This window comes from Sphingobium cupriresistens LL01, from assembly GCF_001046645.1.
Lineage (GTDB): Bacteria > Pseudomonadota > Alphaproteobacteria > Sphingomonadales > Sphingomonadaceae > Sphingobium > Sphingobium cupriresistens.
The window spans coordinates 489084-544680 of record NZ_KQ130435.1 but is presented as its reverse complement, the minus strand read 5'-3'; the positions used below and the strand labels follow the sequence as shown (position 1 = coordinate 544680).

General features: G+C 65.5%; 58 protein-coding genes. 21 read left to right on the top strand and 37 right to left on the bottom strand.

Annotation, left to right across the window (positions count from 1 at the left end; translation table 11 throughout):
- Positions 1–276: 276 nt before the first annotated feature.
- On the bottom strand, positions 277–1341 hold the full coding sequence (gene queG, locus V473_RS15725; RefSeq protein ID WP_066606954.1) for a tRNA epoxyqueuosine(34) reductase QueG: 1065 nt from the start codon (positions 1339–1341) through the stop codon (positions 277–279).
- A gap of 22 nt (positions 1342–1363) precedes the next feature.
- On the opposite strand from queG, the gene V473_RS15720 reads away from it, so the two are divergent.
- From V473_RS15720 to msrB, 3 genes are read left to right on the top strand one after another with little or no spacing between them, the layout of a single operon-like run.
- On the top strand, positions 1364–2365 hold the full coding sequence (locus V473_RS15720) for an ABC transporter ATP-binding protein (protein ID WP_066607508.1): 1002 nt from the start codon (positions 1364–1366) through the stop codon (positions 2363–2365).
- Positions 2362–3552, top strand: a complete 1191-nt coding sequence (locus V473_RS15715; protein ID WP_066606952.1) for an ABC transporter permease — start codon at positions 2362–2364, stop codon at positions 3550–3552. Before V473_RS15720 ends, V473_RS15715 begins: the two co-directional genes overlap by 4 nt.
- A 19-nt stretch (positions 3553–3571) precedes the next feature.
- On the top strand, positions 3572–4048 hold the full coding sequence (gene msrB / locus V473_RS15710; RefSeq protein WP_066606950.1) for a peptide-methionine (R)-S-oxide reductase MsrB: 477 nt from the start codon (positions 3572–3574) through the stop codon (positions 4046–4048).
- Here the strand turns inward: msrB and V473_RS15705 are convergent.
- The 11 genes from V473_RS15705 to htpX all read right to left on the bottom strand — a co-directional run bounded on the left by V473_RS15705 (position 4035) and on the right by htpX (position 15818).
- Positions 4035–5792 carry a hypothetical protein gene (locus V473_RS15705; RefSeq protein ID WP_066606947.1) on the bottom strand — a complete coding sequence of 586 codons (1758 nt, stop codon included), beginning with the start codon at positions 5790–5792 and terminating at the stop codon, positions 4035–4037. The two genes, msrB and V473_RS15705, sit on opposite strands and share 14 nt — an antisense overlap.
- Positions 5770–6168 (bottom strand): GtrA family protein, encoded by a 399-nt coding sequence (locus V473_RS15700; RefSeq protein ID WP_066606944.1) that lies wholly within the window; start codon positions 6166–6168, stop codon positions 5770–5772. The genes V473_RS15705 and V473_RS15700 overlap by 23 nt, the downstream gene beginning before the upstream one ends.
- A gap of 5 nt (positions 6169–6173) precedes the next feature.
- On the bottom strand, positions 6174–7709 hold the full coding sequence (locus tag V473_RS15695; RefSeq protein WP_066606934.1) for an NAD(P)/FAD-dependent oxidoreductase: 1536 nt from the start codon (positions 7707–7709) through the stop codon (positions 6174–6176).
- A 181-nt stretch (positions 7710–7890) separates the two neighbouring features.
- Positions 7891–8223: a UrcA family protein gene (locus tag V473_RS15690; RefSeq protein WP_066606931.1), complete on the bottom strand. Its 333-nt coding sequence runs from the start codon at positions 8221–8223 to the stop codon at positions 7891–7893.
- 232 nt (positions 8224–8455) lie between these two features.
- A complete protein-coding gene (purH, locus tag V473_RS15685) occupies positions 8456–10045 on the bottom strand; it encodes a bifunctional phosphoribosylaminoimidazolecarboxamide formyltransferase/IMP cyclohydrolase (protein ID WP_066606929.1) in 1590 nt (529 codons plus the stop codon).
- Between the two features lie 173 nt (positions 10046–10218).
- Entirely contained in the window at positions 10219–11985 is a 1767-nt protein-coding gene (locus V473_RS15680; RefSeq protein ID WP_066606926.1) for a heparinase II/III family protein, read from the bottom strand.
- The gene (rpe, locus tag V473_RS15675; protein WP_066606923.1) at positions 11982–12644 is read right to left on the bottom strand and encodes a ribulose-phosphate 3-epimerase; all 663 of its coding nucleotides are present in this window, start codon (positions 12642–12644) and stop codon (positions 11982–11984) included. The genes V473_RS15680 and rpe overlap by 4 nt, the downstream gene beginning before the upstream one ends.
- A gap of 78 nt (positions 12645–12722) precedes the next feature.
- Positions 12723–13214 (bottom strand): diguanylate cyclase, encoded by a 492-nt coding sequence (locus V473_RS15670; protein WP_066606917.1) that lies wholly within the window; start codon positions 13212–13214, stop codon positions 12723–12725.
- Positions 13215–13265: 51 nt separating this feature from the next.
- Positions 13266–14558 (bottom strand): RsmB/NOP family class I SAM-dependent RNA methyltransferase, encoded by a 1293-nt coding sequence (locus V473_RS15665; protein ID WP_066606915.1) that lies wholly within the window; start codon positions 14556–14558, stop codon positions 13266–13268.
- 25 nt (positions 14559–14583) lie between these two features.
- Positions 14584–14889: a hypothetical protein gene (locus V473_RS15660; RefSeq protein WP_066606905.1), complete on the bottom strand. Its 306-nt coding sequence runs from the start codon at positions 14887–14889 to the stop codon at positions 14584–14586.
- Positions 14889–15818, bottom strand: coding sequence for a zinc metalloprotease HtpX (gene htpX, locus V473_RS15655; RefSeq protein WP_201785532.1), 930 nt, complete (start codon positions 15816–15818; stop codon positions 14889–14891). The genes V473_RS15660 and htpX overlap by 1 nt, the downstream gene beginning before the upstream one ends.
- An 88-nt stretch (positions 15819–15906) precedes the next feature.
- Here htpX and V473_RS15650 point away from each other — a divergent pair, with 88 nt between their 5' ends.
- The 5 genes from V473_RS15650 to istB all read left to right on the top strand — a co-directional run bounded on the left by V473_RS15650 (position 15907) and on the right by istB (position 20206).
- Positions 15907–16080 carry a DUF1674 domain-containing protein gene (locus tag V473_RS15650; RefSeq protein WP_082679177.1) on the top strand — a complete coding sequence of 58 codons (174 nt, stop codon included), beginning with the start codon at positions 15907–15909 and terminating at the stop codon, positions 16078–16080.
- Positions 16081–16279: 199 nt separating this feature from the next.
- The gene (locus V473_RS15645; protein ID WP_066607502.1) at positions 16280–16708 is read left to right on the top strand and encodes a hypothetical protein; all 429 of its coding nucleotides are present in this window, start codon (positions 16280–16282) and stop codon (positions 16706–16708) included.
- 169 nt (positions 16709–16877) lie between these two features.
- Complete coding sequence (locus V473_RS15640; RefSeq protein WP_066606899.1) at positions 16878–17753, top strand: UTP--glucose-1-phosphate uridylyltransferase; 876 nt, start codon at positions 16878–16880, stop codon at positions 17751–17753.
- A gap of 223 nt (positions 17754–17976) precedes the next feature.
- Complete coding sequence (istA, locus tag V473_RS15635; protein ID WP_041378971.1) at positions 17977–19491, top strand: IS21 family transposase; 1515 nt, start codon at positions 17977–17979, stop codon at positions 19489–19491.
- The gene (gene istB, locus V473_RS15630) at positions 19478–20206 is read left to right on the top strand and encodes an IS21-like element helper ATPase IstB (protein ID WP_011950403.1); all 729 of its coding nucleotides are present in this window, start codon (positions 19478–19480) and stop codon (positions 20204–20206) included. The genes istA and istB overlap by 14 nt, the downstream gene beginning before the upstream one ends.
- A gap of 69 nt (positions 20207–20275) precedes the next feature.
- On the opposite strand, the gene V473_RS15625 is transcribed toward istB, so the two are convergent.
- The 6 genes from V473_RS15625 to V473_RS15605 all read right to left on the bottom strand — a co-directional run bounded on the left by V473_RS15625 (position 20276) and on the right by V473_RS15605 (position 25135).
- The gene (locus V473_RS15625) at positions 20276–20806 is read right to left on the bottom strand and encodes a hypothetical protein (RefSeq protein WP_066606896.1); all 531 of its coding nucleotides are present in this window, start codon (positions 20804–20806) and stop codon (positions 20276–20278) included.
- Between the two features lie 48 nt (positions 20807–20854).
- Positions 20855–21226, bottom strand: coding sequence for a hypothetical protein (locus V473_RS23655; RefSeq protein WP_148648421.1), 372 nt, complete (start codon positions 21224–21226; stop codon positions 20855–20857).
- 450 nt (positions 21227–21676) lie between these two features.
- Positions 21677–22240, bottom strand: coding sequence for a single-stranded DNA-binding protein (ssb, locus tag V473_RS15620; RefSeq protein ID WP_066606892.1), 564 nt, complete (start codon positions 22238–22240; stop codon positions 21677–21679).
- 27 nt (positions 22241–22267) lie between these two features.
- Positions 22268–24124, bottom strand: a complete 1857-nt coding sequence (gene feoB, locus V473_RS15615) for a ferrous iron transporter B (RefSeq protein ID WP_066606889.1) — start codon at positions 24122–24124, stop codon at positions 22268–22270.
- Positions 24121–24390 (bottom strand): FeoA family protein, encoded by a 270-nt coding sequence (locus V473_RS15610; RefSeq protein ID WP_066606886.1) that lies wholly within the window; start codon positions 24388–24390, stop codon positions 24121–24123. The genes feoB and V473_RS15610 overlap by 4 nt, the downstream gene beginning before the upstream one ends.
- Before the next feature lie 82 nt (positions 24391–24472).
- Positions 24473–25135, bottom strand: a complete 663-nt coding sequence (locus V473_RS15605; RefSeq protein WP_066606884.1) for a COQ9 family protein — start codon at positions 25133–25135, stop codon at positions 24473–24475.
- A gap of 140 nt (positions 25136–25275) precedes the next feature.
- Between V473_RS15605 and V473_RS15600 the strand changes: the two genes are divergently transcribed.
- Positions 25276–26370: an alkene reductase gene (locus tag V473_RS15600; RefSeq protein WP_066606881.1), complete on the top strand. Its 1095-nt coding sequence runs from the start codon at positions 25276–25278 to the stop codon at positions 26368–26370.
- 44 nt (positions 26371–26414) lie between these two features.
- On the opposite strand, the gene ribH is transcribed toward V473_RS15600, so the two are convergent.
- The 6 genes from ribH to V473_RS15570 all read right to left on the bottom strand — a co-directional run bounded on the left by ribH (position 26415) and on the right by V473_RS15570 (position 31233).
- Positions 26415–26837, bottom strand: coding sequence for a 6,7-dimethyl-8-ribityllumazine synthase (gene ribH / locus V473_RS15595; protein WP_066606879.1), 423 nt, complete (start codon positions 26835–26837; stop codon positions 26415–26417).
- 12 nt (positions 26838–26849) lie between these two features.
- Positions 26850–28130: a 3,4-dihydroxy-2-butanone-4-phosphate synthase gene (gene ribB / locus V473_RS15590; RefSeq protein ID WP_066606876.1), complete on the bottom strand. Its 1281-nt coding sequence runs from the start codon at positions 28128–28130 to the stop codon at positions 26850–26852.
- A 70-nt stretch (positions 28131–28200) separates the two neighbouring features.
- Complete coding sequence (locus V473_RS15585; protein WP_066606873.1) at positions 28201–28815, bottom strand: riboflavin synthase; 615 nt, start codon at positions 28813–28815, stop codon at positions 28201–28203.
- A gap of 131 nt (positions 28816–28946) precedes the next feature.
- A complete protein-coding gene (gene ribD, locus V473_RS15580) occupies positions 28947–29954 on the bottom strand; it encodes a bifunctional diaminohydroxyphosphoribosylaminopyrimidine deaminase/5-amino-6-(5-phosphoribosylamino)uracil reductase RibD (protein ID WP_269076452.1) in 1008 nt (335 codons plus the stop codon).
- Positions 29951–30463, bottom strand: coding sequence for a hypothetical protein (locus tag V473_RS15575; RefSeq protein ID WP_066606864.1), 513 nt, complete (start codon positions 30461–30463; stop codon positions 29951–29953). Before V473_RS15575 ends, ribD begins: the two co-directional genes overlap by 4 nt.
- Positions 30464–30510: 47 nt before the next feature.
- Complete coding sequence (locus tag V473_RS15570) at positions 30511–31233, bottom strand: energy transducer TonB (protein WP_129925563.1); 723 nt, start codon at positions 31231–31233, stop codon at positions 30511–30513.
- A gap of 204 nt (positions 31234–31437) precedes the next feature.
- Between V473_RS15570 and V473_RS15565 the strand changes: the two genes are divergently transcribed.
- A complete protein-coding gene (locus tag V473_RS15565; protein WP_066606859.1) occupies positions 31438–32049 on the top strand; it encodes a hypothetical protein in 612 nt (203 codons plus the stop codon).
- A gap of 116 nt (positions 32050–32165) precedes the next feature.
- On the opposite strand, the gene V473_RS15560 is transcribed toward V473_RS15565, so the two are convergent.
- The 3 genes from V473_RS15560 to V473_RS15550 all read right to left on the bottom strand — a co-directional run bounded on the left by V473_RS15560 (position 32166) and on the right by V473_RS15550 (position 37979).
- Positions 32166–33437 carry a DUF445 domain-containing protein gene (locus V473_RS15560; protein WP_066606856.1) on the bottom strand — a complete coding sequence of 424 codons (1272 nt, stop codon included), beginning with the start codon at positions 33435–33437 and terminating at the stop codon, positions 32166–32168.
- Positions 33438–33493: 56 nt separating this feature from the next.
- Complete coding sequence (locus V473_RS15555; RefSeq protein ID WP_066606850.1) at positions 33494–36658, bottom strand: efflux RND transporter permease subunit; 3165 nt, start codon at positions 36656–36658, stop codon at positions 33494–33496.
- A gap of 148 nt (positions 36659–36806) precedes the next feature.
- Positions 36807–37979 (bottom strand): efflux RND transporter periplasmic adaptor subunit, encoded by a 1173-nt coding sequence (locus V473_RS15550; RefSeq protein ID WP_066606847.1) that lies wholly within the window; start codon positions 37977–37979, stop codon positions 36807–36809.
- Positions 37980–38210: 231 nt separating this feature from the next.
- Between V473_RS15550 and V473_RS15545 the strand changes: the two genes are divergently transcribed.
- On the top strand, positions 38211–38459 hold the full coding sequence (locus tag V473_RS15545; protein WP_066606842.1) for a GlsB/YeaQ/YmgE family stress response membrane protein: 249 nt from the start codon (positions 38211–38213) through the stop codon (positions 38457–38459).
- A 61-nt stretch (positions 38460–38520) separates the two neighbouring features.
- Here the strand turns inward: V473_RS15545 and V473_RS15540 are convergent, their stop codons facing one another.
- From V473_RS15540 to V473_RS15530, 3 genes are all read right to left on the bottom strand, one after another.
- Entirely contained in the window at positions 38521–38775 is a 255-nt protein-coding gene (locus V473_RS15540) for a GlsB/YeaQ/YmgE family stress response membrane protein (RefSeq protein ID WP_066607499.1), read from the bottom strand.
- A gap of 223 nt (positions 38776–38998) precedes the next feature.
- Positions 38999–39298 (bottom strand): CtrA inhibitor SciP, encoded by a 300-nt coding sequence (gene sciP / locus V473_RS15535; RefSeq protein ID WP_066606838.1) that lies wholly within the window; start codon positions 39296–39298, stop codon positions 38999–39001.
- Between the two features lie 106 nt (positions 39299–39404).
- Positions 39405–39632: a hypothetical protein gene (locus V473_RS15530; protein WP_244884437.1), complete on the bottom strand. Its 228-nt coding sequence runs from the start codon at positions 39630–39632 to the stop codon at positions 39405–39407.
- 232 nt (positions 39633–39864) lie between these two features.
- On the opposite strand from V473_RS15530, the gene mnmA reads away from it, so the two are divergent.
- The 5 genes from mnmA to thiL all read left to right on the top strand — a co-directional run bounded on the left by mnmA (position 39865) and on the right by thiL (position 44747).
- Positions 39865–40986 carry a tRNA 2-thiouridine(34) synthase MnmA gene (mnmA, locus tag V473_RS15525; protein ID WP_066606832.1) on the top strand — a complete coding sequence of 374 codons (1122 nt, stop codon included), beginning with the start codon at positions 39865–39867 and terminating at the stop codon, positions 40984–40986.
- Between the two features lie 358 nt (positions 40987–41344).
- Positions 41345–42007: an ATP phosphoribosyltransferase gene (gene hisG, locus V473_RS15520; protein WP_066606830.1), complete on the top strand. Its 663-nt coding sequence runs from the start codon at positions 41345–41347 to the stop codon at positions 42005–42007.
- Positions 41997–43292, top strand: a complete 1296-nt coding sequence (hisD, locus tag V473_RS15515; protein WP_066606828.1) for a histidinol dehydrogenase — start codon at positions 41997–41999, stop codon at positions 43290–43292. Before hisG ends, hisD begins: the two co-directional genes overlap by 11 nt.
- 9 nt (positions 43293–43301) lie before the next feature.
- A complete protein-coding gene (nusB, locus tag V473_RS15510) occupies positions 43302–43748 on the top strand; it encodes a transcription antitermination factor NusB (RefSeq protein ID WP_066606826.1) in 447 nt (148 codons plus the stop codon).
- An 84-nt stretch (positions 43749–43832) separates the two neighbouring features.
- Positions 43833–44747 (top strand): thiamine-phosphate kinase, encoded by a 915-nt coding sequence (gene thiL / locus V473_RS15505; RefSeq protein WP_066606824.1) that lies wholly within the window; start codon positions 43833–43835, stop codon positions 44745–44747.
- A gap of 3 nt (positions 44748–44750) precedes the next feature.
- On the opposite strand, the gene V473_RS15500 is transcribed toward thiL, so the two are convergent.
- Positions 44751–45377, bottom strand: coding sequence for a DUF1345 domain-containing protein (locus tag V473_RS15500; protein ID WP_082679176.1), 627 nt, complete (start codon positions 45375–45377; stop codon positions 44751–44753).
- Between the two features lie 40 nt (positions 45378–45417).
- On the bottom strand, positions 45418–45993 hold the full coding sequence (locus V473_RS15495) for a Clp protease/crotonase-like domain-containing protein (RefSeq protein ID WP_066606814.1): 576 nt from the start codon (positions 45991–45993) through the stop codon (positions 45418–45420).
- A 141-nt stretch (positions 45994–46134) separates the two neighbouring features.
- On the opposite strand from V473_RS15495, the gene ruvA reads away from it, so the two are divergent.
- From ruvA to V473_RS15480, 3 genes are all read left to right on the top strand, one after another.
- Entirely contained in the window at positions 46135–46743 is a 609-nt protein-coding gene (gene ruvA / locus V473_RS15490; protein WP_066606812.1) for a Holliday junction branch migration protein RuvA, read from the top strand.
- Positions 46740–47762 carry a Holliday junction branch migration DNA helicase RuvB gene (gene ruvB / locus V473_RS15485; RefSeq protein WP_066606809.1) on the top strand — a complete coding sequence of 341 codons (1023 nt, stop codon included), beginning with the start codon at positions 46740–46742 and terminating at the stop codon, positions 47760–47762. The genes ruvA and ruvB overlap by 4 nt, the downstream gene beginning before the upstream one ends.
- 138 nt (positions 47763–47900) lie before the next feature.
- Positions 47901–49643 (top strand): AMP-dependent synthetase/ligase, encoded by a 1743-nt coding sequence (locus V473_RS15480; RefSeq protein WP_066606802.1) that lies wholly within the window; start codon positions 47901–47903, stop codon positions 49641–49643.
- A 4-nt stretch (positions 49644–49647) separates the two neighbouring features.
- Here V473_RS15480 and V473_RS15475 read toward each other — a convergent pair whose 3' ends face one another.
- The 4 genes from V473_RS15475 to V473_RS23005 form a co-directional block, all read right to left on the bottom strand.
- Complete coding sequence (locus tag V473_RS15475; RefSeq protein WP_066606800.1) at positions 49648–49965, bottom strand: HigA family addiction module antitoxin; 318 nt, start codon at positions 49963–49965, stop codon at positions 49648–49650.
- Positions 49940–50221 (bottom strand): type II toxin-antitoxin system RelE/ParE family toxin, encoded by a 282-nt coding sequence (locus V473_RS23010; protein WP_082679155.1) that lies wholly within the window; start codon positions 50219–50221, stop codon positions 49940–49942. The genes V473_RS15475 and V473_RS23010 overlap by 26 nt, the downstream gene beginning before the upstream one ends.
- A 201-nt stretch (positions 50222–50422) precedes the next feature.
- On the bottom strand, positions 50423–52606 hold the full coding sequence (gene uvrB, locus V473_RS15465) for an excinuclease ABC subunit UvrB (protein WP_066606797.1): 2184 nt from the start codon (positions 52604–52606) through the stop codon (positions 50423–50425).
- Positions 52607–52646: 40 nt separating this feature from the next.
- Positions 52647–52820 carry a hypothetical protein gene (locus V473_RS23005; protein WP_201785531.1) on the bottom strand — a complete coding sequence of 58 codons (174 nt, stop codon included), beginning with the start codon at positions 52818–52820 and terminating at the stop codon, positions 52647–52649.
- Between the two features lie 164 nt (positions 52821–52984).
- On the opposite strand from V473_RS23005, the gene V473_RS15460 reads away from it, so the two are divergent.
- Both V473_RS15460 and V473_RS15455 read left to right on the top strand, forming a co-directional pair.
- Positions 52985–53548 (top strand): DUF3617 domain-containing protein, encoded by a 564-nt coding sequence (locus V473_RS15460; protein ID WP_066607496.1) that lies wholly within the window; start codon positions 52985–52987, stop codon positions 53546–53548.
- A gap of 165 nt (positions 53549–53713) precedes the next feature.
- A complete protein-coding gene (locus tag V473_RS15455) occupies positions 53714–54220 on the top strand; it encodes a DUF3617 domain-containing protein (RefSeq protein WP_066606795.1) in 507 nt (168 codons plus the stop codon).
- Positions 54221–54252: 32 nt separating this feature from the next.
- On the opposite strand, the gene V473_RS15450 is transcribed toward V473_RS15455, so the two are convergent.
- Positions 54253–55470 carry an MBL fold metallo-hydrolase gene (locus V473_RS15450; RefSeq protein ID WP_066606792.1) on the bottom strand — a complete coding sequence of 406 codons (1218 nt, stop codon included), beginning with the start codon at positions 55468–55470 and terminating at the stop codon, positions 54253–54255.
- Between the last annotated feature and the right edge of the window lie 127 nt (positions 55471–55597).

The following is a 55597-nucleotide window of genomic DNA, read 5'->3' as shown; positions in this document are numbered from 1 at the left end:
CAGAATAAATCCTACATTGGAAGGGGAATAGGAGAGGCGGCAGCGGTGCTGGCCAACCGGCGGGCGAGGCGATGTTTGCGCTTTATTTCACCGGATTTTCCGCGGCTCCGCACGATTCGGATTTTTCGCGCGAAGCCAAGGATGACGCGCAGGGGGAAGAGATGATGGCCTGTTTCTCATGACCATATGCGTGGAAACAAGACATCAGCCCCTCCCGTGAAAGGCAGGGGAGAGAATGTCCGCTCGTGGTCGCTGGCGGTCACGCCCCTCTCGTCATCAGCCGACTGATTCATCTCCGCCCGACAATCGCCCAATCGCCCAGGTCGCCGCTTCCGCCACCACCGGGTCGTCATCGCGCACCAGCGCCTCCAGCGGCGCCAGCAGGCGCGCGTCGCCGCTGTTGCCCGCCGCGATCGCGGCGTTGCGGACCAGGCGGTTGCGTCCGATGCGCTTGATGGGCGAGCCGGAGAAAATCTCGCGGAAACTCGCATCGTCCAGCGCCAGCAGGTCGGCGATTTCGGGCGCGGCCAGTTCCGCGCGGCCCACAAACGCCCGGTTCGCAGCGGCCGCGTCGGCGAATTTGTTCCACGGACACACCGCCAGGCAATCGTCGCAGCCATAGACGCGGTTGCCGATCCCGGCGCGCAAATCATCCGGGATCGGCCCCTTATGTTCGATCGTCAGATAGGAGATGCAGCGGCGCGCATCGACCATATAGGGCGAGGGGAAGGCGTCGGTCGGGCAGGCGTTCAGGCAGGCGGTGCAGCGGCCGCAATGATCGGTTTCGCCGTCGTCGGGCGTCAGCGCCAATTCGGTATAGATCGCCCCCAGGAACAGCCAGCTGCCATGGTCGCGGCTGACGAGGTTGCTGTGCTTGCCCTGCCAGCCCAGCCCCGCGCCCTGCGCCAGCGGCTTTTCCATCACGGGCGCTGTATCCACGAACACCTTGAGGCTGCTGGGCTGCTGCTCCACCAGCCAGCGGGCCAGGGCTTTGAGCGCCTTCTTGACGACGTCATGATAATCCTTGCCCTGGGCATAGACCGAAAAGCGCGCCCGGTCCGGCACATCGGCCAGCGCAAGCGGATCGCGCCCCGGCGCATAGCTCATCCCCAGCATGATGACGCTGCGCACCTGGGGCCACAGCCCCTTGGGCGATCCGCGCTGCTGCGCCCGTTCCTCCATCCACAGCATGTCGCCATGATGGCCCGCGTCCAGCCATTGGCGCAGTCGCGCCCCGGCAAGCGGCGCAGCGTCGGCGGGCGCGACGCGGCAGGCGGCAAAGCCAAGCCTGGCGGCCTCTTCCTTCAGCCGCTGTTCCAAGGTTTCGGTTTCCACAGACATGGGTCCAGACTATCAGGGCGGGATGATCGGCGACACTCCGGCTCCATCCCCCGTTTCACCGGCTGCTTCCGCGCCCGTCCCGGCGGCTTCCTATGCCGTCGAAGGCCATGGGCTTGTCAAGACATTCGGCAGCTTTCGGGCGGTCGACGGGATCGACATCGCCGTGCCTGCGGGCGCCATCTATGGGGTGCTTGGTCCCAACGGCGCAGGCAAGACCACGTTGTTGCGCACCCTGCTGGGCATTATCGACCCGGATGAGGGGCATCGCACGCTGCTGGGCGAGGGGCAGCCGCTGCGCATGGCGCGGCAGGTGGGTTATCTGCCCGAAGAGCGCGGCCTCTATCCGTCGATGAAAGCGTTTGAGGCGATCGCCTTCATGGGCGCGCTGCGCGGCCTGCCGCTCAAAGAAGGGCGGGTGCGGGCGCGGGCGTTGCTGGAGGGGCATGGCATGGGCGCGTCGGCCGACAAGCCGATCCGGCAATTGTCCAAGGGCATGGCCCAGACCGTGCAATTGTTCGGCACGATCATCCACGAACCCCGGCTGATCGTGCTGGACGAGCCCTTTTCCGGGCTGGACGCGATCAACCAAGAAAAGCTGGAGGCGCTGATCCGGGAGCAGGCGCGCCAGGGCGTCACCATCCTTTTTTCCACCCATGTCATCGCCCATGCCGACAGGTTGTGCGAGCGGATCGCCATCGTCGCGGGCGGCCGCATCCGGTTCGAAGGGACGCCGGGTCAGGCGCGCGACCAGTTGCGATCTCAGGTGCGGCTGCGCACGCGCGTCAGCGACGGCGGCTGGCGGCGCGCCCTGCCGGCCGATACGGTGGCGGAGGATGGCGCATGGCATTTCGCGCTGCCCGATGAAGGCATAGAGCCGCTGCTGCGTGCTTTGCTGGACGGGCAGGCGGGGATTGAGAGCCTGTCGATCGAGCGGCCCGGACTGCATGACGCCTTCGTCGCGATCGCCGGGGCGGCTGCGGCCAAACAAATGCAGGATGCGCCGGCGCCGGAGGAGGACGCATGATGGAATTGCTCCGCGCCGCGCTGGTTATCGCCCGGCGGGATTTCACCGCGGTCGTGCTGTCGCGCACCTTCATCCTCTTTCTGCTGGGGCCATTGCTGCCGATCCTGATCGGTTTCGCTTTCGGCGGCCTTGGCGACCGGATTTCCAGCACTGACCTGCGCCCGGTCGTGGGCGTCGCGATGTCCGCGCGCGACAGCGCGGCGCTGGAGCGGGCGCATGATCGGCTGACGAAGCGGATGGGCGACCAGGCGCTGCCCCGGCTGCGCCCCGTGGCGTCTACGCCCAGCCCACGGATACAATTGGCGCGCCCGGATTCGGAGGTGGTGGCGATCATGTCTGGCACGCTTCTCCGCCCGACCCTGACCGGCAAGGCGAACGATCTGGACACATTGCAGGGCGATATCAGCCTGCTGTCCACCGCGGCGCTGGCCGAACGGACCTTGCAATTCGTGACGGTGGAGCGACAGGAAGCGACCACCAGCCTGGGCGCGCAGGCGCAGGCGCAGCTTTTGATCGGACGGGTGGCGCAGGTGGTGATGTTCTTTCTCACCATCTTGCTGGCGGGCATGATCCTGTCCAACCTGGTCGAGGAAAAAACCAACAAGATCATCGAGATTCTAGCCGCCGCCGTGCCGATCGACGCGATTTTCCTGGGCAAGTTGATGGCGATGCTGGCGATGAGTTTCGTGGGCATCGCCTTTTGGGGCGGGACGGCCTTCGCGATCTTCGTCGCCCTGCATGATGGCGGCGGGGCGCTGCCGACGCCGGCGGTGGGATGGCCGCTGTTCCTGATGCTGGCGGTGCTCTATTTCGCCATGGCCTATACGCTGCTCGGCTCTCTGTTCCTGGGGATCGGCGCGCAGGCGGCGACGGTGCGCGAGGTGCAAACGCTCAACATGCCGGTCACCATGGGGCAAATGCTGATCTTCTTCTTCGCCAGCTATGCGGTCGATCATATGGGATCGCCGGCGGAACTTGCGGCCTGCATCTTCCCGTTCAGTTCGCCCTTCGCCATGATCGCCCGTGCGGCGCAGGACGGGGCGATCTGGCCGCATCTGGTGGCGCTGGTCTGGCAGGGCGCGTTCGTCGCGCTCATCATCCGCGTCGGCGTGCTGCTGTTCCGCCGCCATGTGATGCAGTCGGGCGGGCGCTGGTGGAAACGGCTGTTCAGGCCTGCGACAGGCTGAGATGGCTAGACCCGGCGCCATGAACAGACGGCATTTCCTGGGTGGCCTCACGAGCGGCGCGGTGGCTTTGGCTTTGTGGCAGTTCATGCCCGAAGAAGCGCAGGCGGCCTACCCCTTCGCATTGAGCGATGCGGAATGGAAGAAGCGGCTCAGCCCTTGGGCCTATAAGGTGCTGCGCCAGCAGGCGACCGAATATCCCGGCAGCAGTCCGCTCAACGATGAACATCGCGCGGGCGTGTTCGCCTGCGCTGGCTGCGATCAGAAATTGTTCAGTTCCAGGACCAAGTTCGACAGCGGCACCGGCTGGCCCAGCTTTTATGCGCCGCTGCCCAGGGCGGTCGGCACCAGCCGCGACGGCCTGCTGGGCTATGCCCGCACGGAAGTCCATTGCGCGCGGTGCGGCGGTCATCTGGGTCATGTGTTCGACGATGGGCCAAAGCCGACCGGCAAGCGCTATTGCATGAACGGCGTGGCGATGAAGTTCAGTCTCGCCTGATCCGCCAGATGCGGAGCGGGGCTTTGGTCGGGACCGGCTCCAGCCAGTCAGGCGGCGATCGCTTGGCCAGCAGGGCGGCGAGGCCTTGCATATTCTCCTGCCCGTAGAGCCGATATTCGGTCAGCCCGTCGCAGGCCACGACATAGGTGGCGCTGGTCTGCGCGATGACGGCGCGGGCCTTGTCCGGCGCGTCGACAAACCCCTCGATCACCGCGGTAATGCCTGCCGCATTGCGGTGATGCGCGGTGCCGATAACGCCATGGCGCGTCTGGACGAGAATGTCGGGGCCAAGGTCGAGCGGGGCGAACAGGGTCGCGGGCGGGAGCGCCTTCAATGGGGCCAGCACGCTTGCGGCCCGGCAATTGGCGCTCGCCGCCTTGGCCGGTTCGGGCTGGGCCGTCGCCGCCACCCAGGCGGCGCACAGGCCAGCCGGGGTCAGCAGCACCAGCGCGACCGATCCGGTCACGCGCACCAGCGCGGCGCGCGACGCCTGCGCCCTGGCGAACAGCCGCGCGACCAGCCAGGCAATGCCCGGCAGCGCGAAGACATGAGCGACCGACAGCGCCCGCATCACCAACAGCGCCACCATGGTCGCCCCGGCGAGCAGCAGCGCCAGCATCAGCCAGCGCATCCGCGCTTCGCCCGAAGCGCCACGCGCTGCCATCAGGCTGGCATAGAGGCCGAGCAGCGCGGGTAGCAGGATCACCCCTTGCAGCGACAGGCTCTGTTCCCAGATCGGTCGCCCTTCCATCACATGCAGATACCAGAGCTTGTAGGCGATCGGACCAAGCGCCGCGAAGGGGTCGCCGGACAGGCACGGCCCGCCGGTGACGAGAAAGGTCGCCAGCGCAGTTCCACCGCCGATCGCGGCGACGGCCAGGCGATGGCCCGCGGTCGCCGTTCCGATCAGGCGCGCCGCGATCGCCGTCGTCAACGCCAGCGCGACCAGCGGCCAGAGATAAACGAAAGACAGGGCGTCGCACCGGCTGTCGAACAACGCCTGCGGTCCGCGCAGCCAAGCGAGGAACAAGAGCGCGGCCCCGCCCAGCACGACCGCAAAGCTGAGGAAGCGCGCCGCCTGCTCCCGCGCCATCCAGTGGCGCAGGGCGAAGGCGGCGGCGAAGAGCGCGACATAGGGCAGCGCCTCGCTCGAAATCTGGAGCCAGAGCGCCAGCGCCAGCCCCGCGACGATCCCGCCGCGCGCTGACCGCGTGTCGAGCGCGCCGCACAGAGCCAGCGTCGCCATGGCGATCTGCCAGCCATGATGATCGATCCGCAGCGGGGTGAACTGCACCAGGATGCTGGGACTGGTCAGCAGCAGCGCGACGGCGAGCAGGGCGATGCCGCTGCCCGCCACGCGCCGCGCCGCTACGAACAGCGCAGCGGTCAGCCCGCCGAGCAGCAGCAGCGGCACGAGCGCGCAGGCGATCAGTTCCGCGCCCGCCGCGCCTATCATCGGCGTCAGCGGCAGGATCACGCCCGCGATCGGCATATCGACGATCCGCGACCAATGCATCGGCCCGCCAAGCGGCGGGTTCACCCGATGCTGGCTGACGTCCCAGAAACCCTGCCCGCCGATCCAGTCGCGCACCTGCGCCAGGCGCATCGCATCGTCGGGATCGCGAAAGGCGAGCATGGAGAAATCGCCCCGGAACAGCCAGAGCATCGCCATGCTGCACAGCAGCCAGGCGAGCAGCGCCCAGAGCGCGGTGCGCGGGGTGTCAGGCGCGCGCGAATATGCCATATTTGCGGATCGCATAGACGGTCAGGAAACTGGCCGGGACCGACAGCAGCTTCGCCAGCGCTGGCGGCAGGCCTAGGGCGCTGAGCGCGCCGACCAGCGCCATGGTGATGCCCATGCCTACAGCCGCGCTGACCACGAATCCGATGCGCTGGCCGTGCGTCGGACCCCGCGCCAAGTCGAAGACGAAACGGATGCTGATGACCCAATGGACCACCAGTCCGACCAGATAACCGCCCAGCGCGGCGATCATCGGCGCCGCGCTGCCATGGTCCAATATCAGGAAGGCGGCGAAGTCGCTTGCCAGCGCGGCGACGCTCGCCAGCAGATAGCGGGCGAACATCAACCGCGCGACCAGCGCGCCGATCCGCTCCGCCATGGCGGTTAGGCGGCCTTCAATCGTGAGGGTACGGCGCGGACGCTGGCCAGCGCGGCCTGCGTATCGGCATCAGCACCGTCGATCTGGCCCTCCTCGCCGGCCTCATGATATTCGGCGTCCTCGTTCACGCTCCACACGTCATGGACGCGGGCGCCCGCCACGATGTTGCGGACGGTCAGCATCGCCGTCATCATCGCATGATCCTGGTTGTTATAGCGGTGCATGCCGTTGCGCCCGACCATGTGCAGCGTGGGATAGCGCGATTCCAGTTCGCTGCGCATCGCCAGCACATTGGCGGCATAGTCGTCGTCATAGACCGGATAGGCCTTTTCCTGCCGCACCACCGCGCCGCCCACGACATCGTCGGGGTTGCAGAGGCCCAGTTGCGCCATTTCGCGGGTGGCGAGCGCGATCAGGTCGGCGTTGGACGCGGACCACAGGCCATCGCCCTCGAAACAGAAATATTCCAGACCCACGCAGGCGAGCGAAGGATCGGGCACCATTTCGGGCGACCAACTGCGGAAATTCTGGATGCGGCCGACCTGCACCTTGCTGTCATGAATATAGATCCAGTTGTCGGGGAAGATATCCTCCCCCTTCACCATCAGCGCCACGGTCAGGAAGTCGCGATATTTCAGGTCCATCGCCTGGGGCAGCGTGTCCGGCAACGGGTGGATACGCCCGGCCAGTTCGCGCATCGGCGCGGACGAGATCACATGGGCGGCATAGATGACGACATCGCCCTCCGGCCCCTGCGCCACAAGGCGCCATGCGCCGTTCGCCTGGTCTTGCTCCAGCCGCTTGAAGCTATGCGCCATCAGCACTTGGTTGCCGCCTTCCACCACCCGGTCGCGCGCGGCTTCCCACATCATGCCGGGGCCAAGGCGCGGATAGCGGAACGTCTCCAGCAATGTCTTGGTCGCCATGCCGTCATTGGGCCGCTTGTTGAGGCCGAGCGAGCGTTTCAGCCCGTCGACCACCGCACCCCAGAGCGACAGGCCCTTGATCCGCTGCGCCGCCCAGTCGGCCGACATTTCGTCGCAGGGCATCCCCCACACTTTTTCGGTATAGGTCTTGAAGAAGATGGAGAACAGCTTGTGGCCGAAGGCGTTGACGGTCCAGTCCTGAAACGAACGCACGTTGCGGTTCGGGAACAGCCGGGCCTTGGCGAAGCTCGCCATGCAGAGGGTCGAGCGCCAGATGCCCAGATTCCACAATGCTTCGAACGCGCGCAGCGGATAGCTGTAGAATTTGCCTTCATAATAGATGCGGCTCATGCGCGGCCGCTGGATGAAGTCGTCAGGCAGGATTTCATTCCACAGGTCCACGACCTGCTGCGACTTGGAAAAGAAGCGGTGCCCGCCAATGTCGAACCGGAAGCCGTCCAGTTCCACCGTGCGGCTGATGCCGCCGACATAGACCGGGTCTTTCTCGACCACCGTCACGCGCAGGCCCTGCTTCGTCAGCAGATAGGCAGCGGTCAGGCCCGCAGGGCCGGCGCCTATGATGGCAACATCTACGCTTTGATCGGTACGCGGCATGGCAGGCAATTCCCCCGGAAGATCGTTCGTCCCTGCCGGAGTGAAGGAAATCTTCTAAGGAGTGGTTAATGCGCGGTAAGGATGACAAGGCGGGTCAGATGGCGCGCATGACAAAGGGCCGCTCCATGGGCATGGAACGGCCCCCTGCAGTTCCCCTTCGTGCGGGGAAAGCGGAATCTTCTCAGCTCTGGCGCTGGGCCAGCGTGCTCAGGTCGCTGCGTGCGCCGTCGATCGCGCTGCCGAAGCAGGCGCGATAATCCTCCGTCACGGGCAGGATGGAGCCGTTGACATAGCCGCACACCTGCTTGGCGGCGCGCGTCACGCGCGAATCGGCGCGGCGCATACCATTGGCGCTGGCCAGGTTGAGATCGGCGACGGACACGGCGAGCGTACGTGTTTCAGTGCCGGCGCGGCCGTCCACGATCACATCCATGTCATTGCTGCCGGCGCTCGCCACGCCGGGCAGCGCAAGGGCCATAACGGCGGCCATGGCCACCCAGGTTTTCTTGGTCATCCTGTATCTCCTGTCGAACATTGTTCGGATTGTCTGCCCCGCGTCTGACGTGGAAACAGGGTCCCGCTCTAAATAAGCGCACAGGGGGTTGTTGAAAAGAGGCCAGTTGATAAAAAGTGGCGGTTTTCCGCGATTTTGCGGGTGCGAAGAGATTTTGTTCGCACCCGCATCAGGCTTTTCGTCGCTGCATTTCCCAAATCGTTGATCATAAGGGATCGACGCTGACCTGCTTTTAGTGCCGGAAGTGGCGCATCCCTGTGAAGACCATCGCCAGGCCCGCTTCGTCCGCCGCGGCGATGACCTCATCGTCGCGGATCGATCCGCCCGGCTGGATGACCGCCGTCGCGCCGGCCTCCACCGCCGCCAGCAAGCCGTCGGCGAAGGGGAAGAAGGCGTCGGAGGCGACCGCCGAACCGATCGTGCGCGGTGCGGCCCAGCCGGCCTTTTCGGCGGCGTCCTTCGCCTTCCACGCGGCGATGCGGGCGGATTCGAGGCGGTTCATCTGGCCCGCGCCCACGCCCGCGGTGCTGCCGTCCTTGGCATAGACGATGGCGTTCGATTTCACATGCTTGGCGACGGTCCAGGCGAACAGGCAGTCCTTAAGTTCCTGATCGGTCGGGGCGCGCCTGGTCACGACCTTCAGCGCGTCGCGGTCAACCTGGCCATTGTCGCGACTTTGCACCAGCAGGCCGCCGGCGATGCTCTTGATCTGGAGGCCGGTCCGCGCGGGATCGGGCAGGTCGCCGGTCAGCAGCAGGCGCAGATTCTTCTTCTTCGCGAAGATCGCCTTGGCTTCGTCATTGGCTCCCGGCGCGGCGACGACTTCGGTGAAGATGCCGCTGATCGCCTCGGCGGTCGGGCCGTCAAGCGGGCGGTTGACGGCGATGATGCCGCCGAACGCCGACACGCTGTCGCAGGCGAGCGCGGCTTCATAGGCTTCGATCAGGGTGTCGCCGGTCGCCACGCCGCAGGGGTTGGCGTGCTTGACGATCACCACGGTCGGCGGGCCATCGCGAAACTCGCTGACCAGCTCCAGCGCGGCGTCGGCATCGTTATAATTATTGTAGCTGAGTTCCTTGCCCTGGATCTGTTGCGCCTGGGCGATGCCCTTGGCGGACGGCCCGGTGGGCAGATAGAGCGCGGCGGACTGGTGCGGGTTTTCGCCGTAGCGCAGCGTGGTGGACAGCGTGCTGGCGACGGCCAGCGTATCGGGGAACATCATGCCCTGATCGGCGAAGGCGAACCAGCTGGCGATCATCGAATCATAGGCGGCGGTGGCGGCGTAGGCCTTGGCCGCGAGCATCCGGCGGAAATCGTAGCTGGTCGCGCCACCCTTCTCCGCCATTTCGGCGATCAGCCGGGCATAGTCGGCGGGATCGGTGACGATCGCCACGCTCTCGTGATTCTTGGCCGCGGAACGGACCATCGACGGGCCGCCGATATCGATATTTTCGATGATCTCCTCGCGTTCCGCCCCCTTGGCGACCGTGGCGGCGAAGGGGTAGAGGTTGACGACCACCAGATCGATCGCGCCGATTTCATGTTCGTCCATCGACGCGACATGTTCGGGGTTGTTGCGGACGGCGAGCAGGCCGCCATGGACCTTGGGGTGCAGCGTCTTGACGCGGCCGTCCATCATTTCGGGGAAGCCGGTAAGGTCGGAAATATCCATCACCTCAAGGCCTGCTTCGCGCAGCGCCTTGGCGGTGCCGCCGGTCGACACCAGTTCGACGCCATGTTTGCCCAGCGCCCGGCCCAGTTCGATCAGGCCGGCCTTGTCGGACACGGACAAGAGGGCGCGTTTGATGGGGTAGTCGGTCATGAGGAAGGCGCTTTCTACAGGCAAAGGGCAGGACGGCTTTGGGCCGGTCCATAAGGCCCGACGTCGGAAAAATACAGCCCGCAAGCGACAGCGCGGCGAAAGGCTGTTGCGTAGAGATTGGGGTGAGGGCCAAAGCGTCCGTGCGCCTATAGCCCAGGATCAGCCGCGGGTCGTCATCCGACCCGCTTGAACAGCCAGCCGATGCTCGATCCGCCCGGCAGCGCTTCGCTGGTCACGACCAGCTGCTTGGTCGGATGGGGGCGGCCGTCGCCGTCGACCCACAGGCTGTCCTCGACGCTCAACACGCCTGCGCCGGTGCGATATTGCCACAGCGCGCCCTGGTCGATGCGCAGCAGCGCCCCCATATTGTCTGCGGTCAGCGTCGGCTCGACCCCCAGCGCGAGGTGGAAGCGCAACTGCACCGGCTGTTTGCCGCGCTTGCGGCGGCGTTCGGCGGGGGTCAGCATATCCTCGCCCCGGATTTCCTTGCCGTCGCCGCTCATCATCAGCAGGCGGCGGTGGACATAGCCCAGCCGCCGGACATAGCCGTCATGCGACAGGTCCAGCCGGCTGCCATTGTCCAGCTCCTGCCGGTTCAGCTCGACCTCTGTCACGCCCTTGCCCAGCGTCCCGTCGGGCAGCAGCGCGGTCGAATTATTGTCATTGAGGATCAGCGTGCTGTGCGCGGCGGTGGTGCGCAGCCCCTGCGCCAGGTCGCGGGGAATCCACGCCCCCTCCAGCGCCGCGCCGCCGCAATTGACCACCAGCCGCAGCGGCCCGTCACTGATCTCGATCGCGCCGGTTGAGGCGCAGCCCGCCTCGGCGAGGCGCGCGACCGGGGGCGGGGCAGCATCGATCTGCAGCACGGTCGATCCCGCTGCGATCCGTTGATAGCCCCAGTCGCGCGCCTGGCGCAGCGGTCGGGCGCGCACCTGGCTCGCCGCGACTATGGCGGACACCAGGTCGGGGTCGATCGCGCCGGAACCCTGCCAGTTGCCCAGGCCACCATCGCCATGGGCGAGGCCCAGCAGCGCCGGGACCGCGCGGTTCAATCCTTCGGTCAGGCAGGCGGGCGGGGCTTCGCGGCGCACGTCATAGACGGCGCGCAGCATGGACAGCAGCATCACCGCTTCCAGTTGCGCCAGCGGGGAGCGCGACACGATGCCGCCGTCAGGGTGGAAGCCGCTGTCGATCGCGCGCTTCAGGCCTGCTTCGCCGAACAGCTTGCGCGCCGCCCCGCCGGGGATCAGCAGCGCGGCGGCGACGATGCCGCACCAGGCGACCAGCCGGGGCAGGCCCATCGGCGCCTTGTCCGCGCTGCGGTCGAGGTGGCGCGCGGTGCGGGCGATGCAGTTCAGCACCAGCGAGCGGTAGACGAGGTCGCTGGACGAGAGGATCAGCGGCGCATGGGCAGTCCAGAAGAGCAGCCGCCAGCCGGCATTGTCCGCGCGCCAGGCCGGTTCGCTGGGCGTTTCATGATGGGCCGCCAGCCATTTGCGCATGATGCTTTCGGCGATCGGCGCACCCTGTTCGCGGGTCGCGCTGCTGGCCAGGTCGCGCAGCCAGCGGAAGCCGTGGAGATAGTCGGCAAAGGCCGGGCCGACCGACAATTTGGCGAAATCGAGCGCATCGACCGGCAGCTTGTGGCCGCGGAACAGGAAATAGCCCGCCCGCATCGCCGCGCCCGCCCGGCCGTCGCCGGGGATGGCGTCGTCGGGCACCGCCAGCAGCTTCAGCGGATATTTGCCGCGCAGCTTGCGGCCGTGGATCGGCGTCTTCCAGCTGAGCAGATAGAATTGATTGGCGATCTTCTGGGCCAATGACAGCCCCTTGTCATCCGCGACGCGGATGAGACGCTTGCCTTGCTCTATGCCATCGTCGCCGGCTTCCGGTGCAGCGTCGGGGGTGGAGCGGCTGGCGATGCGCCGATAGTCGTTCACCCGCCCCGCAGCTTCCTGATATTGTCGGCATAGGCGGAGGGGCCGCCACGGAAGGTGGCGGTGCCGGCCACCAGAACGTCCGCGCCCGCGTCGATCGCCTTGGGCGCGGTGGTGAAATCGATGCCGCCGTCGACCTGGAGGTGAATGTCCCGGCCCGTTTTGTCGATCATCTTGCGGATCGCTTCGATCTTGCGCAGCTGGTTTTCGATGAAGCTCTGCCCGCCGAAACCGGGGTTGACGCTCATCACCAGGATCAGATCGACATCATCGATCAGATAGTCGAGCATCTTGGCAGGCGTGCCGGGGTTCAGCACCACGCCCGCCTTCACGCCCAGCGACTTGATATGCTGGACGGTACGGTGGATGTGGGGCCCGGCTTCGGGATGGACGGTGATGATGTCGGACCCGGCGGCGGCAAACGCCTCCAGATACTGATCGACCGGAGAAATCATCAGATGGACGTCGAAGGTTTTCTGCGTGTGCGGGCGCAGCGCCTTCACCACATTCGGGCCGATGGTGATGTTCGGCACGAAATGGCCGTCCATGACGTCGATATGCACCCAGTCGCAGCCCGCTTCGTCAATGGCGCGCACCTCCTCGCCCAGGCGGGCGAAGTCGGCGGAGAGGATGGAGGGCGAGATGAGAATGGAACGGGTCATTAACCGTTCGCCTTAATCGCCGCCGGAGGCGAGGGCAACGGACATTTGCAGGCGTGTCGCGATCTTCGTCCGCGCGGATCAGAGCATCACGAAAATCGTGGGGTCCAGCCGCTGCGACGCGGGCGCGCCGCGGGGCAGCAACTGCTTGACGCCATGCAGCCCGACCACGGCTCCGTCATCGTCCAGCACCGGCGCGGCGATCAGCCGCATCGCGCATTGGCCCGCGCCGTCGATCTGGTTGATATCGACGTCCAGCGTGAAGCCGCGCTTGTGGCGGATAGCGTAGGCGCGCAGTCGCTCCATCGCGTCGCGCGATTCCGGGGTGTAAAGCGACACGGACAGCGGCCGCGATACCGGGCTGTCCCGCTCCAGCCCGAATATGTCATAGACGCCGGCGGTCCAGTTGAGTGCATTGTCGGCCAGGTTGCAATGCCACAGCCCCAGCCCCCGTTCCGCCAGCGCCGCATCGTTGCGGGCGATGCTGGAATCGAGCAGCACCGGGGCAAGATGTTCCCGCAGGTCGTAGAGCGGCCAACTATGATTCAGAGGAAGAGGCTCGATCGGACGCACGGGGCACCTTTTACGCGGGGAAACCCTCTCTAAGCTGATCAAGGTTAAGGCTTAGTTCGCCCTCTTGGCAAGCCTGGCGATGAAAAATCCGTCCGCGCCGCCCTGCGCCGCCAGCGTGTCGGGCAATGTCCGCAGCCAGCCTTGTGTCGTGGGGGCGATGCCTTCGGGTGTTTCGCCAGCTTCGATCGGTAGCAGCGCGAAGTCGGGGTGGGCGGCCAGGAAGCGTTCGACCTGTTCTTCGCCCTCGGCCCGTTCCAGGGAGCAGGTGGCGTAGATGATGCGGCCGCCGGGCTTCAGCCAGTTGGCGGCGCGGGCCAACAGGGCGCTTTGCAATTCCGCCAGCTCTGCGATCTGGCGCGGGCCGATGCGGTGCAGCACATCGGGGTGGCGGCGATAAATGCCGGTCGCGGTGCAGGGCGCGTCGAGCAGGATCGCGTCCACCGGTGCGTCCGGCTCCCATGTCCGCAGATCGGCGGTCGTAACCTCGGCGGTCAGGCCGGTGCGGGCCAGATTTTCCGTCAGCCGCTCCAGCCGCTTGCTCGACTGGTCGATCGCGGTGACGCGCCAGCCGGCCGCGGCCAGTTGCATCGTCTTGCCGCCCGGCGCGGCGCACAGGTCCAGCACATGGCCGCCTTCGCCCGGCCCCAGCAGCCGCGCGGCGCAGGAAGCGGCGATATCCTGCACCCACCAGGCGCCGTCCGCAAAGCCGGGCAAGGCGGGTATGGCCGCGCTTTCGGACAGGCGGACATGGCCGGGCGCGAACGACGCGCCATCCAGTTCAGCTGTCCACTTCGCTGTCTCGGCCGGATCGCGCAGGCTGATGTCGACCGGCGGCCGGATCGCATAGGCATGGGCGGCGGCCTGCGGCATCGCCTCGCCCCATTGAGCGCTCCAGCGTTCGGCGACCTGCGCGGGCAGGGTGGGGGGCGAGGGCAGGGCGGGGTCGCCGCGCGTCACCGTGCCGAACACGCCATGGACCAGCTTGCGCGGCCCGCCATCGACCAGCGGCAGCGCCGTGGCGATGGCGGCATGGGCCGGGGTGTCGAGCACCAGCGTCTGGACGAGCGCGATGCGCAGCACCATCCGCGCCTTCGCATCCGGCGGCAAAATCTGCCTGGTCGCGCCGTCGATCAGCGCGTCGAGATCGGGCAGGTGGCGCAGCGTTTCGGCGGCGATCGCATGGACCAGCGCGCGGTCGGCGGGCGGCAGGCCCTGCGCCGCGCCATGCAGCGCCAGTTCCAGCGGATCGCCCCGGCGCAGCACCGCATCAAGCAGTTTGAGCGCCGCGCGACGGGCGGGAAGGCCGGGAACATCTTCGGGGCGGATTGCGGGACGGGGGGACATGAGCGGCCCCTACGCGCTTTCGCCCTCAAAGAAAATGGGAGACGCCAAAGCCCAGCCCCAGGAACAGCGCGATCCAGGACACTATGCCGACCCATAGCGCCAGCCAGTCCGACCGGCGTGGCTTGGGGCGGGCGCCCTTGGGCACCACCCGCAGGGAGGAGGGGATGCGTTTGGCGCCGAATGTCGCGACCGCAATAAACCGTCGCCCCACGCCATGAAAGAAGCGGGCGGTGTGGCGGGAAAAGATATGATTGACGGTCAGTTCCACGGCAAGGCCGCCGACCTGCCGAAACAGGAAGCCGGCCGCTTCACCGACAATCTCGTCCACCATCAGCGGCCGTGCGGGTCGAGCGCGCTGCGGCGGCGCGGGGGTGGCGCGGCCGGGGAGAGGGCGGAGGCGCGGGCCGCCGACGTCATTGCGGGCGCGCCCATCTGCGCCGCCATATCCTGCAAGGCGGCGATGCGCTTTTCCGTGGCGGGGTGGGTGGAGAAGAGTTCGCTGACATGGGTCGGCACGATATAAAGCTGCGCCGCGGCCGGATTGCGCTCCGCCACCGGATTGGGGATGCGCTGCGCCTGCCCGGCAATCTTGGCGAGGGCGGAGGCGAGGGCATGGGGATCGCCACTGATTTCCGCTCCGGCCCGGTCGGCGCCATATTCGCGGGTGCGGCTGATCGCCATCTGCACGATCATCGCGGCGAAGGGAGCGACGACCACCGCCATCAGGCTGGCGATCATATTGGCATGGCCGCTTTCCCGGTCGCCGCCGCGGAAGAACAGGCCGAAATTGGCCAGCATCGATATCGCGCCCGCGATCGTCGCGACCATCGTCATGATGAGGGTGTCGCGATTCTGCACATGGCCCAGTTCATGCGCCATAACGCCCGCCACCTCGTCGCGGCTCAACGTCGCCAGCAGGCCGCTGGTGGCGGCGACGGCGGCGTTTTGCGGGTTGCGCCCGGTTGCGAAGGCGTTGGGCGCGTCCTGGTCGATGATATAGACGCGCGGCATGGGAAGTTGCGCCCGCTGCGCCAGGTCACGCACCAGATTGTAGAAATCGGGGGCGCTTTGCGCATCGACCTCGCGCGCGTCATGCATCCGCAGCACGATCTTGTCGGCGTTCCAGAAGGTGAAGAGATTCATGCCCGCCGCCGCCAGCAGCGCGATCACCGCCCCGCCGCTGCCGCCCAGCGTATAGCCCAGCGCCATGAACAGCGCGGTCAGCGTCGCCAGCAGCATGGTCGTCTTCATGCCATTCACTTGCACTTGCCTCCTTGTCGGCCCAGATAGCCTGTCAGTCCTGAATATGGGGGTGATGTCGCCCCTTCGCAATCGAAAGGCCGCCACCATGGGAACCTTCAACGGCAAGCGCCCCGCACATGTGAAGCCGCCCGCGCACCTCTCCAAAAGCCCGCCGGTGCCGCAGCCCGATCCGCTGGACCAGCCCACGCCCCATGACGAGGCGATGAGTCCGGTCCGTTATGGCGATTGGGAACGGAAGGGCATCGCGATCGATTTCTGAGTTGGTTCTAAATCCTTGATCCTGCTGGCCCGTCTCGGCTCGCCGCCGATTTTGCACGGCTGCCGACGGCCCGTGCCGCCGCTGCGGGGAGCCAAGCGCCCCGCTCTGGCCTTTTCCCGCTCAAAGCCTGAAGCCTTGGGCCAAGAGGAGATATTGGGGCGTGGGCGTGCAATTGGTTTCTGACGTGAATGTGCGGGCGGTGTCGGATTATGCGCCGGAAGATGCGGCGCTGCTCTGCGCGGTCGGGCGGCTGGTGTGCGCCTGGACGATGTTGGAGCAGAGTCTGGAGGCGAAGATCGGGCTGTTGCGCGACGCCATGGGTGACGTGCGCACCGTGGGCGCCCGAACCCGGCCAAGCATGGCCAAGCTGATGACCGAATTGCGCACGATGGTGGCGATGCGCGACCGGCGCAACGCCAGCGCGCTGACCGAGATTTCCGCGATCGAGCGCGACATGCAGCGGATCGATCGCTTCCGCGCGCTCATCATCCAGGGTTTTCATCAGCCCGAATCAGGCGGTTTCACCTGTCGCGACAGCCGCAACAATATCCAGCACGTCGCGTTAGACCATCTCGATGGCGAAATCGCGGCGCTGGAAGGTGTCGCCAGCCGTCTTCTCGCCGTATAGGGCGGTGACCGGTCGGCCTTGATCGGTCGCGGCCCCTTCCATCTTAGTTTTTTGCGTCTTCGGCCGTTCCGCCGACGCTAGAATATGCTAACGCGCGCGCGACGCTTGACCTTTTTTGCACGGGCGGCAATCCAAGGCCCGATCGCGTCCGCGTGAAGGGGATTCCAACTTGACCAAGCCGATTCGTAAAGCCGTTTTTCCTGTCGCCGGCCTTGGCACGCGCTTCCTGCCCGCCACCAAGGCGGTGCCAAAGGAATTGTTGCCGGTGGTCGATCGCCCGCTGATCCAATATGCGGTGGACGAGGCGCGCGAAGCGGGGATCGAGCAGTTCATCTTCGTGACCGGTCGCGGCAAGGGCGCGATCGAGGATTATTTCGACATCGCCTTCGAATGCGAGACGTTGCAGCGCGAGCGCGGCAAGGATCTGTCGGCGCTGGAAGGGACGCGGCTCGATCCGGGCAATGCGGTGTTCCTGCGCCAGCAGGAATCGCTGGGTCTGGGCCACGCCATATGGGTGGCGCGCGACATAATCGGCGACGAACCCTTCGCCATCCTGCTGCCCGATGAATTTATGAAGGGCGCGCCGGGACAGGGGTGCATGAAGCAGATGGTCGACGCCTATGAGAAGGTCGGCGGCAATCTGGTCTGCGCGCTCGAAATTCCGATGGATCAGACGCCCAGCTATGGCGTGATCGATCCGGGCGCGCGCGACGGCGCGCTGACGGAGGTGAAGGGACTGGTCGAAAAGCCAAAGCTCGGCACCGCGCCGTCCAACCTGATCCTGCCGGGCCGCTACATCCTCCAGCCCGAAGTCATGAAGATCCTGGAAACGCAGGAAAAGGGCGCGGGCGGCGAAATCCAGCTGACCGATGCGATGGCGTCGCTGATCGGCAGCCAGCCCTTCCACGGCGTGACCTTCGACGGCCGCCGCTTCGACTGCGGGTCGAAGGCGGGCTATATCGAGGCCAATCTGGCGCTGGCGCTGGAGCGCGAGGATCTGGGCGCGCATATCCGCGCCTTCGCGACGGCGGAACTGGCCAGGTAAAGCGCGACGGAACAATGAAAAAGGGCGGCTCCCCATGGGAAGCCGCCCTTTTTCATATCTGTGACGCAAGCGCTCAAAATGGGTATTTCGGGGGAGATATGTAACTGTATGTGTGGATCGGCGTGCAAAAAGGACCCCGTTAGCGGGGTGATCGGCGTCTAAAAGGGACCCCTCATTTCGATGGTTTAAGCAGCCGGCTGGATTTTCAGGCGGCGAGATCGGGATGTTGATTTTGGAGACAGTGGTTCGGATTCGGCGCGAGTATGCCGGCGGCAAGGCGATCAAGGCGATCGCGCGGGATTTGCATGTGTCGCGGAAGGTGATCCGCAAGGCGATCCGGGCGCCGGAAGGCGCATTCGACTATCAGCGCAAGGTTCAGCCACTGCCTAGGATCGGGCCGTTTCAGGATCGCCTGAACACACTGCTGGAAGAGAACGAGGTGCGCGGCAGGCGCGAGCGACTGCGGATGACGCGGATACATGATCTGCTGGAGCGCGAAGGTTTTGAGGGTTCCTACGATGCCGTTCGGCGCTACGCGGCGCGCTGGAAGGCCGACCGGCGCAAGGATGCCGGCGATGGTGTCACCGCCTTCATCCCGCTGATGTTCAAGCCGGGCGAGGCCTACCAGTTCGACTGGAGCCATGAGGATGTGGAGATCGCCGGCAAGCCGATGCGCGTGAAGGTTGCGCATATGCGGCTGTGTGCATCGCGGGCGGTCTATGTCCGGGCCTATCCGCGCGAGAGTCAGGAGATGCTGTTCGACGCGCATGCGCGCGGCTTTGCTTTCTTCGGCGGCGTGCCGGGCCGCGGCATCTACGATAATATGAAGACGGCGGTGACGAGCGTGTTCACGGGGAAGGAGCGGGTCTTCAACCGGCGGTTCCTGATCATGACCGACCATTATATGGTCGAGCCCACCGCCTGCTCGCCGGCGGCGGGATGGGAGAAGGGCCAGGTCGAGAACCAGGTGCAGACGATCCGGGGCCGCTTCTTCCAACCCCGGTTGCGGTTCGCCAGCCTCGACGAGCTCAATGGCTGGCTGGAGGCCGAGTGCCAGCGCTGGGCGGAACGACAGGCACACCCGGAACAGGGCGAGCTGACCGTGGCGCAGGCGCTGGAGATCGAGCGATCGGCACTGCAGCCGATGCTGGGACCGTTCGACGGCTTTAACGAGAGCGAGCATGCGGTGACGGGCACCTGCCTGATCAGCTTCGATCGCAACCGCTACTCGGTTCTCTCGACGGTGGCGCGGCGGACGGTGCAGGTCCGGGCCTATGCCGACCGCATTGTCGTGCGCTGCGGCGAGGAGGTTGTCGCCGAGCATCCCCGCTACTTCGGGCGCAACCGCACGATCTATGACCCCTGGCATTATCTGCCGGTACTGGCCCGCAAGCCCGGAGCGCTGCGGAACGGCGCGCCCTTCCAGGACTGGGATCTGCCGCCGGCGCTGGCGCGCCTGCGCCGCAAGCTTGGCAATGGCGACGATGCCGACCGCCGGTTCGTCCGTGTGCTGTCGGCCGTGCTGACCGATGGTCTGGAGCCGGTCGAAGCGGCCGTCCGCGAGGCATTGGCGACCGGCACGGCGAGCGACGACCTGATCCTCAACATCCTGGCGCGGCGCCGCGAACCGCCGCGACCGCTCACCATCATCACCTCCGAAGACAGCGCCTTGCGCCATCCGCCGATCGCCGACTGCGCCCGTTACGACCAGCTGAGGACCTTCGATGCAGCGGCATGACATGATCGAGGCGATGCGCGGGCTTGGGCTCAAGGGCATGGCGGGCGCGTTCGACGATGCGGTCACCACCGGCCTTCAGCGCCAGCGCACCACGATGGAGATACTGACCGACCTTCTGCGCGCGGAAGCAACACATCGCCATGCTGCCTCGATCCGATACCGGATGGCGGCCGCCCGGCTGCCGGTCGTGAAGGATATCGATGCGTTCCGGTTCGAGGGCACGCCGATCAACGAGGGGCTGGTGCGTTCGCTGCACAGTGGCGCGTTCCTGCCCGCTCGGCGCAACATCGTCCTGGTCGGCGGCACGGGCACCGGCAAAACCCACCTGGCCATCGCCATCGCCGCCAATGTCGTTCGCTCGGGTGCGCGAGGCCGCTACTTCAACACCGTCGATCTGGTGACCCGCCTCGAAGAGGAGGCCAGGATCGGCAAGAGCGGCGCTCTCGCCGCCCAGCTATCCCGCCTCGACCTGATCGTGCTCGACGAACTGGGATATCTGCCGTTCGCCCGCTCGGGCGGCCAGTTGCTGTTCCACCTGATCAGCAAGCTCTACGAGCAGACCAGCGTCATCATCACCACCAACCTCGCGTTCGGCGAATGGCCCACCGTGTTCGGCGATCCCAAGATGACCACCGCGCTCCTTGATCGCGTCACCCACCATTGCGACATCGTCGAGACCGGCAATGACAGCTGGCGCTTCAAAAACCGCAGCTGATCGCCCCCACCGACCTCCGATTAAAAGATGCTTTGCGCTGCGCGCGCCTCCGGTCGGGCTCCGCCCTCCCTACGCCGCGCGCAGCGCAAAGGCGCGTGTCCGATCAACCTTGCGCCATCGTGAAAGGGGGTCCCTTTTGCGCGCCGATAGGGGGTCCCGTTTGCACGCCGATTGACAGGCCAGGCGATCACGCATGTTGATTGCTTGGCTCGGATCCGCTGCGCGGGCGATGTAGGGGGCTGCACGCCAGTTTGTGTACGCGAATGCCCAGTTCATCCGGTCCTGGTGTGTGTTCGCGGACACGATCCGAGGGACGATGGAATTTCCCAGGACACGTGGAGGCCGCTTACTTGAACGCAGCTTGTTCGAAAGAGCTTCCACCTCATCGGGGTAGAGGTAGGCACCGCCCATCACACGCTCGGCTAAATCAATGCCTCTCTCGTCCAGCCATTCGTGGAAGAGGCACAGAGCATCCAGTTCGCGTTCTGCACTATTTATCGATCGGTGGCGGTGATAGGTCGCACTGTACTTGCAGACGTGCGGATCCGGCATGCCGGTGGCACGGTCTATCATCAGGGCAAAGCGCTCACCGCTTTCCATTCGAATCGACCGGGTATGAAAGCGGCACGGCACCAGCGGAACGCCGATCTATTGGCCGCGCGTCCTGCTAATTGCCTCGATGATATCACCGCTACTCATGGGCGGCATGTAAATCGCGCAGCGGGCGGGATTGGCTGAATTCCCATCGGCGCGGCCCGGCGCGCACAACACCTCACAATGGTGCGCGACAGGCACCGCCACAAGGTATGAATAGTTCACGGTGGCGCTGATGGCGGATGTCTTAAATGCCACCTTTGCCGAAGCGATTGTAAGAGCAATATGTGCCTGCCTATAGTCTGAATAGCCATATTCACGCGCAGCTTCATCAAGGGCTCTTGCGTGCGCCATCCCGGTCTTTGCCTTCTTGCGTTTGGCAAGGCGCTTCAACGTATCCAGAATAGGGTATGAGGACTTCGGCATCGTACTCTCCGGCGCCTTCGGAGTGTTGCCCGCTCACACATCCCACGCCTTAAGTTCGAACCGAACATCCGTGAAAGCAGTGCCTTTCAGCTTCGCCAGTGCGGGCGGCAAGCTCCTGCGAGAGCATGTAGGCGAGTTAGCTTATTTGCTTGGCCGTGTAAACGAGTGTCCGATCAGCCCCAGAGGCTGCAGAATCAGCGTTTCGGAAGTAAGCTCGAAAAATAAGTTACCGCCTGATCCCCATCCGGGGCGAGGACGAGCGCTTCAAGAGAGGTGGGATCCCGCGTATCAGCGGTCCTTACCAAAAGAAAACGGGGCGACAGTTACAAAAACCGCCACCCCGAAAAATCGCCTGGCCGACTACGAAATTAGTTACAGGCCATAGTCGGCGAAATGCGTGATTTGCTCCTGCGCTGACGCGGCAGTTACAGAATCGCGCTATCCTCCAAGTCAGAACGGCACTTCATCGTCCAGGTCATTGTCGAAATTGGGGCTGCCCGCCCGGCTACCGCCCGATGCGCCGCCACCCTGCGAACGTCCGCCGCCAAAGCCGCCGCCGCCCGAAGAACCACCGCCGAAATCATCATAGCCGCCCGACGATGCGCCCCAGTCGCTCACGCCCTGCTGCGAACGGCCACCGCCACCCTGGCCGCCGCCGCCCGGCGCGCCGTCCAGCATGGTCAGCACCGCGCCCGGCCCCGACAGCGCGACTTCGGTCGTGTAGCGGTCATTGCCCGACTGGTCCTGCCATTTGCGGGTACGCAACTGGCCCTCAATATAGATTTTGCTGCCCTTGCGCAGGAAGCGCTCGGCCACACCGACCAGGCCTTCGCCGTTGATGACGACATTATGCCATTCGGTGCGCTCTTTTTTCTCCCCGGTCATCCGGTCTTTCCAGCTTTCGGACGTCGCGATGCGCAGATTGCAAATCTTGCCGCCATTCTGGAAGCTCTTGACCTCCGGGTCGGCGCCCAGATTGCCCACCAGAATGACCTTGTTGACAGACCCTGCCATGATTCCTCCGAAACTCTAAAGCCGCTCTTATAGACCCGCTGCGGTGGCGGTCCAGTAGGTGATGCCCGCCGCGACATAGGCCAGCGCAAACAGATATCCGACCATGAACAACGGCCATTTCCAGCCGTTCGTCTCGCGCCGGGTCACGGCGATAGTGGATATGCACTGGGGCGCGAAGATGAACCAGGCGAGGAAGGCAAGCGCGGTGGGCAGCGGCCACTGGTCCTTGAGCCGGTCGCCCAGGCTCCGTTCCAGCAGCGCCTCATCATCGCCCGCGTCGATCGAATAGACGGTGGCGAGCGCCGATACGGCCACTTCGCGCGCCGCCATCGCCGGGATCAGCGCCAGCGAGATGTCGCGGTTGAAGCCGATCGGCTCCAGTATGACGTTGAGGCCGCTGGCGATCCGGCCGGCGATCGAATGATCGACCTGGCTGGTGGGATCGCCGTCGGGCACGCGCGGGAAGCTCAGGAGCAGCCACAGGATCACGGTCGAGGTGAAGATGATCGTGCCCGCGCGCTTGAGGAAGATGACCGCGCGCTGCCACAGGCCGAGCAATATATCCTGCGGCCGGGGCCACTGATATTTGGGCATTTCCATCAGGAAGCCGCCGCTTGCGCCCTTGGTGACGGTCAGCCGCAGCAGCATCGCGACCAGCATCGCGCCGACGATGCCGGCCAGATAGAGGCAGAAAAGGACGAAGCCCTGAAGGCCCACGCCCGGCAACACGTCGCGCGCCGGAATGAATGCGCCGATGATGACGGCATAGACCGGCAGCCGCGCCGAGCAGGTCATCAGCGGCGCGATCAGGATCGTGGTCAGCCGATCGCGGGGGTCAGCGATGGTGCGCGTCGCCATGATGCCGGGAATGGCGCAGGCGAAAGAGGACAGGAGCGGGATGAAGGCGCGGCCTGAAAGGCCGACCTTGGCCATCAGCCCATCCATCAGGAAGGCGGCCCGGACCATATAGCCGGTCGCCTCCAGCATCAGGATGAAGAAGAAGAGAATCAGGATCTGGGGCAGAAACACCACCACCGATCCGACGCCGTTGATAACGCCATCGACCAGGAAGGATCGAACGATTCCGTCGGGCAGGGCGGCGCGCACGGCATTGGCGATCGCTTCGGCAAACCCCTCAATCATCGCGATCGGCGCTTCGGACCAGGCATAGACCGCCTGGAACATGACGAACAACAGGCCGAGCAGCAGGATAAGGCCGAAGACGGGATGCAGCGCCACCCGATCCACCGCGGCGGTCAGCCGGCGGGAGGGCGTTTCGCGCACGATGGCGGCGCGCGCGATGCGGCCCGCTTCCCTGCGCACCGCGTCGAAATCCTGCGCGGCGCCGGTGGGATAGGCCCGCGGCGCGCCGTTCAGCAGCCCTTCCAGTTCCTGCCGCAGATGGTCCAGGCCGCGCTTGCGCACCGCCACCGTCGATATCACCGGCACGCCCAGTTCGCGGGACAGTATCGCCGCGTCCAGTTCCAGCCCGTCGCGGGTGGCCAGATCGACCATGTTCAAGGCGACGATGGTCGGCAGACCAAGCGCCAGCAGTTCGAGCGCGAAGCGCAGATGATTGTCCAGATTGGCGGCATCGACCACGATCACCAGCGCGTCGGGCCGCTTTTCGCCGGTCTGCTGGCCCATCACGACGTCGCGGGTAACCTGTTCGTCGGGGCTGTTCGGATCGAGGCTGTAGGTGCCGGGCAGGTCGACCAGTTCGACCGGGCGGCCGTCGGACAGGGCCAGCCGCCCCGCCTTGCGCTCCACCGTGACGCCCGGATAATTGCCCAGCTTCTGTCGCGCGCCGGTCAGCGCGTTGAACAGCGCGCTCTTGCCCGCATTGGGATTGCCCACCAGCGCGACCAATGGCAGCGCGCTCATGCGTCCTGCTCCGGCCCAATGGCTTCCGGTCCGGTGCGCACCATCACTGCGGCGGCATGGTTGCGGCGCATCGCCACGGTCATGCGGCCGATCTTGCAGGCGATCGGCCCCTTGCCGAAAATCCCGCCATGGTGCAGCGCTTCGACGCTCGCGCCTTCGCACAGGCCAAATTCCCGCAACCGCTGCCCTTCGGACGGGGTGAGGACGGACCAGTCGATCAGGTCGACATAGGCGGGTTGGCGCAACGGCAGGTCGGTGAGACGCAAAGGGAGGATACTCGCGGGCTATTTCTGCGAGTGACTATCAATACCGATTGGGAAAGGCCAGAGCGAATCGCGCGCCGCCTATTCAGATCGCCGGGTAGCGCAAGCGGCCGATGAAGCGCGACAGGCTCAGTCGCTCGCCGCCGCCCGCGCCTTTGACCTTCGCCTTGAACTTTTCGAAACGCATCACATCCTCGATCCGACGGGCCAGGAAGGCGCGGCTGTCGGCATGGCCTTCGCTCTCGTCATCTACGAACACCAACAGGGTGGCGGCATAGAGGGCGGTCAGGGTGGTGCGTTTGCTGTAATGGGCAAAGTCGGTGGCGGTGTCGCCCGCCGCGCGCCACATGACGTCCGCCGCACGCCAACCCAGTTTCCCGGCGCGGACGGCATTGGTCGGCAGCGCCAGAATCGCGATCGCGCGGCGCAGCGCCTCCCGATCGGGCGCCAGCAGCGTCAGGCGCGCTTCGACCAGAGCGGTGATTTTCCGGCGGATCGACAGCGCCGCCAGTTCGTCCGCTGGCAGCGCCGCGACCATGCGCGCATCGATGCTGGCGAACCAGGCGTCGATCATGGCGATCGGGCCATCGGCGAAAGCGAGCGCTGCGATGTCCGCATCCACGCCCTTTTCCGCCGCGGCCATCGCCACAGCTTGCGGTCGCCAGCCGTCGAACGCGGCATGGCGCGCCAGCACCGGGGCCAATAGCGCGCGGATTTCGTCCAGGGTAAGGTCCGATGTTTCGCTCATGTCGTATATCTAGGCCCACGATCGCGGGCGCACAAGCGCCGGCCGGACGGAGCGGGGGTTGAACTCGACATGCCGGCTCCCTAGCTGGCGTTACGCATCAAGTCGCGTTGCAAATTGCAACTATGATTGAGGGAGATTCCATGACGACCCTGTTCGACCCCGTCCAGATCGGCGCCATTACCGCGCCAAACCGCATCCTGATGGCCCCGCTGACCCGCGGCCGGGCCACCCGCGACCATGTGCCCACCCCGATCATGGTCGATTATTATCGGCAACGCGCATCGGCCGGCGTCATCATCAGCGAAGCGACCGGCATTTCGCGCCAGGGGCTGGGCTGGCCCTATGCGCCGGGGATCTGGTCCGACGAGCAGGTCGCCGCATGGCGGCCCGTAACGCAAGCCGTCCATGACGCGGGCGGGCGGATCATCGTCCAGCTGTGGCATATGGGGCGTCAGGTGCACAGCGCCGTGACCGGCGAACAGCCGGTATCGTCCAGCGCGACCGCGACGGCGGGCGACGCCCACACCTATGAGGGCAAGGCGCCGTTCGAAACCGCCCGGCCGCTGGGCGTGGACGAGATTCCCGGCCTGATCGATACCTATGTTCGCGCCGCGCATAATGCGATTGCAGCCGGGTTCGACGGGGTGCAGATCCACGCCGCCAATGGCTATCTGATCGACCAGTTTTTGCGCGACAACGCCAATTTCCGCACCGACCAATATGGCGGAAGCGTCGAAAATCGTGTTCGCCTGTTGCGCGAAGTGACGCAGGCGGTGGTGGATGCGATCGGCGCGGACCGGGTATCGGTGCGCCTGTCCCCCAATGGCGATTCGCAGGGGGTGGATGACAGCGATCCCGCGCCGCTGTTCGCCCATGCCGCCGACGTGCTGGACGCGATCGGCATCGCATCGCTGGAATTGCGCGAACCGGGACCGGATGGCACTTTCGGTTCGACCGACGTGCCGCGCCAGTCGCCGCTGATCCGTCAGCATTTCAAGGGGCCGCTGATCCTGAACAGCGATTATGATTACGGCCGGGCGCAGGCGGATCTGGCCAGCGGCCTGGCCGACGCGATCAGCTTCGGCCGCCCGTTAATGGCCAATCCCGATCTGGTCGAACGGTTCCGCATCGGCGCGCCGCTCAACCCGACGCAGGAGATGGCGACGTGGTACGGGCCGGGCGAGACGGGCTATACCGACTATCCGACGCTGGCGCAGGCAAAGGCGGACGCCTGATCCAGTCGAAAAGGGGCTGCAAAAAAAAGCAGCCCCTTTTTTCATCACATGCCGAATCGATCGCGCAGGGCGAGCATGGCGATGGCCGCCTTGGCCGCCTCGCCGCCCTTGTCCTTTTCGGTCGGCTTGGCGCGGGTCAGCGCCTGGGCTTCATTCTCGACCGTCAATATGCCGTTGCCGATCGCGATCGCGTCCATGCTCAGCGCCATCAGGCCGCGGGCGCTTTCATTCGATACGACTTCGAAATGATAGGTTTCGCCGCGGATCACCACGCCGATGGCGATGAAGCCGTCATAACGGCCGCTTTCCGCCGCCAGCGCGATCGCGCCGGGGATTTCCAGCGCGCCCGGCACCGTCACCACCTCATATTTGTGGCCGGCCTCGTCCAGCGCGGCTTTGGCGCCTTCGATCAGCAGGTCGTTCAGATGGTCGTAAAAGCGGGCTTCGACGATCAGGAATTTTGCCATGATGATATGTCCTTACAGCTCGATCGGCCGTTGCCCAACCACGGCCAGGTCATAGCCGTCAAGCGCGATCAGGCTGTGGTGGCTGTTGGTCAGCAGGATCATGTCATGCACGCGCAGGTCCGCCAGGATCTGCGCGCCCGCGCCATAATTGCGCAATTCATCCATGTCGCCGGGCACGATGCCGGCATTATATTGCAGCATCCGGGTCAGCATGTCGGGTTCGTCGCCGCGCAGAATGACGATGATGCCGGCGCCTTCGTCCCCGATAATCTCCATGCAGCGCGGCAGCAGGCCCGTGCGCGCGCCCAGCTTGCCGAACGTGTCGCTCAGCGGCGACATCTGGTGCATCCGCACCAATGTCGGCTTGTCGGGATCGACATGGCCCTTCTGTAGCACCAGCTGCTCGGTCTGGGTCGCCTTGTTGTAGAAGCTGATCGCCTTCCAGTCGCCGCCCCAGCGGCTGTCGAACGTGGTTTCGGCGCGTCGCTCGATCATATGGTCGTGGCGGCGGCGATAGGCGATCAGGTCGCGGATCGTGCCGATCTTCATCTTGTGTTTCTGGGCGAAGGGGATGAGGTCGTCCAGGCGCGCCATCGTGCCGTCGTCCTTCATCACTTCGCAGATGACACCCGACGGGTTGAGGCCGGCCAGCCGCGCGACGTCCACCGCCGCCTCGGTATGGCCGGTGCGCACCAGCACGCCGCCATCCTTGGCGATCAGTGGGAAGACATGGCCGGGCGTTACGATATCGACCTTGCCCTTGGACCCGTCGATCGCCACGGACACGGTGCGGGCGCGGTCGGCCGCGCTGATCCCGGTGGTCACGCCCTCGCGCGCCTCGATCGACACGGTGAAGGCGGTTTCATGCCGGGTGCCGTTGTTGCGGCTCATCAGGTCCAGGCCCAGTTCCTCGGTCCGGCTCTTGGTCAGCGCCAGGCAGATGAGGCCGCGGCCGTGCGTGGCCATGAAATTGATCGCGTCGGGCGTCGCCATCTGCGCGGGGATCACCAGGTCCCCCTCATTCTCGCGATCCTCGTCGTCGACCAGGATGAACATGCGGCCGTTGCGGGCTTCGTTGATGATTTCTTCCGGGCTGGCGAGCGCGGTGCCGCCCTCGCGCTTGAGCAGGTAGGATTCCAGCTTGCCCAGCGTGTCGGCAGTCGGGTTCCAGTCGCTTTCGCCCAGCTTGCGCAGCGAATTGGCGTGCAGCCCGGCGGCGCGCGCCAGACCGGAACGGGACATGCCGCCGTCGGTGACGAGATTGCGGACGGTATCGATAAGGGCAGAGGACATGGAACGACTCCTTCCCACAAGCGGGACGGTGTCGCATATCACACTGTAGTGTGATTAATTCAAGCTATAATCACATGCTGCGGTTGCGAAGGCTTTGCATCCGGTCGAGATACCGCGCCAGCACGTCGATCTCCAGATTGAAGGTCCGACCCTCCGGCAGCGCATCCAGCGTGGTCGCGGTGGCGGTGTGCGGGATGATGTTCAATCCGAAATGCACGCTGCCGTCGGCCTGGTCGTCGACGCTGTTGACCGTCAGCGAAATGCCGTCCAGCGTGATCGATCCCTTGGCGGCGAGCGCGGCGGCGAGGTCGGCGGGCGCCTTGATCGTCAGCCGGGTCGAATCGCCTTCGCGCACCGCCGACACCAGATGGCCGATGCCGTCGACATGGCCGGTCACGATATGCCCGCCCAGTTCGTCGCCGACCTTAAGCGCCCGTTCCAGGTTCAGCCGGCCGCCTTCGCGCCACAGGCCGGGCGCGGTGCGCGCGACCGTTTCGGCCGACAGGTCCACCGCGAACCAGTCGTCGCCCTTTTCCACCACCGTCAGGCAGGCGCCCGAACAGGCGATCGACGCGCCGATGGCGACGCCGTCCATATCATAGGCGCTGCCGATGACGAGGCGCAGGTCGCCGCGCTGTTCATGGCTGCGGATGGTCCCGATGTCGGTGATGATGCCGGTGAACATGTTGCCCCAATCCAATCTTCCGTTCGTCCTGAGCGAAATCGAAGGTGCGGCCGACCATGGGAGGCCATTTCGCTTCGCTCAGTGATAGGCTTCGACTTCGCTCAGCCCGAACGGGTGAGTTTGGGGCTGATCTAAGCGCTCCGAACCGCCTCGTAAACCTCCAGCCGATCGACCCCCAGCGCACGGTTGTCGATCATGCGCCAGCGGCCATGCGCATCGGCCAGGTCGAACAAGCCGATGTCGCCGATCCCGGCCAGTCCCGATCCGATGACGATCGGGGCGCGATAGAGCAGCAGCCGGTCGACCAGCCCGGCGCGCAGGAAGGCGGCGGCCGTTTCCGCCCCGCCTTCGACCAGCAGATGATCGACGCGCTCCAGCGTCGCAATCTCCTCCGGCGCGCCGATCCGCGTCCAGCCTGCCGGCGCGTCGCCCCGGCTCAGCAGCACCCGGCGCGGCGATCGGTCCGCCAGCCCCGCCAGCCGCACGTCCAGCGACGGTGCGTCCGCCCGCAACGTGCCGCCGCCCACCAATATGGCGTCGTGCCGCGCCCGCTCCATATGGGCATGGGCGCGCGCATCCGGCCCGGTGATCCAGCGGCTCGATCCGTCGCTGAGTGCGATGCGCCCGTCGAGCGAGAGGCCGAGCTTCAGCGTCACATGCGGCCGCCCCAGCGTCTGGCGCAGCACGAATCCTGCCATGGCGCGCGCGGCGTCGTCCGCCATGAGGCCCATGTCCACCGCCACGCCGCGATCGCGCAGCCAGGCGGCGCCCTGTCCGTCGGTGCGCGGATCGGGATCGCGCAGGGCGATCACCATGCGTGCGATGCCGGCGCGGGCCATCAGGTCGGCGCAGCGCGGCCCGCGCGGGGACAGATGGAAACAAGGCTCCAGCGTCACATAGCAGCAAGCGCCTGCGGCCCGGTCCATCGCCTGGTCCAGCGCCTGCGCCTCGGCATGGGGACGGCCGCCTTTCTGGGTCCAGCCGCGCCCGACGACACGATCATTGCGGACGATCAGGCAGCCGACATTGGGATTGGGGGTGGAAAGGCCGCGCCCGCGCCCCGACAGAGCGATGGCGGCGCTCATATAGCGCCGATCCTGTGCGGATCGCGCCTCTGGGGGCGAAGGCGCGTCGCTCAGGGCTGGGCGGCTCCCGCAGGCGTCCCGCCCGGCGTCTTCGTCGTTGATTCCGCCTTGGCCAGCCGCTCGTCCAGCAGCGCGTCGATCTGCTTCACCGCTTCCTTGCGACGGGCGGTGTTGCGGGCTTCTTCCTCGCGCCATTCGATGCCGAAGGCATCGGCGAAGCCCTGCATCTTCGCCTGATTCTTCTGCAACGCCGCCTCGCGCTTGGCGAAATCGATCTTCTGCTGCAGGATGATCGCGGCGTCGGACCGGTTCGCGTCCCAGCTCTGGACATAGATGATCTTGTTGCGCGTCGGCATCGTATTGGTGTTCGCATCGACCACGAACGTCCAGATGATGACATAGGTCAGCGCAACGGACACGCCCAGCAACGGCCATTTATGCTGCCGCTGCTGCCTGAAATAGCCCCAGAAATCGCCAAGCGCGCTTTTAGGGGAAACGGGACGGGGAAAGATCGCCATGTCGCCCTTATAGGACAGGGCGGGCGCAGATGCAAAATGGTCCATGATGGCTTTCCGCGAAATTCCCTTTCCTTCCCCGCAGCGCTCTCGCCCTATCGCTCCGTCAGGGTGAAGCGCACCGTCAGAATTTTGGTTGAGACCACCGCCACGCCGTCGCGGGTTGCGGGGCGGAAGCGCCATTTGCGCAGGGCGTGGCGCTGGGTCGCCGCCCAGAAGCTCTCGTCCGTGGCGGAGACTTTCTCGATAGCGGTGACGCGCCCTTCGGCGCTGATCGTCACGCGCACCGTGACCGCGCCTTCCAGCCCTTGCCGGATCATCGCGCCGGGATAGTCGGGCTGGAACGCGCCCATTGCGCGGGGATCGATCGCCGGTTCGGTCAGCACCGGCGGGCGGGGCGGATCGATCGGGGGCGGGATGATCGACGGGCCGGGATCGATGCTGTCGCCCGAATCGAGCGCGCCGGTCAGGATCGTGTCACTGGTCGGCATGGGTATGACCGGAACGGTAGCGCTGGGCCGTTGTGGCTGGGGCTGGGTCGGAATCTTGGGGTCGGTCCGAACATCTTCCGTCGGTTCGGGCGGGGGTGGCGGATCGATTGGTATGTTGGAGCCGATGATCGGGGGCGTTGGCGTGACGAACTGGATCACTTCCTTGGGAATCAGCAGGAAGGCGCCGATCAGCAGTCCATGCACCGCCACCGTGCCGCCCAGGCCCAGCGGCGATTTGGGCCCTGCGCCATAGCGTGCTGACCCGCCCGCGTCCGTCGTCCGATTTGTTATAGTCCGTCCCATTGCCGATAGGGTCATGAGTCGCATCGTCTCGCTCCTCGTCTGTCGCATCCTCTCGCCGACGCCGGTTCTTCTTGCCCGAACCTTGATCGTCGATGAAATGATACAACATTATTCTATGATATGTTGCAACATAAAATTTATCGAGCCTGCAACATTGCGGCTGCATCGCGACATATGGCGGCAAAGCGCGGGTGCGAGAGGGAGGCGATCCCGCTTTCAGGAGCCTTCATGCGTTTTCGCCATTGCCTTTCTGCTGTCTCACTCGCTGTCGCGCTGCTCGCTTCCGCGCCGCTTCTGGCGCAGCCGTCCGCCGACCCTGAAGACGGTCCCTGGGCGGCGGATGCCGATGGCGACGGCGGTATCACACGGGACGAGATGCGCGCCTATATGGAGCGCCGCTTCGGCCTGATGGATCAGGACGGCGACGGGCTGGTGCCGGTGCAGGTGATGCAGCGGATGCTGGGCCATGAGCGGCAGGCGCGCGTAACCGCGGAGGGTAGGGTCGGGAAAGAAGGCGGCGCTGGCAATGGGCGAGGTGGTCTGGGCGGTTCTGGCGGTGGCCCCGGTGGTGGTGGTGGTGGCCCCGATGGTGCAGGCGATCCGCCGCCCGGTGACCACCCCCGTGGCGGCGATCGCGCCGGCGCTGCGCCCCCTCCGCCGCCGCCCGGCCGCGCCATGCCCTATCCCGAAGACAGCAATGACGATGGCCAGATCGACCGCGCCGAATTTCTTGCCCCCGCGCTCGCCATGTTCGCCGATCAGGACCGCAATGGCGACGGCGTGCTGACCGCCGAAGAACTGCCGCTGCCGCCGGGCGGTGAGGGGCGTCCCCAGAATTGAGTTTGCCAGCCAGGGATCGGCCGCCTCTCTCTCCTCTGCGCGGCCGGTTCCGCCGGGGCGTGTCGTTTGGCCCGACACGTCCCGGCAACTTTTTGGAGGAGAGGGCTGGTGCGGCCCTATCCCTGAAAAAGCATATCGACGCTGTGGATCGCGAGGCCGACCAGACCGCCGACCAGCGTGCCGTTGACGCGGATATATTGCAGGTCGCGCCCGACGGCATTTTCCAGCCGGCTGGTGACCGTGCCTGCATCCCACCCGCGCACCGTGTCGCTGACCAGCCGCACGATCGCGTCGCCATAGGTGGCGGTCGCGCCCACCGCGGCGCGGCGCACGAAGCGGTTGATGACCAGCCGCAGCCGCGCTTCCTGCTGCAACGTGCCGCCCAGTTGGCGTAGCGCTTCGCCTAGGCGCCCGGCCATCGCCTTGCCCGGATCGCGCACCGCGCGCAGCAACCCGGCGCGCGCCTGTTCCCACATCCCCTCGATCCACCGCTGCATCGCCGGATTATCGACGATCTCGTCGCGAATCTTGGCGACCTTGGCCTGCGTCTCCAGGTCGAATTGCAGGTCGAAGGCCAGCTTGGCCATGCCTTCCTCCGCCTTCAGGCGCAGGCTGTGGCCGGGATCAGCGGCCATGTCCGCCAGCATCTTGCGCAGGCCCGACAGGATGGCGTTGGCCAGATTTTCGTCCAGCCCGGTCCAGCGCAGCACCTTGCCCGCCCGTTCCTGCACCATCTGGCGGATCAGATGCTCGTTCGCCTCCAGCGTGCGGTCCGCCCAATGGATGATGCCGTCCATCACCGGAGCGTGGCGGCCGTCGCGCATCGCCGCCTCGATCGCCTGCCCCGCCAGCGGGCCGATATTGATCGCGCGCAGCCGCTGGCCGATCGCGCCCTTGACCATGCCGCCCAGCCGTTCCTGGTCCAGCGCCTCCAATATATCGGCGATCAGGCGCGATGCGCCTTCGCGCAGCCGTCCCTCGCCCTCGGACGGACTCGCCAGGAAGCGGCCGGCGGCGGCGGCGACATCCATGCCGCGCATCCGCCGCGCGACGACGGCGGGGGTCAGGAAATTGTCGCGCAGGAACAGCGCGAGCGTGTCGCCGATCCGGTCCTTGTTGCGCGGGATGATCGCGGTATGCGGGATGGGCAGGCCCATCGGGTGCCGGAACAGCGCGGTGACCGCGAACCAGTCGGCCAGCCCGCCGACCATCGCCGCCTCGGCAAAGGCCTGGACGAAGCCGATGGCGGGGTGGAGGTGGACGGTGGCGCGCGCGGTGATGAACAACGCCGCCATCGCCACCAGCATCCCCGTCGCCACCAGCCGCATCCGCCGTGCGGGGTGCGGGGCGAATTCGCCTCTGGGCCGGGGGATGCGAAACAGCGTCATGGCCGTCCAACGGTTACGCCGCCGTTTCGTTCAGGCAAAGCCTTCTTTTGCCAGCCTCACTCGGCGGGGTGCGGATGGGCCGGCCTATCCTTGTCGTCGCCGGCCTTATAGGTCAGCAGACCCCGGCCCAGCCGCGGCCCGACCCAGCTTTCGATCCCGACCGCCAGGCTGAAAGTCGCCGGCACGATCACCAGCGTCAGCACCGTCGACAGCAGCAGGCCGCCGATCACGGTGATGCCCATGGGCGCGCGCCAGGCGCCATCGCCCGACAGCGCCAGCGCGGTCGGCACCATGCCCGCGACCATTGCGACCGTAGTCATGACGATCGGCTGGGCGCGCTTGTGCCCGGCATCCACGATCGCGTCGAACTTGGGCACGCCCTTCTCCATCTCCTCCAGCGCGAAGTCGATGACGAGGATCGAGTTTTTGGCGACGATGCCCAGCAACATCAGCAGGCCGATCAGCACCGGCATGGAAATGGGCTGCCCCGCGATATGTAGCGCCAGAGCGCCGCCCAACGGGGCGAGCAGCAGCGACCCCAAATTGACGAAGGGCGGCATGATCCGCTTATAGAGCAGCACCAGCACCGCCAGCACCAGCAGGATGCCGGATGCGACCGCGATCATGAAATTGGCCAGCATTTCCGCCTGGAACTTGCTGTTACCCGCCTCGATCTTCTGAAGACCCTGAATCTTCCCGTCATTGATCGCCTTCATCAGCGGCAGCGCGTCGATCTTTTTCGTCGCCTGGCTGGTGACGATGCCGGGCGCCAGGTCCGCGCCCACGACGATACGGCGAATCTGGTTGTACCGGCGGATCTGCGTCGGTCCCGCGCCGAAATGGATGTCGGCTACGACCTTGAGCGGCACCGATCCGCCGCTGACGGTTGGCACCGGCATGTTCTGGATCGTCGCGATATCCTTGCGGCTGTCCTCGGCGATCGACACGCGGATCGGGATCTGGCGGTCGGACAGCGAGAATTTGGCGCTGTTCTGGTCGATGTCGCCGATCGTCGCGATGCGGATCGACTGGCTGAGCGCGGCCGTGGTCACGCCCAGGCTGGCGGCCAGGTCCAGACGCGGGGTGATGATGATTTCGGGCCGCTGCATGTCGCCCTGCACGCGCGGCGCGCGCAGTTCGGGGATGCGCGCCATTTCCGCCACCAGCTGATTGGCCGTCTGCTCCAGCTTTTCCGGGTCATCGGAGCCGAACATCATGATGATGTCGCGGCCGAAACCGCCGCCCGATTGCGACTGGAAATTGACCCGCGCATCGGCGACGGTCTGGAATTGCGGCGCGATCTTGCGCTCCCAATCGACCGAACTGATCGGGCGCGTCTTTTTGAGGGTCAGGAAAATATCGGCCGTGGTCGGCTCGATATCGGCGAAAGCGGCCTCCACTACGTCGGTGTCGGCCGCCAGCATCTCGGCGACCTTGCGGGTGATGGCGGTTGTCTGCGCCAACGTGCTGCCCGGCACCGTTTCGATCTTCACCTGGCTGAAATCGGTGTTGGTGACCGGCTGGAACGTCATCGGCAGCGTCGCGAAGGCGATGATCGTGGCGACGAACGCCAATGCGCCGATGCCCACGGTCCACATGCGATGGTCCAGGAACAGGGCGGTGAAGCGCCGCCAGCCGCCCCGCGCGCGATGGGCGATCGCCCGGCGCTCGTCGAGCGACCAGCGCAGCACGCTCATATAGCGGTCCATCATCCAGCCTTCGCCATGGCTTTCCTCGCCATGGGCTTTGAGGAAATAAGCGGCGATCATCGGCGTGATGAGGCGGGCGACCGCCAGGCTCATCAGCACCGACACGACGACGGTCATGCCGAACTGGATGAAGAACTGGCCCGATATGCCGGGCATCAGGGCGACCGGCAGGAACACCGCGACGATCGCCATGGTGGTGGCCAGAACGGCCAGGCCGATCTCGTCCGCCGCATCGATCGACGCCTGATAAGCGGATTTGCCCATGCGCATATGGCGCACGATATTTTCGATCTCCACGATGGCGTCATCGACCAGCACGCCCGCGACAAGGCTGAGCGCCAGCAGCGAAATGCCGTTCAGCGTGAAGCCCATCATCTCCATGAACCAGAAGGTCGGGATCGCCGACAGCGGGATCGCCAGCGCCGAAATCATCGTCGCGCGCCAGTCGCGCAGGAACAGGAAGACGATGACGACCGCCAGCACCGCGCCTTCGATCATCGCTGCCATGGCCGAATGATATTGTTCCTTGGTATATTCGACGCTGGTGTAGAGCTGCTTGAACTGGACCTTGGGATTTTCGGCCTTCAGCTTGTCCAGCACCTTCATCGATTCGTCATAGACAGTGACGTCTGAAGAACCTTTCGCCTTTTCCAGGCTGAAGCTGGTGACCTGCCGGCCGTTCATCAGGGCCAGGCTGCGCTGTTCGGCATACATGTCGCGCACTTGCGCGATGTCGGCCAGCTTGACCGTGCGGGCGCCGCTGATCGCGATCTGGGTCGCGCCCAGATCGCGGGCGTTGCGGGCGTTGCCCAGCACGCGGATCGACTGTTCGGCGCCGGCGATTTCGGTGCGGCCGCCCGCCGCGTTCAGGTTGACCTGGTTGAGTTGCTGATTGACCTGCGCGGCGGTGATGCCGAAGGCTTGCAGCTTGGCGGGGTCCAGAATGACGCGGATTTCCCGGCTGACGCCGCCGCCGCGATTGACCGCGGCCATGCCGCTGATCGACAGCAGCCGCTTGGCGACCGTGTTATCGACATACCAGGATAGTTCCTCCAGCGTCATATCGGTGGCTTCGGCGCTGAAATAGGCGATCGGGCCGCCATCGATGTCGATGCGCTGGACCTGCGGTTCCAAAATGCCGTCGGGCAGATCGCTGCGAATCTGGTCGACGGCGTTCTTGACGTCGTTGACGGCGCGATCGACCGGCGTGCCGATCTGGAACTGGACGTTAGTCAGCGACCGGCCTTCGGATGCGAACGAGGTGATTTCGTCCACGCCGCTGATGCCGCGCACCGCCGCCTCGACCCGTTGGGTGACCTGCGTTTCCAACTCGGTCGGCGCGGCCCCCGGCTGCGACACGGTTACGCTGACCATGGGGAAGCTGACGTCGGGGTTGTTGTTGACGTCCATCCGCATGAAACTGACGATGCCCGCCAGCATCAGCGCGGCGAACAGCACGAGCGGCGTCACCGGGTTGCGGATGGCCCATGCGGAAATGTTGCGAAAATTCATGACGGGCTTCCTTCACCGGACGCGCTGGCGCGTCCGTCCAACCTGTGCCGGACGCAGCATCGCGTCCCATTCAACCTGCTCGCCGCGCCGGTGGCGCGCATCCTGCCATTTAGGGACGCGCGCGGCCGGTGTCGGCCGCGTCTGTCTCCTAACGGGTCTTCAACAATTCCGGTTTCACCTTCTGCCCCGGCGCCAGGAATGCGCCGGCGGAGGTGACGATGCTTTCCGCGCCGTCGATCCCGCTGGTCACGGCGACCCCGGCGTCGGACACCTGGCCCACGGTCACGGCGCGGCGCTCCACCTGATTCTTGGCGTTGACGACGTAGACATAGCTGCCTTTGGCGTCGCTCTGCACCGCCGATTCGGGCAGCAGGGGCGCGCTGCCCGATCCGCTGGTGATGGTCGCGGAAGCGAAGCCGCCCGGCCGAATCGCCGGATTATAGGGGATGGCGATGCGCGCGATGCCCTGGCGGGTCTGGGGATCGACCACCGGCGACACCTGCCAGATGCGGCCGGCGAACTGGTCGCTATGGCCGATCGGCGTCACCATGGCGCTGTTGCCTGGACGCAGCGTCGCCAAGTCGCCCTCGGCCACCTGCGCCTGCAATTCCATCTCGCCATCCTTGGCCAGGCGGAACAGGACGGCGCCGCCCGCCTGAACGATCTGGCCCGGTTCGACCGCGCGGGTCAGGACCAGGCCGGACGCGGGCGCGCGAATGTCCAGCCGACCGGTGCGCGCGCGCTGTTCGGCAAGCTGCGCGGCGGCGACATTGACGCGCGCCGCCGCCGCGTCGCGGGTCGCGGTGCGCTGGTCGATGTCGGCGGCGCTGATGAAACCGCGACCGACCAGCGCCTTGGCGCGGTCGAGCTGGGCCTGGGCGAGCTTCGCGTCGGCGCGGGCCACCTCCACCTGCGCAGCGAGCGATCGGACCTGTTCGACCTGGACCGACCGTTCGATGATCGCCAGCGGCTGGCCGGCGCGCACCCAGTCGCCTGGCTGCACCAGCACCCGCGAAACCATGCCGCCTTCGCCGACGACGCCCACCGGCATGTCGATCCTCGCGGCCAGCGACCCGGTCGCCGTGACGGTGCGGGCGACGACCGACTGGCCGGGCCGAATGACGGTGACGACCGGCGCCTGCGCTGCCGGGGCGGCGGGAGCGGCCGCCGTGTCGCCGCGCATAGATATCCAGGCGGCTGCGGCGACGAGCAGCACGGCGACGCCGCCGCCGATCAGCAGCAGGCGTTTGCGCCGTCGGCGCGCCTCATCTTCGTCGATGACGACCATCGAGTCGCCCACCAGCTGGGTTTCGTAGTTCATGCCGCTCTCGTCTCTCCGGCGCATCGCCATTTCGGCAACTGTGTTATATGAATATAGCACCGCTCTCAACCCCCAATATCATGGTTCAAAGGGGAACGGCAAAGCGATATTGCGGGGCGGATGGAGGGTGGAGTGCGACGCGCCGTTCGTCTATGCTGAAGCACGCATATTGACTTGCCGAATCCGCCAGTCGTGGCGCAGCGGCGACGCCATGCTGGAGAGGAGCGCGCCATGGATTTGCTGGGGTGGATCGTCGTCGGCTTGTTGACCGGAGCCTTGGCCAAGCTGATCATGCCCGGTCGCGATCCGGGCGGCTGTATCGTCACCATATTGCTGGGCATAGCCGGGGCGTTGCTGGCCGGCTTCGTCGGGCGGCTCGCCGGTGTCTATGCGCCCGGCGAGCGCGCCGGCTTCATCGCCGCTATTTTGGGCGCAATCGCGGTGCTGGCGCTCTATCGCTTTTTCGCCGCGCGGCGTTGAAAAGGCGTAAAAAAAAGGGCCGCGCCATGGCGCGGCCCTTTTGTATGTGCGGGATGTGCTGTTAACGCATCGACCCGCGACGAACCAGATTGACGATCGCCAGCAGGATGATCGCGCCGACCAGCGACACTAGGAAGCTGTACAGCGTCAGGCCGTCATTGATCGAGCCGCCGCTGAAGATCAGGCCGCCGATGAATGCGCCGACGATGCCGACCACGATGTTGAGCAGGATGCCCTGCTGCGCATCGGTCCGCATCACCATGCTGGCGAGCCAGCCAATGACGCCGCCGACGATAAGCCACAAGATAATGCCCATGTTACTCTCCTTGACCACGCCCCCAGCGGGTTGGGTGCTGTCTTAACGGAAGAGAAGGCGTCCCGTTCCACGGTGCAAAAAATGATTCCGGGCTAGAAACCATCTTGGCTTTGCGCCGTTTTGCGCGCCCCCGCGGCGGTCGCGGACGGGGGGCAAGTAAAAGGGCCGCCGGATCGGCATCCGGCGGCCCTTTTCGATCATGGGCTGGCGGCCTGGCGGCCGGTCAGTATTTCTGCTGCCGCTCGTAAAGCGACTTGTAATATTGGATGCGGGTCACGCGCAGGCCGTGCATCCCCGATCGATCTACCGCGCGCTGCCAACTGGCGAATTCCTCCAGCGTCAGATTATAGCGCGCGCACGCCTCGTCCACGCTCAACAGGCCGCCATTCACCGCAGCGACCACTTCCGCCTTGCGCCGCACCACCCAGCGGGTGGTGTCGGCTGGCGGCAGGCTGTCGAGGGTAAGGGGTTCCCCGAGCGGCCCGACGACCTGAGCCGGTTTGATTTTCTGGTTCTCGATCATTCTAACCCTCAAAGTGCGGCACTGGCGTTACCGAATTCAACCGTGAAACCTTTATCTGCGTCAGCCCTGAAGAACGGCTAAAGCCCAACGGTAAACACAGCCTTCATCATTCATGCCCCCTGGCTAAACGGCTCGCGATCAACGGGTGGAAACTTCCCGCGAGACGCACGGCTTCGATCTTGCCGCCGGAACGTGGCGCGAAAATGCCCGCCAGTTCCTGGACCCAGTCGTCGCTTCCGCCCTGCCCCCGCAGGACGCCCGCTACCGCCTGCGCGGTCGGACTGGCCGCCTGCGCGGCCGCCGTAGCGGCCCGCAGGAATGGCCAGGCCGGCACGCGCGGCCGGCTGAAGGGTCTGGGGGAGCCAGGCTTCAGCCCGCCACCCCGAAGGAAACTCAGATCCATGGCCCCTGTGTAGGGGGTAATGAATAAGGGTCGGTAAACTCGGCGACGCTTTCGTGACTCGTCCGACCCGCGTTTCGCGTCGATCCGTCCCGATTATGGCCAAAGCGGCGCTACCTTTTGTTAACTTTTGCGCCGCGGCCGTCGCTGCATTATAGGGCCGCCCATGCAGCCTCAGTTTCAGCTCCCCCAATTCCAGCTTTCTGGCCCGCTCGCCCAGCGGCGCATCGTCGTCGCCATGTCGGGCGGCGTGGACAGCAGCGTCGTCGCCGCGCTCGCCGCCAAGACCGGCGCCGAAGTCATCGGCGTGACGCTCCAGCTTTACGATCATGGCGCGGCGGTGGGCCGCACCGGCAGTTGCTGCGCCGGGCAGGATATTCGCGATGCGCGCGCGGTCGCCGACCGCATCGGCATCGCCCATTATGTCTTTGATTATGAAACCGCCTTTCGCGATTCGGTGATCGCCGACTTTGCCGATGAATATATGGCCGGCCGAACGCCCATCCCCTGCGTGAAGTGCAATATGGGGGTGAAGTTCACCGACCTGTTCCAGATTGCGCGCGACCTGGGTGCCGACTGCCTGGCTACCGGCCATTATGTCCAGCGGGTCGAGGGCGCACACGGCGCGGAACTGCACCGCGCCGCCGATCCCGCCCGCGACCAGAGCTATTTTCTCTTCGCCACGACTCAGGCGCAGCTCGACTATCTGCGTTTCCCTCTGGGCGGCCTGCCCAAGCCGCAGGTGCGCGAAATTGCCGCCGAACTGGGTCTTTCGGTGGCGTTGAAGCCCGACAGCCAGGACATCTGCTTCGTGCCGGACGGCGATTATGCCAAGATCGTGCGCAAACTGCGCCCCGATGCGGACGAGGGCGGCGACATCGTCCATATCGACGGCCGGGTGCTGGGCCGGCACAAGGGGATGATCCACTTCACCGTCGGCCAGCGCAAGGGGCTGGACATCGGCGGCCAGCCCGACCCGCTCTATGTCGTGCGTCTGGATGCGGCGGCCAAGCGGGTGATCGTGGGGCCGAAAGCGGCGCTTGCCGTGTCGGGCGCGGTGCTGAGCGACATCAACTGGCTGGGCGGCGACTTCACCGGCCCGCTGACCGCCAAGGTACGCTCCATGGCGAAGCCCGTCCCCGCGCGGCTGGATGGCGATCGCCTGCTCTTCGACGCCCCCGAATATGGCGTCGCGCCGGGGCAGGCGGCGGTGCTGTATGCCGGCGAGCGAGTGCTGGGCGGCGGCTGGATCGCCAGCACCCAGGCGGCGATGGCCGAAGCGGCGTGATGCAACAGGATTGGGATCAGCGTCAAAATTGGCTCGTCATTGGAACGGCCTATCGCGTCGCCAGTGATGCGCCGATCGACGATCTGACGAATATTTTTCTGGAGATGCTCCCTCCAGCCCCTCTCCCTTGAGGGAGAGGGTTGCGCAGCCTTGGCGAGCGGAGCGAGCTTAGGCGAAGCTGGGTGAGGGGGGCGCCGCTCGATCGGCATGGGTTCGCTGCACCCGTGCCCCCTCATCCAACTCCGCCTAACTTCGCTTCGCTCTGTAAGGCTCCATATCCTTCTCCCCAAGGGAGAAGGTTTGTTGATATCCCCCAAACCTTGCCCTTTTACGCCCCCGCGCGTAAGGCCCGCGCGTCATGACTCGCCCGCTCACCTTCGCCATCCCCAAGGGCCGCATCCTCGATGAAGCGCTGCCCCTGCTCGCCAAAGCCGGTATCGAGCCGGAGGCGGAGTTTCACGACAAGAAGAGCCGCGCGCTGCGCTTCGCCACCAACCGGCCCGACGTGTCGATCATCCGCGTGCGCGCGTTCGACGTCGCCACCTTCGTCGCCCATGGCGCGGCGCAGATCGGCATCGTCGGCTCCGACGTGGTCGAGGAGTTCAACTATTCCGAACTCTACGCGCCGGTCGACCTCGACATCGGCCATTGCCGCCTGTCGGTCGCCGAGCCGGTCGACGCTGCTGACGAGGATCAGGCTGCGATGAGCCATGTCCGCGTCGCGACCAAATATCCGCACCTCACCCGCCGCTATTATGAAGCGCGGGGATTGCAGGCGGAATGCGTGAAATTGAACGGCGCGATGGAACTGGCCCCCTCGCTCGGCCTGTCGCGCCGGATCGTCGATCTCGTGTCGTCGGGCGCGACGCTGAAAGCCAACGGCCTCATCGAAACCGACATCATCATGCAGATCAGCGCCCGCCTGATCGTCAACCGCGCCGCCTACAAGATGCGTTCTGCCGAACTCTCGCCATTGGTGGAGGCGTTCCGCGCCGCCGTGGGGGTGCAGGATGCCGCTTAGGCTCGATAGTCGAGACGCCGGTTTCGCCGCCGCCTTCACCGCCTTGGTCGATGACCGCCGCGAAGCGGACGAGGATGTGTCGCGCGACGTTACCGCGATCCTGAAGGCCGTGCGCGCCGGGGGCGACGCCGCGCTCGCCGACTATACCCAGCGTTTCGACCGCCATGACCTGGACGTCAGCGGCTGGGCGGTGACGACGGCGGAAACCCGCGCTGCGCTCGATGGCCTCTCTACGGAACTCCGCGACGCGCTCGAACTCGCCGCGGCGCGCATCACCACCTATCATGAAAAGCAGCGTCCGCAGGACAGCGACGGCGTGGACAGCGCGGGCGTCCGCCTCGGCGCGCGCTGGAGCGCGGTCGATGCCGCCGGCCTTTATGTGCCGGGCGGCCGCGCCGCCTATCCCAGCTCGCTGCTGATGAACGTCATTCCCGCCAAGGTCGCGGGCGTCCGCCGCATCGCCATGGTCACGCCCACTCCCAATGGAGAGATCAACCCGCTCGTCCTGGCCGCAGCCCAGATTGCGGGGATCGAGGAAATCTGGCGGGTCGGCGGCGCGCAGGCGGTCGCCGCGCTCGCCTATGGCACCGACCGGATCAGCCCGGTGGACGTCATCACCGGCCCCGGCAACGCCTGGGTCGCCGAAGCCAAGCGGCAACTTTATGGCGTGGTCGGCATCGACATGGTCGCCGGCCCGTCCGAGATCGTCGTCGTCGCCGATGGCAAGAACGACCCGGAATGGACCGCCGCAGACCTGCTTAGCCAGTCGGAACATGACCCGACCAGCCAGTCTATTCTGTTCACCGACGACGCGGCCTTCGCCGACGCGGTCGCGCAAGCTGTCGATCGCCAGATTCCGGCGCTCTCCACCAGCGCGGTCGCCCGCACCAGCTGGGACGCCAATGGCGCGATCATCCTGGTCCGCGACCTGGATGAAGCCATGCCGCTGGTCGACCGTCTTGCGCCCGAACATCTCGAACTCGCGGTGGACGATCCCGACCGCTATTTCGCGCAGGTGCGCCATGCCGGCTCCGTGTTCCTCGGCCGCATGACGCCCGAAGCGGTGGGCGATTATGTCGCCGGGCCGAACCATGTGCTGCCGACCGGCCGCCGCGCCCGTTTCTCATCGGGTCTGTCGGTGCTCGATTTCATGAAGCGCACCAGCTTCCTCAGCCTCGACGCCGCGGCGATCGGCGCGATCGGCCCCGCCGCTGTCGCGCTGGCGCGGGCGGAAGGCTTGCCCGCCCACGCTGCTTCGGTGGCGTTGCGCCTCAAAAAGACATAGGGACATATAATGAACGACCGCTCCAAATCCCGCTCCGCCGCGCGACTCGCCGCGGTCCAGGCGCTCTATCAGCTCGAAATGGAGGGTACGCCCGTCCATGTCCTGCTGCACGAATTCCACCAACATCGCCTGGGCGCCACGATCGAGGACGTCACCTACGCCCCGGCGGAGGAGCCTTTCTTCGACGATGTCGTGACTGGCGTGGACAAGCGCCGCGACGAGATCGACGCGCTGATCGCCGCCCGCCTGTCGAGCGGCTGGAGCCTTGACCGGCTCGACAAGCCGATGCGCCAGATTCTGCGCGCGGGCACCTATGAACTGCTGGCCCGCGCCGATGTCGGCACCGGCACCGTCATCAGCGAATATGTCGATGTCGCCCACGCCTTCTACGACAAGCGCGAGTCCGGCTTCGTCAACGGCCTGCTCGACGGCGTGTCGAAGGATGTGCGGACGTAAATCCCATACCGAGCGGAGCGCGGGCATTTCGCGCCGCGCGATGATGGGCTTCGACTTCGCTCAGCCTGAACGGTAGGATGACCCATGTCCGCCGAATCCCGCTTCCTCACCCTGTTGCGCCTGCTGGCGAACGATCCCGCGGCGCAGGGGCTGGTCGACGATGTCGCTATCCTGCCGGTCGGCGACGCCCGCCTGATCCTGACCAGCGACACGATGGTCGAGGGCGTCCATTATCTGCCCACCGATCCGCCCGCCGAGATCGGCTGGAAACTCGCCGCGGTGAATCTGTCCGATCTCGCCGCCAAGGGCGCGAAGCCGGTCGGTTGCCTGCTGAACTACGCCTTGTCCGGCAACGATGCGTGGGATGAGGCCTTCGTCGCGGGGCTGGGCGAGGCGCTCGACCGCCACGCCATGCCGCTGCTGGGCGGGGACACGGTCAAGATGCCCGCCGGATCGGCCCGCAGCTACAGCCTGACCGCGATCGGCGAGGCGACTGGCGCCGTCCCCACCCGCAACGGGGCGCAGCCGGGCGACCGGCTCTATCTCACCGGCCCGGTCGGCGACGCTGGCATTGGCCTCGCCCTCGCCAGCGCCGATCCGGCAGCGACCGGGCCGCTGGTGGAGGCCTATCGCCGCCCGCGCCCGCGCCTGGCGGAAGGCGCGCTGCTCGCGCCCCATGCGACCGCGATGATGGATGTGTCGGACGGCCTGCTGATCGACGCATCGCGCATGGGCCAAGCGAGCGGCGTCGCGATCACCATCGACCACATTCCGCTGTCCCCGGCGCTGGAGCGGGTGCGCGGCGCCAGCACCGCGGTCCAGATCGCCGCGGCGCGGGCGGGCGACGATTATGAACTGCTCTTCACCCTGCCGCGCGGGCTGACCCCGCCGGTGCGGGCCATCCCGGTCGGCCATGTCGCGGAAGGATCGGGCCTGACGCTGATGATCGACGGCGCGGTCATCCCGTTGCCCGACTCGCTCGGCTGGGAACATGGCTAAGCCTTAACTGCCGCCCAGCACATTGATGGTGAAGGCCAATATGCCCAAGTTGAACAGGAAAGCCGCCAGGCACTGGAACAACACCGTCCGGCGCATCGCGGTCGCCGTCACCGACACGTCGGACGTCTGGAAGGTCATGCCCAGGGTGAAGGCGAAATAGAGGAAATCCCAATAGCCCGGCTCGTCCTCCTCCGGGAAATCCAGTCCGCCCCGATCTTTCCCGCTCTTGTCCGGCAGATAGAATATATGGGCATAATGCATCGCATAGACGAGGTTGGAAAAAAGCCAGGCGATCAGCAAAGTCGCCAGCAGCAGCGCGATCATCGCCCCGTTCGGCCCGCCGTGCTGACTGATCGCCACCCCCACCGCGACCAGGATCACCAGGCTGACGATCGCGGTCAACAATAGCATCAGTTCGCGATTGGCGTCGTTGGACGCGGCATTTTTGCGCATCGTGGCGGGCACCGCGCCGATCAGCGGCGCCACCGCGATCATGAAGGCGATGGCGGCGAGGTCGAACCCCGCCATCACCGCTTCATGCCACGGCATCCACAAGGCCAGCGGCGCGACCAGCGCCAGCAGCGCCAGGAACATGCCATAACGCCAGGGGAAGAGGGACGAGGACCGCATGGCCCGCATCAAAGGCGCAGCCGCGCCATCTGGCAAGCGCTTAAAGAACCGCCGCGATCAGCCCCAGCGCCTGCGCCTCATTCGCCTCCATATACCAGTTTTCCGGCGCCCGCTGGAGCAGTTGCTCCATGGTCACCTGCGATCCCAGGATCAGGTTGGCGAAGCCTTCATTCTGGATCGCGATCGACGATTCGATCTCGTTCAGCGTCGCCTTCAGGGTCGCGATGCAGGTGGAAAGCGGGCCGGCCAACTGGATATTCTTGGTGATGACCCGCTCGTGGATCATCAGCCGGGTGCCGCGCGTCAGATAACGATTTTCGGTCGCAAAGAAGCTCATGAAGGTCGCTCCGGCGGAATAGACCGCGGTGCGCCCCATGAACACCAGCCGCCGGTCGGGATAGAGTTCGGAATGAAAGCGGATATCCTCGCCCATCAGCCGGGCGATCTCCGGGTCGCCGCCCAGAGTGGACAGCTCCACCACGACCAGCCCCTGTTGCGGAGCGGTGGAGAGGCAATTCTTGAAATGCAGATACATGCCATGGTCGACCACGCCCGACAGCATGATCGCGGGAAATTCGAAATCCTTGGGGGAAAGCAGGGGGGCTGTCATTTGCATCTGTTCGTCCTTGAATCGATAAAGTCGCGCTGCACTACGCACGGGACAGCAAAAGGTGCCGCGCTTTTGACTGGCGCGGGGCGCGACAGGCTGTAAAGAACAGATCATGACCAAAGGGCGGGACGCCGAAGGGCAGGGCAGATGATCGCGAAACTCAAAGGGTTGCTGGACAGCACCGGCATCGACCATGCCATCATCGACGTGGGCGGGGTGGGCTATCTGGTCGGCGCGTCCTCGCGCACGCTGGCGGCGCTGGGGTCGGTCGGCGAAGCGGTGACGATCCACACCGAAATGCTGGTCGCGGCGGACTCGATCCGGCTGGTCGGCTTCGCCCGCGCCGAGGAACGCGACTGGTATCGGCTGCTCACCCATGTGCAAGGGGTGGGATCGCGCGTCGCGCTGGCGATCCTGTCCGCGCTCGAACCGCTGGAACTGCACCGCGCCGTGGCGATGGGGGACAAGGCGATGATCGCGCGCGCCAACGGCGTCGGCCCCAAACTCGCCCAGCGCATCGTCAACGAATTGAAGGACAAGATCGGCACCGCGCCCGCCGGCGGCCCGATCGGCATCGGCGGCTTGGCCGCGCTCCCGACTGGCGGGTTCGCCGCCGACGCCCTGTCGGCGCTCCAGAATCTGGGCTTCAAACCGCATGAGGCCAGCACTGCCGTCGCCGCCGCCGAAGAGGAACTGGGCGACAATGCCAGTCTCGACGCGCTGGTCAGATTGGCGTTGCGGAAGGCGGCGAAGTGACGGACGATGATCGCCTCCTCACCCCCGCGCGTCGTCCCGAAGATGTCGACGCGGCGCTGCGTCCGAAATCGCTCGACGAATTTATCGGCCAGCAGGCGGCGCGCGAAAATCTGCGCATCTTCATCCAGGCGGCGCGGTCGCGCGGGGATGCGCTCGACCATGTGCTGTTCTTCGGCCCGCCGGGCCTGGGCAAGACCACGCTGGCGCAGATCGTCGCGAAGGAAATGGGCGTGGGCTTTCGCGCGACGTCCGGCCCGGTCATCGCCAAGTCGGGCGATCTGGCCGCCTTGCTCACCAATCTGGACGAGGGTGACGTCCTGTTCGTGGATGAAATCCACCGGCTCAGTCCCGCGGTCGAGGAAGTTCTCTATCCCGCGATGGAGGATCGGGCGCTCGACCTGATGATCGGGGAGGGGCCGTCCGCTCGCTCCGTCCGCATCGACCTGCCGCGCTTCACCCTGGTCGGCGCTACCACGCGGCAGGGGCTGCTCACCACGCCGCTGCGCGACCGATTCGGCATCCCGGTGCGGCTGCAATTCTACACGGTGGACGAACTGGAACTGGTCGTGCGCCGCGCCGCGCGGCTGCTTGACCTTGCCATCACATCCGACGGCGCGGTCGAGATCGCCCGCCGATCGCGCGGCACCCCGCGCATCGCCGGTCGCCTGCTGCGCCGGGTGCGCGATTTCGCCAATGTCGCGGGTGTGGCCGCGGTCGATGCGAAGGTCGCCGACGCCTCGCTCATGCGGCTGGAGGTCGATCATCTCGGCCTCGACCTGATGGACCGGCGTTACCTGATGATGATCGCCGATATCTATCGCGGCGGGCCGGTGGGTGTCGAAACGCTCGCCGCGGGACTTTCCGAAGCGCGCGACACGATCGAGGAGGTGGTCGAACCCTATCTGATCCAGCTCGGTCTTATCGCCCGGACTGCGCGTGGCCGCTGCCTCAACGGGCCGGGCTGGAAGCATCTGGGCCTCAATCCGCCGCAGGATGTCCAGAACGGGCTTTTTGACTGAGACACCCGTCAAAGTCCTTGGCCGTTACGGCAGGGCGACGCTATAGCCTTGCCGAACGCTCAGGCGCGCGTCAGATGCGCCGGAAACCGCAGGAGTCGAGCCTTGAGGGCCATTGAGAAATTTCCCAACCTCGTCACCATGTTCTTCGCCCGCGCGGCGGAAAAGGGGGATGCGCCCTTTCTTTGGCATAAGAGCGGCGGCGCCTGGCATAGCCAGAGTTGGGCAGAGGTCGCGCGGCAGGTCGCGTCGCTCGCCGCCGCCTTGAAGGCGCAGGGTCTGAAGCCCGGCGATCCGGTGATGCTGGTCAGCGAAAACCGGCCGGAATTCTGCATCGCCGACCTGGCGATCATGGCGGCGGGGTGCATCGCCGTGCCGACCTACACCACCAACACGACGCGCGATCACCAGCATATCCTCACCGATAGCGGCGCCCGCGCGGTGATCGTGTCGACCGCCAAGTTGGCGCAGGCGCTGATGCCCGCGGTCGTCCGGTCGCAGGTCGGCTTCGTCATCGGCATCGAGCCGCTGCGCGGGGCGCAGGGGACGTCCACCTGCCATTTATGGCGCGAGCTTCTGGCGACGCATCCGGCCGACGTGGACGCCATTGCCGCGGCCCAGTGCGCGACTCGCAACGACCAGGCCTGCATCATCTACACCAGCGGCACCGGCGGCGCCCCGCGCGGGGTGATGCAGCATCATGGCGCGATCCTGGCCAATGTAGAGGGCGCGGGCACGATCGTAGCGGAGGATTTCGGCTGGGGCGATGAGGTGTTCCTGTCCTTTCTGCCGCTGTCCCACGCCTATGAACATAGCGGCGGTCAGTTCCTCCCCATCCTGCTGGGCGGGCAGATCTATTATGCCGAAGGGCTGGAGAAGCTCGCCAGTAATATCGAGGAAGCGCGGCCGACCATCATGGTCGTGGTCCCGCGTCTGTTCGAAGTGCTGCGTACCCGCATCATCAAGTCGATCGAGAAGCAGGGAAAATTCCCAACCTATCTGCTGGCCCAGGCGTTGCGCATCGCGGCCAAGGAGCAAGCAGGCAAGGGTTCGGTGCTCGATCTGCCGATGAAACTATTGCTGTCGCGCACTCTGATCCCCAAGATTCGCGCGCGCTTTGGCGGGCGGATGAAGGCATTGGTGTCGGGCGGGGCGCCGCTTAACCCGGATGTCGGCCTGTTCTTCCACGCCATGGGGCTGACCCTGCTCCAGGGTTATGGCCAGACCGAAGCGGGGCCGGTGGTCAGTTGCAATCGCCCGCGAGCGGGCATCGCGATGGACACGGTCGGCCCGCCGCTTGACGGGGTGGAGGTAAAGATCGCCGAGGATGGCGAGATATTGGTCCGCGGCGAACTGGTCATGCACGGCTATTGGCGCAACCCGGCGGAAACCGAAAAGGCGCTCCAGGATGGCTGGCTCCACACCGGCGACATCGGCGAATTCGACGCGAAGGGCCGCATTCGCATCACCGACCGCAAGAAGGATCTGATCGTCAACGACAAGGGCGACAATGTCTCGCCGCAAAAGGTCGAGGGGATGCTGACGCTCCAGAGCGAGATCGGCCAGGCGATGGTCCATGGCGATCGCCGCCCCTATCTGGTCGGCTTGATCGTGCCCGACGCCGAATGGACCCGCGAATGGGCGGCGGCGCAGGGCGTGGCGGTGGACGGGGTGGAGACGAACCCGGCCTATATGGCAGCGCTGCGCGCGGCGGTGGACCGGGTGAACGCCGACCTGTCGGTGCTGGAGCGCGTCCGCCGCTTCATCCTGGCCGATGAGCCGTTCGGAATCGACAATGAGGAAATGACGCCGTCGATGAAGATCAGGCGGCATGTGATCCGCAAGCGGTACGCCGACCGGCTGGACGCGCTGTATAAGGGGTGAAGGGTCAGGCGGCGCGGGGAACGATGCGATCCAGTTCCCCGTTCAGCGCACGCTTCGCTTCGAGCAGTTCATAATCGATTTGGAGGCCGAGGAAAAAGCCTTCCGACATGCGGAAATAGCGCGCAAGGCGCAGGTCCAGTTCGCCGTCCATCGGCCGATCGCCGTCGATCACCGTTTGCACGCGCTCAACGGACAGGCCGATCGCAGCGGCCAAGTCGGCAGCCGTCATGCCCAGCGGCTCCATGAATTCCAGCCACAGCATTTCGCCGGCATGGGCGTTGTGCAGCCAATCGGGATTAGTGGTAATCGGTGATTTCGACATTGTGCGCGTGTCCGTTCTTCCAAACGAAGCATATACGCCATTGCATGTTGATGGAAATTGAATGTTGCCCGGCCCGGTCGCTGCTCAACGGGTGGAGCCGATTACTAGGCGGATTGCGCAGGTCGTCGAGGGTTCGCGCACGGTTGAGCAGCTTCAATTTATAAAGTGCGCGATCCTGAATGTTGGGTGGCAATTTGCGGCTGCGCTGGCCGTGCCAGATTTTCTCTGCTTCGGGGTCATCGATGCTGCGAATCACGGCTTGCTCTCTTCTAAAGACCAAGCCTTCTAATAATCACGCTGCCGCGGTGGTCCAGTAGGTCGCGCCCGCCGCGACATAGGCAGTGCAAACAGATAGCCCACCATGAACAGCGGTCATGGAAAAGCGGAGCCTTGTATCAAAGACTGCTTTGCGAACGCCAAGCTGGCGAGGGTCGAATGTCGCTGTCGAAGTCATTTATCACCGCCCAAATTTCTTCTGCGTCTTCCCGTACCGCATCTTCCGCGTTCCCGGCTTGCCCTCGGTCGCCCGCCCCCTTGGCGCCGCGACCTGCTGATCCACCGGCAACCCCAGCTCCTCCGCCTCCAGTTTCCTGATTTCGTCGCGAATCCGCCCGGCTTCCTCGAACTCCAGGTCGGCCGCCGCCGCGCGCATCTTCTTTTCCAGGTCCTCGATATGGGCGCGCAGATTGTGGCCCACCAGATGCGGGCGATCCTCCAGCCCCGTATCGACCGTCACCTGATCGCGGCTGGACACATGGGCGATGATGTCGCCGATGTTGCGCTTGATCGTGGTCGGCGTGATGCCATGTTCGAGGTTGTAGGCTTCCTGCTTTTCGCGCCGCCGCCCGGTTTCGTTGAGCGCGCGCTCCATCGATCCGGTGATGCGGTCGGCATAGAGGATCACGCGCCCCTCCACATTGCGCGCGGCGCGGCCGATCGTCTGGATCAGAGAGGTTTCGGAGCGCAAAAAGCCCTCCTTGTCCGCATCCAAAATCGCGACCAGCCCGCATTCGGGGATATCCAATCCCTCGCGCAGCAGGTTGATGCCGATCAGCACGTCATAGACGCCCAGCCGCAAATCGCGGATCAGTTCGATCCGCTCCAGCGTCTCGACGTCGCTGTGCATATAGCGGACCTTGATGCCCGCCTCGTGCATGAACTCGGTCAAATCCTCGGCCATCCGTTTGGTCAGCGTCGTGACGAGCGTGCGATAGCCCTGCGCCGCGACCTTGCGGCACTCGTTGATAAGGTCGTCGACCTGATCTTCCACCGGCTTGATTTCGACCGGCGGGTCGATGAGGCCGGTGGGGCGGATCACCTGTTCGGAAAACACGCCGCCGGTCTGTTCCATTTCCCACGGACCGGGGGTCGCGGAGACGCTGACCGTCTGCGGCCGCATCGCATCCCATTCGTTGAAACGCAGCGGCCGGTTGTCGATGCAACTGGGCAGGCGGAAACCATATTCGGCCAGGTTGATCTTGCGCCGGTGGTCGCCACGCGCCATTGCGCCGATCTGCGGCACGGTCTGGTGGCTTTCGTCCACGAACAGCAGGGCATTTTCAGGCAGATATTCGAACAGGGTCGGCGGCGGTTCGCCCGGAAGGCGGCCGGTCAGGAAGCGGGAATAATTCTCGATCCCCGCGCAACTGCCTGTCGCGGCGATCATCTCCAGATCGAAATTGGTGCGCTGCTCCAGCCGCTGCGCCTCCAGCAGCTTGCCCTCCGCCTCCAGTTCCTTCAACCGCTCGGTCAGTTCGTGCCGGATTGCCTCCATCGCCTGCTTGAGCGTCGGGCCGGGGGTGACATGGTGCGAATTGGGGAACACCTTCACATAATCGAGGCTCGCCACCTTCTTGCCGCTCAGCGGGTCGAATTCGACAATCTCCTCAATTTCGTTGCCAAAGAAGCTGATGCGCCAGGCGGTATCCTCATAATGGGACGGGAAAATCTCCAGATTGTCGCCCTTTACGCGGAAATTGCCGCGCGCGAAGCCCGCATCGTTGCGCTTATATTGGAGCGCGACCAGCTTGCGGATAATCTCACGCTGGTCCTCGATCCCCCCCTTCGTCATCGTGAAAGTCATGGCAGAATAGGTTTCGACCGACCCGATGCCATAGAGGCAGGATACTGACGCGACGATGATGCAATCGTCTCGCTCCAGCAGCGCGCGAGTGGCCGAATGGCGCATCCGGTCGATGCTCTCGTTTACGCTGCTTTCCTTCTCGATATAGGTGTCCGACCGCGCGACATAGGCTTCGGGCTGGTAATAATCATAATAGCTGACGAAATATTCGACCGCATTGTCGGGGAAGAAGCTCTTGAACTCGCCGTACAACTGCGCCGCCAAAATCTTGTTGGGCGCCAGGATCAGCGCAGGACGCTGCAACGCCTCGATCACCTTGGCCATGGTGAAGGTCTTGCCCGATCCGGTGACGCCCAGCAGAACCTGGTCCCGCTCCCCGGCCAGCGCCTGCTCGACCAGTTCGGGAATAGCGGTCCGCTGGTCGCCCGACGGTTCATAGTCGCTGACCAAAGTGAAGGGCCGGCCGCCCTCGCTCTTTTCGGGGCGGGCCGGGCGATGGGGCACGAAGCCTGCGCCAGTTTCCGGTTCATCGAGCGTGGTGCGGATCTGAATCGACATGGGGCGAATATGGGGTCTTTGGGCCGGGACGCAATCGGGATCAGGGCTTCAGCTCGAACGCGGTCTTGGGCATGGGCGGAAAGATGACCGGCTTGTCGCCGAAACGGGCGCGCAGGGCGGCCTGGCGGCGTTCGTCATCGATCACTGCGACATCCACCTCGTCGGAATATCGGAAGCTGACGTCGAACTTCCCGTCCTTGATCTCATATTCCATGATCGACCAGCGCTTGATGCCGCCTTCGTCGGACTCGACCTACCAGGCTTCCCAAGGAAGGAACGAACAAAACAAGAGCTTATAATCCTTGCATCCCGTCATTGAACCCCCGCGCGGCGCTGTTATGATCGGGGCGAGGGCAGGGAAAACAGGGAGGAATGATGATGCGCCGGACAGTCTTGACGCTTGCGGTTCTGACGATCGGCCTCGCTGCCTGCAGCGAAAAGCCCGGCGACAAAACGGGCGATATCGCCGCCACCGACGCCATGAGCAAGCAGGAGGTGAAGGCGCAGGTCGACAAGGTGCAACTCAAACCCGGCCAGTGGGAGGGCCGCTTCACCGTCAAGGATCTGGACCTGGGCGACATGCCCGGCGCGCCCGCGAACATGAAGGAGCAGATGAAGAGCGCGATGAACCAGACCGCGCTTAAATATTGCGTCACGCCGGAGCAGGCCGCCAATCCGAGCGGCGAGATGTTCGCCGGCCAGGAGAATAAGAACTGCACCTATGGCGGGTTCGAGGCGAAAGGCGGCGCGGTGCAGGGGCAGGTGTCGTGCAAGTCGGAGGGCGGCACGATGAACGCCACCATGTCCGGCACCTATGCGCCGGAAAACTATGCGATGGATATGGACATGAAGATGGTCGGCGGCCCGCAGGGCATGACCATGGCGATGACCGCCCGGTCGGAGGGCAAGTGGATCGGACCGGCGTGCGTGGCTGACAAATGATCGCGGCGTGCCATGGCTGAGGCCGCGGCCGCCCCGATTCCCACGCCTCACTCGCCTCCACGATAATCGGGGACATGCGTCATTTCCGCTTGCGCTTTGGCGATGGCGGGTAGAGCCTTGGCGCCGTTCCGATCAGAGAACAGCGACAGGACAGGGGACGAGGATATGCGCATGAAACTGCTGGCGGCGCCGCTGCTTGGATTGACCCTTGGCCTTGGCGCCTGTGGCGGCGATCCGGCCCCCGCGCCCCAGGCGGAGGAAGCGCCGGTGCTGATGCAGGCGGGCGAATGGACGATTATCCGCAAGACCACCGGCTACAATACGCCCACCGTCACGCCAGCCGAATATCAGGCGGCGCTCAAGCAGATCGGCGAGGATAAATTATGCGTCGCCGTGAATGCGCAGGGCGTGCCCGATGCGGATGCGCTGGCGGGCAAGGAGGGCACGGCTTGCACCTACAAGGATAAGATGGTGCGCAAGGGGCGGTTGATCGCCACCCTGTCCTGCACCGCGGGGTCCGGCACGTCGGAAATCGTGGTGGAGGGCAATTATACCGCCGACACGCTGACGCTGGGCACCACCATGACCAAGATGCAGGGCGGCAACGCGGTGTTGCGCACAACTCATGACATCACCGGCAAGCGGACGGGGGATTGCCCCAAACCGGGCTGAAACCGAGCGCCGGGGTGGTTGAACCCCGACGCCTATTCCAGCGCCCGGATGGCCCGATCGTCACACCGCTTCGGCCCGATCGGCACCGCACTGACCGTGGGCACTGGCAGCGACTGGCCGATCCGTAACGGGGCGAAGCGCTTGCGCGCGATCCCCGCGCAGCGCAGCGCCAGTTCCAGCATCCGGGGCGGCGTGTCCCATTGTTCGTAGGACAGGCGGAACGTCCCCCAGTGGATCGGGATCGCGGTCGACGCGCCCAGCCGCTGGAAAACGTCCACAGCTTGTAATGGGCCGATATGCGCATCCGACCGCATCTGGCCCTTCCAGAAGCGAAACGCGCCTATTGGGATCAGCGCCAGCCGGATCGGGCCATAGCGCCGGGCTTGCATGGGCCATCCCATATCGCCCGCCCCGGTGTCGCCGGCAAAGAAGATATTGCCCGCCCGCGTCTCGATCACGAAACTCGACCAGAGCGCCCGGTTGCGATCCGCGCCCCAGCGGCTGCCCCAATGATGGTTGCGGGTCACATGCACCTGATAATCGGGGCAATGCTCGTAGCTGCCGCACTGGATCACCGCTTGGGGGGCGAGGCCGTTCAACGCCGCGCCGCTGACCGACTGCCCCCAGTCCAGCGCCGTCGCCGGAATGCCGTGCGCCTTTAGGATGCTGTCATTGCCCAGGCTGGTGACGATCTTGGGCCGGTCCCGCTCCCACAGTCTTTTCAGCGTGGGCAGGTCCATATGGTCGTAATGATTGTGGCTGAGCAGGATCAGATCGATTTTCGGCAGGTCGTCGAACTTTATGCCCGGCCGCGCGATCCGCTTCGGGCCGAGCGGGGGGAGGGGGCTGGCATAGTCGGACCAGATCGGATCGGTCAGGATGTTGAGCCCCGCCGCCTGCACAAGCACGGTCGCATGGCCGACCCAGGTCGCCACCATGCCCCGCGGCGCGGCGAAGGGGGCGGGTCGGGCGGGCTTGACCGCGATTCCCAGCGGCCATTCCGGCCGGTCGTCATTACCGATCAGCCAGCGCGCGATGAAGCCCTGCCGACTGGCGCCGGGAGGCGCGGGTACGTCGATCGCCCCATCGGGATTGAAAAAATGCGCGCCGTCATAATGGCGGCTGACCGGTCCCTGATAATAGATGCGGTCGAGGAAAGGCGGAACGATCGTCACCGCCAGGCATAGGGCGATCACGGCGAACAGCAGCGCGATCCCTGCGCCCCGGACGATGCTGACAAGGCGACCCATGGCTGCTCCTGAAGATGACGACAGCGACATAGCGCAAGGCGACGATGGAGCAAGGGCGGAGGTTGGTTATAGGGGGTTGGACGCCATCACAGACATCGCCATGCTCAAGAGGGCCGCCTTTGTTTGT

Bases quoted from the DNA above. Each gene is read 5' to 3' on its own strand.
- queG (WP_066606954.1), bottom strand. From the start codon at position 1,341: ATGTCTGTGGAAACCGAAACCTTGGAACAGCGGCTGAAGGAAGAGGCC.
- V473_RS15720 (WP_066607508.1), top strand. From the start codon at position 1,364: ATGATCGGCGACACTCCGGCTCCATCCCCCGTTTCACCGGCTGCTTCC.
- V473_RS15715 (WP_066606952.1), top strand. From the start codon at position 2,362: ATGATGGAATTGCTCCGCGCCGCGCTGGTTATCGCCCGGCGGGATTTC.
- msrB (WP_066606950.1), top strand. From the start codon at position 3,572: ATGAACAGACGGCATTTCCTGGGTGGCCTCACGAGCGGCGCGGTGGCT.
- V473_RS15705 (WP_066606947.1), bottom strand. From the start codon at position 5,792: ATGGCATATTCGCGCGCGCCTGACACCCCGCGCACCGCGCTCTGGGCG.
- V473_RS15700 (WP_066606944.1), bottom strand. From the start codon at position 6,168: ATGGCGGAGCGGATCGGCGCGCTGGTCGCGCGGTTGATGTTCGCCCGC.
- V473_RS15695 (WP_066606934.1), bottom strand. From the start codon at position 7,709: ATGCCGCGTACCGATCAAAGCGTAGATGTTGCCATCATAGGCGCCGGC.
- V473_RS15690 (WP_066606931.1), bottom strand. From the start codon at position 8,223: ATGACCAAGAAAACCTGGGTGGCCATGGCCGCCGTTATGGCCCTTGCG.
- purH (WP_066606929.1), bottom strand. From the start codon at position 10,045: ATGACCGACTACCCCATCAAACGCGCCCTCTTGTCCGTGTCCGACAAG.
- rpe (WP_066606923.1), bottom strand. From the start codon at position 12,644: ATGACCCGTTCCATTCTCATCTCGCCCTCCATCCTCTCCGCCGACTTC.
- V473_RS15665 (WP_066606915.1), bottom strand. From the start codon at position 14,558: ATGTCCCCCCGTCCCGCAATCCGCCCCGAAGATGTTCCCGGCCTTCCC.
- V473_RS15660 (WP_066606905.1), bottom strand. From the start codon at position 14,889: ATGGTGGACGAGATTGTCGGTGAAGCGGCCGGCTTCCTGTTTCGGCAG.
- V473_RS15650 (WP_082679177.1), top strand. From the start codon at position 15,907: ATGGGAACCTTCAACGGCAAGCGCCCCGCACATGTGAAGCCGCCCGCG.
- istA (WP_041378971.1), top strand. From the start codon at position 17,977: ATGTTGATTTTGGAGACAGTGGTTCGGATTCGGCGCGAGTATGCCGGC.
- istB (WP_011950403.1), top strand. From the start codon at position 19,478: ATGCAGCGGCATGACATGATCGAGGCGATGCGCGGGCTTGGGCTCAAG.
- V473_RS15625 (WP_066606896.1), bottom strand. From the start codon at position 20,806: ATGGAAAGCGGTGAGCGCTTTGCCCTGATGATAGACCGTGCCACCGGC.
- V473_RS23655 (WP_148648421.1), bottom strand. From the start codon at position 21,226: ATGCCGAAGTCCTCATACCCTATTCTGGATACGTTGAAGCGCCTTGCC.
- ssb (WP_066606892.1), bottom strand. From the start codon at position 22,240: ATGGCAGGGTCTGTCAACAAGGTCATTCTGGTGGGCAATCTGGGCGCC.
- feoB (WP_066606889.1), bottom strand. From the start codon at position 24,124: ATGAGCGCGCTGCCATTGGTCGCGCTGGTGGGCAATCCCAATGCGGGC.
- V473_RS15605 (WP_066606884.1), bottom strand. From the start codon at position 25,135: ATGAGCGAAACATCGGACCTTACCCTGGACGAAATCCGCGCGCTATTG.
- V473_RS15600 (WP_066606881.1), top strand. From the start codon at position 25,276: ATGACGACCCTGTTCGACCCCGTCCAGATCGGCGCCATTACCGCGCCA.
- ribH (WP_066606879.1), bottom strand. From the start codon at position 26,837: ATGGCAAAATTCCTGATCGTCGAAGCCCGCTTTTACGACCATCTGAAC.
- ribB (WP_066606876.1), bottom strand. From the start codon at position 28,130: ATGTCCTCTGCCCTTATCGATACCGTCCGCAATCTCGTCACCGACGGC.
- V473_RS15585 (WP_066606873.1), bottom strand. From the start codon at position 28,815: ATGTTCACCGGCATCATCACCGACATCGGGACCATCCGCAGCCATGAA.
- V473_RS15575 (WP_066606864.1), bottom strand. From the start codon at position 30,463: ATGGACCATTTTGCATCTGCGCCCGCCCTGTCCTATAAGGGCGACATG.
- V473_RS15570 (WP_129925563.1), bottom strand. From the start codon at position 31,233: ATGCGACTCATGACCCTATCGGCAATGGGACGGACTATAACAAATCGG.
- V473_RS15565 (WP_066606859.1), top strand. From the start codon at position 31,438: ATGCGTTTTCGCCATTGCCTTTCTGCTGTCTCACTCGCTGTCGCGCTG.
- V473_RS15560 (WP_066606856.1), bottom strand. From the start codon at position 33,437: ATGACGCTGTTTCGCATCCCCCGGCCCAGAGGCGAATTCGCCCCGCAC.
- V473_RS15555 (WP_066606850.1), bottom strand. From the start codon at position 36,658: ATGAATTTTCGCAACATTTCCGCATGGGCCATCCGCAACCCGGTGACG.
- V473_RS15550 (WP_066606847.1), bottom strand. From the start codon at position 37,979: ATGAACTACGAAACCCAGCTGGTGGGCGACTCGATGGTCGTCATCGAC.
- V473_RS15545 (WP_066606842.1), top strand. From the start codon at position 38,211: ATGGATTTGCTGGGGTGGATCGTCGTCGGCTTGTTGACCGGAGCCTTG.
- V473_RS15540 (WP_066607499.1), bottom strand. From the start codon at position 38,775: ATGGGCATTATCTTGTGGCTTATCGTCGGCGGCGTCATTGGCTGGCTC.
- sciP (WP_066606838.1), bottom strand. From the start codon at position 39,298: ATGATCGAGAACCAGAAAATCAAACCGGCTCAGGTCGTCGGGCCGCTC.
- mnmA (WP_066606832.1), top strand. From the start codon at position 39,865: ATGCAGCCTCAGTTTCAGCTCCCCCAATTCCAGCTTTCTGGCCCGCTC.
- hisG (WP_066606830.1), top strand. From the start codon at position 41,345: ATGACTCGCCCGCTCACCTTCGCCATCCCCAAGGGCCGCATCCTCGAT.
- hisD (WP_066606828.1), top strand. From the start codon at position 41,997: ATGCCGCTTAGGCTCGATAGTCGAGACGCCGGTTTCGCCGCCGCCTTC.
- nusB (WP_066606826.1), top strand. From the start codon at position 43,302: ATGAACGACCGCTCCAAATCCCGCTCCGCCGCGCGACTCGCCGCGGTC.
- thiL (WP_066606824.1), top strand. From the start codon at position 43,833: ATGTCCGCCGAATCCCGCTTCCTCACCCTGTTGCGCCTGCTGGCGAAC.
- V473_RS15500 (WP_082679176.1), bottom strand. From the start codon at position 45,377: ATGCGGTCCTCGTCCCTCTTCCCCTGGCGTTATGGCATGTTCCTGGCG.
- V473_RS15495 (WP_066606814.1), bottom strand. From the start codon at position 45,993: ATGCAAATGACAGCCCCCCTGCTTTCCCCCAAGGATTTCGAATTTCCC.
- ruvA (WP_066606812.1), top strand. From the start codon at position 46,135: ATGATCGCGAAACTCAAAGGGTTGCTGGACAGCACCGGCATCGACCAT.
- V473_RS15480 (WP_066606802.1), top strand. From the start codon at position 47,901: ATGTTCTTCGCCCGCGCGGCGGAAAAGGGGGATGCGCCCTTTCTTTGG.
- V473_RS15475 (WP_066606800.1), bottom strand. From the start codon at position 49,965: ATGTCGAAATCACCGATTACCACTAATCCCGATTGGCTGCACAACGCC.
- uvrB (WP_066606797.1), bottom strand. From the start codon at position 52,606: ATGTCGATTCAGATCCGCACCACGCTCGATGAACCGGAAACTGGCGCA.
- V473_RS23005 (WP_201785531.1), bottom strand. From the start codon at position 52,820: ATGGAATATGAGATCAAGGACGGGAAGTTCGACGTCAGCTTCCGATAT.
- V473_RS15460 (WP_066607496.1), top strand. From the start codon at position 52,985: ATGCGCCGGACAGTCTTGACGCTTGCGGTTCTGACGATCGGCCTCGCT.
- V473_RS15455 (WP_066606795.1), top strand. From the start codon at position 53,714: ATGCGCATGAAACTGCTGGCGGCGCCGCTGCTTGGATTGACCCTTGGC.
- V473_RS15450 (WP_066606792.1), bottom strand. From the start codon at position 55,470: ATGGGTCGCCTTGTCAGCATCGTCCGGGGCGCAGGGATCGCGCTGCTG.